40 protein-coding genes are annotated in these 40,800 nt (G+C 64.9%); 25 read left to right on the top strand and 15 right to left on the bottom strand.

Annotation, left to right across the window (positions count from 1 at the left end):
• The first annotated feature begins 597 nt into the window (after positions 1-597).
• Both QW868_RS32095 and QW868_RS32090 read left to right on the top strand, forming a co-directional pair.
• Positions 598-801: a hypothetical protein gene (locus QW868_RS32095; RefSeq protein WP_316232431.1), complete on the top strand. Its 204-nt coding sequence runs from the start codon at positions 598-600 to the stop codon at positions 799-801.
• 34 nt (positions 802-835) lie between these two features.
• A complete protein-coding gene (locus QW868_RS32090; RefSeq protein ID WP_316232430.1) occupies positions 836-1,774 on the top strand; it encodes a TauD/TfdA family dioxygenase in 939 nt (312 codons plus the stop codon).
• Positions 1,775-1,827: 53 nt separating this feature from the next.
• Here the strand turns inward: QW868_RS32090 and QW868_RS32085 are convergent, their stop codons facing one another.
• Positions 1,828-2,109 carry a hypothetical protein gene (locus QW868_RS32085; RefSeq protein WP_316232429.1) on the bottom strand — a complete coding sequence of 94 codons (282 nt, stop codon included), beginning with the start codon at positions 2,107-2,109 and terminating at the stop codon, positions 1,828-1,830.
• A 388-nt stretch (positions 2,110-2,497) separates the two neighbouring features.
• Here QW868_RS32085 and QW868_RS32080 point away from each other — a divergent pair, with 388 nt between their 5' ends.
• The 5 genes from QW868_RS32080 (at position 2,498) to QW868_RS32060 (ending at position 7,497) form a co-directional block, all read left to right on the top strand.
• On the top strand, positions 2,498-3,343 hold the full coding sequence (locus tag QW868_RS32080; RefSeq protein ID WP_316232428.1) for a CmcJ/NvfI family oxidoreductase: 846 nt from the start codon (positions 2,498-2,500) through the stop codon (positions 3,341-3,343).
• Between the two features lie 163 nt (positions 3,344-3,506).
• Entirely contained in the window at positions 3,507-4,628 is a 1,122-nt protein-coding gene (locus tag QW868_RS32075) for a methionine ABC transporter ATP-binding protein (protein WP_316232427.1), read from the top strand.
• Positions 4,618-5,283, top strand: a complete 666-nt coding sequence (locus tag QW868_RS32070) for a methionine ABC transporter permease (RefSeq protein ID WP_315739241.1) — start codon at positions 4,618-4,620, stop codon at positions 5,281-5,283. The genes QW868_RS32075 and QW868_RS32070 overlap by 11 nt, the downstream gene beginning before the upstream one ends.
• Positions 5,284-5,475: 192 nt before the next feature.
• Positions 5,476-6,258, top strand: coding sequence for a class II aldolase/adducin family protein (locus QW868_RS32065; RefSeq protein WP_315813809.1), 783 nt, complete (start codon positions 5,476-5,478; stop codon positions 6,256-6,258).
• Between the two features lie 462 nt (positions 6,259-6,720).
• Positions 6,721-7,497, top strand: a complete 777-nt coding sequence (locus QW868_RS32060) for a MetQ/NlpA family ABC transporter substrate-binding protein (protein ID WP_315739244.1) — start codon at positions 6,721-6,723, stop codon at positions 7,495-7,497.
• Here the strand turns inward: QW868_RS32060 and QW868_RS32055 are convergent.
• A complete protein-coding gene (locus tag QW868_RS32055) occupies positions 7,479-8,903 on the bottom strand; it encodes an FAD/NAD(P)-binding protein (RefSeq protein ID WP_316159987.1) in 1,425 nt (474 codons plus the stop codon). The genes QW868_RS32060 and QW868_RS32055 overlap by 19 nt on opposite strands.
• Before the next feature lie 448 nt (positions 8,904-9,351).
• Between QW868_RS32055 and QW868_RS32050 the strand changes: the two genes are divergently transcribed.
• The 4 genes from QW868_RS32050 to QW868_RS32035 all read left to right on the top strand — a co-directional run bounded on the left by QW868_RS32050 (position 9,352) and on the right by QW868_RS32035 (position 13,534).
• A complete protein-coding gene (locus QW868_RS32050) occupies positions 9,352-10,947 on the top strand; it encodes an FAD-binding protein (protein WP_316232426.1) in 1,596 nt (531 codons plus the stop codon).
• Positions 10,944-11,318: a ferredoxin family protein gene (locus QW868_RS32045; RefSeq protein WP_315813812.1), complete on the top strand. Its 375-nt coding sequence runs from the start codon at positions 10,944-10,946 to the stop codon at positions 11,316-11,318. The genes QW868_RS32050 and QW868_RS32045 overlap by 4 nt, the downstream gene beginning before the upstream one ends.
• Entirely contained in the window at positions 11,315-12,544 is a 1,230-nt protein-coding gene (locus tag QW868_RS32040; RefSeq protein WP_315813813.1) for an LLM class flavin-dependent oxidoreductase, read from the top strand. The genes QW868_RS32045 and QW868_RS32040 overlap by 4 nt, the downstream gene beginning before the upstream one ends.
• 135 nt (positions 12,545-12,679) lie before the next feature.
• Positions 12,680-13,534, top strand: coding sequence for an NADPH-dependent oxidoreductase (locus QW868_RS32035; RefSeq protein ID WP_315799077.1), 855 nt, complete (start codon positions 12,680-12,682; stop codon positions 13,532-13,534).
• 58 nt (positions 13,535-13,592) lie between these two features.
• On the opposite strand, the gene QW868_RS32030 is transcribed toward QW868_RS32035, so the two are convergent.
• From QW868_RS32030 to QW868_RS31990, 9 genes are all read right to left on the bottom strand, one after another.
• Positions 13,593-14,420 (bottom strand): MetQ/NlpA family ABC transporter substrate-binding protein, encoded by an 828-nt coding sequence (locus tag QW868_RS32030; protein WP_316232425.1) that lies wholly within the window; start codon positions 14,418-14,420, stop codon positions 13,593-13,595.
• 76 nt (positions 14,421-14,496) lie between these two features.
• The gene (locus QW868_RS32025) at positions 14,497-15,840 is read right to left on the bottom strand and encodes an LLM class flavin-dependent oxidoreductase (RefSeq protein WP_316232424.1); all 1,344 of its coding nucleotides are present in this window, start codon (positions 15,838-15,840) and stop codon (positions 14,497-14,499) included.
• 60 nt (positions 15,841-15,900) lie between these two features.
• Positions 15,901-16,128, bottom strand: coding sequence for a hypothetical protein (locus tag QW868_RS32020; protein WP_315813817.1), 228 nt, complete (start codon positions 16,126-16,128; stop codon positions 15,901-15,903).
• Between the two features lie 255 nt (positions 16,129-16,383).
• Positions 16,384-17,343 carry a serine O-acetyltransferase EpsC gene (epsC, locus tag QW868_RS32015; protein ID WP_316232423.1) on the bottom strand — a complete coding sequence of 320 codons (960 nt, stop codon included), beginning with the start codon at positions 17,341-17,343 and terminating at the stop codon, positions 16,384-16,386.
• Positions 17,344-17,371: 28 nt separating this feature from the next.
• Entirely contained in the window at positions 17,372-17,944 is a 573-nt protein-coding gene (locus QW868_RS32010) for a flavin reductase family protein (RefSeq protein WP_315739255.1), read from the bottom strand.
• A 62-nt stretch (positions 17,945-18,006) separates the two neighbouring features.
• Positions 18,007-19,236, bottom strand: a complete 1,230-nt coding sequence (locus QW868_RS32005; protein ID WP_316232422.1) for an acyl-CoA dehydrogenase family protein — start codon at positions 19,234-19,236, stop codon at positions 18,007-18,009.
• 41 nt (positions 19,237-19,277) lie between these two features.
• Positions 19,278-20,294, bottom strand: a complete 1,017-nt coding sequence (locus QW868_RS32000) for an NrtA/SsuA/CpmA family ABC transporter substrate-binding protein (protein ID WP_316232421.1) — start codon at positions 20,292-20,294, stop codon at positions 19,278-19,280.
• Positions 20,295-20,311: 17 nt separating this feature from the next.
• A complete protein-coding gene (locus QW868_RS31995) occupies positions 20,312-21,031 on the bottom strand; it encodes an ABC transporter ATP-binding protein (protein ID WP_316232420.1) in 720 nt (239 codons plus the stop codon).
• Positions 21,028-21,888 (bottom strand): ABC transporter permease subunit, encoded by an 861-nt coding sequence (locus tag QW868_RS31990; protein WP_316232419.1) that lies wholly within the window; start codon positions 21,886-21,888, stop codon positions 21,028-21,030. The genes QW868_RS31995 and QW868_RS31990 overlap by 4 nt, the downstream gene beginning before the upstream one ends.
• Positions 21,889-22,190: 302 nt before the next feature.
• Here QW868_RS31990 and QW868_RS31985 point away from each other — a divergent pair, with 302 nt between their 5' ends.
• The 7 genes from QW868_RS31985 (at position 22,191) to QW868_RS31955 (ending at position 29,644) form a co-directional block, all read left to right on the top strand.
• Positions 22,191-23,285, top strand: a complete 1,095-nt coding sequence (locus tag QW868_RS31985) for an LLM class flavin-dependent oxidoreductase (RefSeq protein ID WP_316232418.1) — start codon at positions 22,191-22,193, stop codon at positions 23,283-23,285.
• A gap of 250 nt (positions 23,286-23,535) precedes the next feature.
• Positions 23,536-24,627, top strand: coding sequence for an ABC transporter substrate-binding protein (locus QW868_RS31980; RefSeq protein WP_316232417.1), 1,092 nt, complete (start codon positions 23,536-23,538; stop codon positions 24,625-24,627).
• Positions 24,605-25,618 carry an ABC transporter permease gene (locus QW868_RS31975; RefSeq protein WP_316232416.1) on the top strand — a complete coding sequence of 338 codons (1,014 nt, stop codon included), beginning with the start codon at positions 24,605-24,607 and terminating at the stop codon, positions 25,616-25,618. The genes QW868_RS31980 and QW868_RS31975 overlap by 23 nt, the downstream gene beginning before the upstream one ends.
• Positions 25,612-26,403, top strand: a complete 792-nt coding sequence (locus tag QW868_RS31970; RefSeq protein WP_315757868.1) for an ABC transporter ATP-binding protein — start codon at positions 25,612-25,614, stop codon at positions 26,401-26,403. Before QW868_RS31975 ends, QW868_RS31970 begins: the two co-directional genes overlap by 7 nt.
• Positions 26,397-27,581 carry an acyl-CoA dehydrogenase family protein gene (locus tag QW868_RS31965; RefSeq protein WP_316232415.1) on the top strand — a complete coding sequence of 395 codons (1,185 nt, stop codon included), beginning with the start codon at positions 26,397-26,399 and terminating at the stop codon, positions 27,579-27,581. The genes QW868_RS31970 and QW868_RS31965 overlap by 7 nt, the downstream gene beginning before the upstream one ends.
• Positions 27,582-27,602: 21 nt before the next feature.
• Complete coding sequence (locus tag QW868_RS31960) at positions 27,603-28,706, top strand: LLM class flavin-dependent oxidoreductase (protein ID WP_316232414.1); 1,104 nt, start codon at positions 27,603-27,605, stop codon at positions 28,704-28,706.
• Positions 28,703-29,644 carry an ABC transporter substrate-binding protein gene (locus QW868_RS31955; RefSeq protein WP_316232413.1) on the top strand — a complete coding sequence of 314 codons (942 nt, stop codon included), beginning with the start codon at positions 28,703-28,705 and terminating at the stop codon, positions 29,642-29,644. Before QW868_RS31960 ends, QW868_RS31955 begins: the two co-directional genes overlap by 4 nt.
• Before the next feature lie 382 nt (positions 29,645-30,026).
• Here QW868_RS31955 and QW868_RS31950 read toward each other — a convergent pair whose 3' ends face one another.
• On the bottom strand, positions 30,027-31,607 hold the full coding sequence (locus QW868_RS31950; RefSeq protein ID WP_316232412.1) for an endonuclease/exonuclease/phosphatase family protein: 1,581 nt from the start codon (positions 31,605-31,607) through the stop codon (positions 30,027-30,029).
• A 24-nt stretch (positions 31,608-31,631) separates the two neighbouring features.
• Positions 31,632-32,369, bottom strand: coding sequence for a hypothetical protein (locus QW868_RS31945; RefSeq protein WP_316232411.1), 738 nt, complete (start codon positions 32,367-32,369; stop codon positions 31,632-31,634).
• Between the two features lie 169 nt (positions 32,370-32,538).
• On the opposite strand from QW868_RS31945, the gene QW868_RS31940 reads away from it, so the two are divergent.
• From QW868_RS31940 to QW868_RS31915, 6 genes are all read left to right on the top strand, one after another.
• Positions 32,539-33,189, top strand: coding sequence for a hypothetical protein (locus tag QW868_RS31940; RefSeq protein ID WP_315712575.1), 651 nt, complete (start codon positions 32,539-32,541; stop codon positions 33,187-33,189).
• 644 nt (positions 33,190-33,833) lie between these two features.
• On the top strand, positions 33,834-34,190 hold the full coding sequence (locus QW868_RS31935; protein ID WP_316232410.1) for a hypothetical protein: 357 nt from the start codon (positions 33,834-33,836) through the stop codon (positions 34,188-34,190).
• Between the two features lie 201 nt (positions 34,191-34,391).
• On the top strand, positions 34,392-34,616 hold the full coding sequence (locus QW868_RS31930) for a PIN domain-containing protein (RefSeq protein ID WP_316232409.1): 225 nt from the start codon (positions 34,392-34,394) through the stop codon (positions 34,614-34,616).
• 159 nt (positions 34,617-34,775) lie between these two features.
• The gene (locus QW868_RS31925) at positions 34,776-35,231 is read left to right on the top strand and encodes an RbsD/FucU family protein (protein WP_315770957.1); all 456 of its coding nucleotides are present in this window, start codon (positions 34,776-34,778) and stop codon (positions 35,229-35,231) included.
• Positions 35,232-35,461: 230 nt separating this feature from the next.
• A complete protein-coding gene (locus tag QW868_RS31920) occupies positions 35,462-35,716 on the top strand; it encodes a type II toxin-antitoxin system ParD family antitoxin (RefSeq protein ID WP_315786507.1) in 255 nt (84 codons plus the stop codon).
• 24 nt (positions 35,717-35,740) lie between these two features.
• Entirely contained in the window at positions 35,741-35,992 is a 252-nt protein-coding gene (locus QW868_RS31915; RefSeq protein WP_316159969.1) for a type II toxin-antitoxin system RelE/ParE family toxin, read from the top strand.
• A 327-nt stretch (positions 35,993-36,319) separates the two neighbouring features.
• On the opposite strand, the gene QW868_RS31910 is transcribed toward QW868_RS31915, so the two are convergent.
• Positions 36,320-38,542, bottom strand: coding sequence for a right-handed parallel beta-helix repeat-containing protein (locus QW868_RS31910; protein ID WP_316232408.1), 2,223 nt, complete (start codon positions 38,540-38,542; stop codon positions 36,320-36,322).
• A gap of 708 nt (positions 38,543-39,250) precedes the next feature.
• Here QW868_RS31910 and QW868_RS31905 point away from each other — a divergent pair.
• Positions 39,251-39,586, top strand: coding sequence for a hypothetical protein (locus QW868_RS31905; protein WP_315770964.1), 336 nt, complete (start codon positions 39,251-39,253; stop codon positions 39,584-39,586).
• 277 nt (positions 39,587-39,863) lie between these two features.
• On the opposite strand, the gene QW868_RS31900 is transcribed toward QW868_RS31905, so the two are convergent.
• Positions 39,864-40,241: a hypothetical protein gene (locus QW868_RS31900; RefSeq protein ID WP_315770966.1), complete on the bottom strand. Its 378-nt coding sequence runs from the start codon at positions 40,239-40,241 to the stop codon at positions 39,864-39,866.
• Positions 40,242-40,800: the final 559 nt, after the last annotated feature.

Raw genomic sequence — 40,800 nt, 5'->3', positions numbered from 1 at the left:
CTCGACTCTACCCGTTCAAACCGTCGCGCAGGGAAGGCCGGATATTGGGCTGAACCTGTGGTTCTGCCGCGTGCTTTTCTGCTGCACGCGGACCGCGGGTATCAGCCGATACCCGGTCTTCCCTGCGCCTCTTCTTCAAGGGAGAGGTCGAACGAATGCAAAGCTCGGGCGCATGCGGCCGCGAGATCCCCGAGCCATGCCTGCTGTTTGAAACGTGGAGAAAGCTTTTGTCGTACGATGTCCCACGCCGCGTCATCTGCAAGTCCGTCTCAATCCCAGCTTCCGGATAAGCGAGCGACTATTTGCGTCGAGATGTGTCGTTCTGAAATAAACGATGCGCTGGTTTGCAATCTTTGAAGTTCCATTTCATTGACCGCATAGCGCCTCGCGCCGATATTCCCCATCATCATCGCTCAACCACGGATCGCCAGATGAGAACCCGAACCGCAGCCGATCGCCTGGTGCGCAAGCGCCTTGCCGGCCGCTGTTTCTCTGCGGCGACCGGGGCCTGTTGCTGATCGCCGCAGCCGACTTCAACGCCTTCACCCATCTGCAGATCAGACAGGAGCGCCGCACGCAGGCGGCGAACGATCAGTCATGTTCAAAGCCTATGTCATCGAGGTTCTCAACCGCACCGCCGGCATTGTCACGGCCGACGAGCGCGGCTTCAGCTTCTTCTCATCCGAACGCGCATTCGACAGCCTGGAGGGACAGCACTTTGCCTCCGCGCGCGAGGCCGAACGCGCGGCCCGTGCGCTCGTCGCGACCGGCGGAGGACGCCTGCGCCGCGCGGTCATCTGATCTCCCACATCGCAACTTTCGAGAAGGATAAGTCATGAGCTTCTACAGGGACTTCAACGACAAGCTGGCCATCCAGGCATGGAACAGCGCCCGGCGCGAGCCGTATCGCACGATTAAGGTGCGGCAGCTCAGTCCGACGGTCGGCGCCGAGATCGGCGGCGTCGATCTCACCAAGGATCTGCCGGACGAGCAGTTCGCGGAAATCCACCGCGCGCTCGATGAGAATCTTGCGATCGTGTTCCGCGATCAGGAGATCTCGAAAGACGACCACAAGCGCTTTGCGCGCCGCTTCGGCAAGTCGCTGCACCGGCACGAGCTGGCCGCGACCCGCTTCCGGCACGACGGGCCGTTCGATCCGGAATTCCTGTCGTGGAAGACCGATGCGAATTCGCGCTTCACCGCCGGTGACGGCTGGCATCCGGACGTGTCCTGCGATCCCAGCCCGATTGCGGTCTCGCTGCTTCGTGTGACCAAGACGCCGCCGCTCGGCGGCGACACGGCCTTCGCCAACATGTATCTGGCCCATGAATTCCTGTCGGATCCGATCAAGCAGCTGCTGGATGGCCTCACGGCCATCCATGATGGATCATTGGCCTGGACCGCCGGTTATGGCGCCAAGCCCGATCCCGGCAAGACCTATCCGCTATCCGAGCATCCGGTGGTCGTGACTCATCCGCGTACCGGCCGCAAGTTCCTGTACGTCAATGCGTCCTTTACCTCGCACATTGTGCAGCTAACCCGGCGCGAGAGCGATGCGCTGCTGCAGCTCCTGTTCCGTCACATCGAAGGCCAGCTTGCACTGCAGACGCGGGTGCAGTGGCGGCCGAACTCGCTGCTGGTTTGGGACAATTGGGCGAGCCAGCATCATGCGGTGTGGGACTACTATCCCGAAGAGCGCTGGGGCGAGCGTGTGTCGGTGGTGACCGGCGAGGTGCCGCGGGCGCGGCTTGGGCTCAGCGAGGCCGCGGAGTAGGGCGGTCGCGCTGCACAGGCGCGGGCCCGAACGGGCCTGCGCTCCCTGCGGTGTCAGTCCGGGCTGATATGAACCAAGAGAAGGCGGAAGATCGCCCCGTCGGCAAGCTCGTCGGCGCGGTCGCGATAGACGGCGGCCTCGTCGTCGGTTGCTCCGCGGAGCGCAAGCCGTTCGGCCTGGGCAGGACGCCTCAGCCGGCAGAAAGCGTCGATCGCGTGGAGCAATCGCGGTGACCGCACTAGGCTCTGCGCCATGTCGTGATCATTCGCGGCGAACACGAAGGCCGGGCGCCGGCCAAGATCGATGGCGAAGACCTGCGGAGGTGCGGCTGACATGCGGTGGCGTCGGATCGTGTCTGTTCGGCGCGGGGCGCGTTGGTGCTCTGATGCTGAGTGTAGAAGGACGCCGCATGCCGTCAATAAAATGGGTCGCGCGATTTTCAGGCTGATCGAGCAAGAATTGTTCTGCGCGGGCGGCGTGACCCGAATGCAAGGGACCCGATGGCGCCGAGTCTGGCTGCGGTGATGTCATGCCAGCCATGTCCTGGCGCAGGACGCGACACACAGAAGAAAACTTCGGTCTAGCACTGTGTTCGACGAGAAATTCCTTGCTACGCCGGGCCGCAGCGAAAGCAGGAGCGTTGCTATTTCGGGCGCCGGCTTGTTCTGACCGCCGGCGCCGATCAAGCTACATGCAATCGCATGAAACTGCCCGGAGACATCCATGAGCCTGGTCGAGAGAAAGATCAAAGCGTTGCCCTTCGTTCTCGCCGAGCTGAACTATCTGGCGCCCACCGCGGGCAAGCCGCGCACCTATGCGTTCGACCCGCCGCCAGGCGAGCCGAAATCGACCGCGCTGCCGGAGCCCCGTCAGGTGCCGGTGTTCAACGGCCGCCCGATCGCGCAATCATTCTCGCTCGACCGTGAGGGCTTTGCGCTGGTGCGACACCCCACATTCGTGCGTGACTTCACCAACGAGAAGGAAATCCGTAGCATCTATTATCCGGCGGCGGAGGCCTTCATTCGTGCGACCTTGCGCGCCGATCGCGTCGTGATCTTCGACCACACCCTGCGCAAGCGTGTGGCCGGTGCTCCCGACGTCCGTGACGGCGGGCCGCGCCAGCCGGCGACGCGCGTGCATGTGGACCAGACCGCGACGTCGGGTGCCAACCGGGTGCGTGAGCATCTCGGCGCCGAAGCGGAGGACCTGCTGCGCGGGCGGGTTCAGGTGATCAACCTGTGGCGGCCAATCATCGGGCCGTTGCGCGACACGCCGCTGGCGATGTGCGACGGGACCACGATCGCGCCGGATGATCTGGTCGCGTCCGACCTGATCTATCCCAACCGCAACGGCGAGATCTACTCCGTCACGTACAATCCCGCCCATCGCTGGTTCTATTTCCCGGACATGACACCCGACGAGGCGCTGCTGCTGAAGTGCTACGATTCGGCGACCGACGGGCGCACGCGGTTCGGACCGCATACCGCGTTCGTCGACCCGACGACGCCGGCCGATGCGCCACCGCGCGAGAGCATCGAATTGCGGATGCTGGTGTTCCACTGCGATTGAACGTGAGCAGGAGGATGACGTTTCACGGACGGTGACGCCGTGAGAAGCTTCGTCCAACATGGGGGCATTTTCTGAAATTGCCTCTGGACTGATCGCAGGCGATGGTGAGCGCAATTCGAGTGCGCTGCAGCATCTGAAGCCAAGGTCAGTCCAAGGTCAGTCCATGAATGCCCACCCAACCCTGGGGATCGCCGAGCCGGTCGTGCCGACCTGTCTCGTCCCTTCGTCTCTCGTCGCCGAGCCGATGGTTCGCTTCGAGGGACTGTCGAAGATCTATCCCGCCTATCGCGACAAGCCGGATGTCGAGGCGCTCAAGGACATCGACTTCGCGATCGCGCGGGGCTCCATCACCGGCGTGATCGGACGGTCCGGCGCCGGCAAGTCGAGCCTCGTCAGGCTGATCAACGGGCTGGAGAAGCCGACGGCGGGACGGGTGGTCGTCGATGGACGCGACATCTCGGCTCTGCGCGGCCAGGCGCTCCGGCTGGCGCAGCGTTCGATCGGCATGATCTTCCAGCACTTCAACCTGCTGTCGTCGCGCACGGCCTCCGACAACATCGCACTCCCGCTCGAGATCGCCGGCTGGTCGAAGGCCGACATCAGGACGCGGGTCGCCGAGCTGCTGGAGCTGGTCGACATCGCCGACAAGCATGATCGCTACCCGGCGGAGTTGTCCGGCGGTCAGAAGCAGCGCATCGGCATTGCGCGCGCGCTGGCGACGCGGCCGAACGTGCTGCTGTCGGATGAGGCGACGTCGGCGCTCGATCCGCAGACCACGCGCGCGATCCTCGACCTGCTCGCCAACATCAATCGCGAGCTCGGCGTCACCATCATCCTGATCACCCACGAGATGTCCGTGGTCCGTCAGCTTGCGAAGGAGGTCGTCGTGATCGATGGCGGCCGCGTCGTCGAGCGCGGCCATGTCGCCGACATCTTCACCCATCCGAAGCATCCGACCACGCAGACGTTCCTGGCCGAGGTGCTCGGCGACGCCGTGCCGGTGTCGCTGGCGAGCCGGCTCGTGCAGGAGCCTGTGCCGATCGGACAGACGGTGCTCCGCGTCCAGGTGCGCGGCTCGGATGCCGGCGACACGCTGGTGGCGCGGCTGGCACGCGAGCTGTCGATCGACGTCGCGCTGCTATCGGCGCGGATCGACGAGATCGGCGGCCAGCATGTCGGCTCGCTGATCCTGGGCATTCCCGGCGGCGAGGCGGCGGCGCGGCAGACGCTGGCCTATCTCTCACAGCATCGCTTCGCAGCGGAGCGTCTCGGCTATGTCTCCTGAGCTCATCAACCTGATCATCCAGGCCACCGGCGAGAGCCTGTTCATGGTCTCGACCGCGGCGTTGGTCGCGACCTCGCTCGGGTTGCCGCTCGGCGTCTTCCTTGCGACGAGCCGCGCGGGGGAGTTGTTCGCAGCGCCCGCGGCCAACGCGATCCTTGGCGTCGTCGTCAACGCCACGCGCTCGACGCCCTTCATCATCCTGGTCGTCGCCATCATCCCGTTCACGCGCCTCGTCGCCGGCACGTCGATCGGCTCGGGGGCTGCGATCGTGCCGCTGACGGTGGCGGCGACGCCGTTCATCGCGCGGCTGGTCGAGGCGGCGATCCGCGAGGTCGATGGCGGCCTGATCGAGACCGCGTCCTCGTTCGGCGCGACGCCGCTGCAGATCGTGTTCAAGGTGCTGATCCCGGAAGCCCTGCCGGGCCTCGTGCTGGCGCTGACGCTCGCTGTGGTCAGCCTGCTCGGCTATTCCGCGATGGTCGGCGCGGTCGGCGGCGGCGGTCTCGGCGACCTCGGCATTCGCTACGGCTATCAGCGCTTCATGCCGGAGATGATGCTGGCCGTGGTCGTCGTCCTGATCGCGCTGGTGCAGACGGTGCAGACCGTCGGTGATCATCTCGCGCGCAGGCTCAATCGGCGGCTGCGGCAGCGCTGAGCAGAGATTGCGCTGCGACGGCGCGACGGCGCGGCGGAGACGTTTTCGGTCGACGTGAGATACGAGGGCTCGCCGGCATTTCCGGTGAGCCCTGATCTTTGAAAAGATCGTCTCGCGCCGTTCGTTCTACCATCAGCCTAACGAGTTGACCGCGCGATGGACGCGCGCGCTCGAGGCAAGAGGTGAACGGCCATGAATACGCTCGTCGAGAAACCCAGGAAGTTTGCGCTCGTCGAGCGCCAGCCCGCCGCCACGTTCGCGGAGGAGCGGCTGCATCGCAAGCAGCGCCTCGCGGCGACCTTCCGCCTGTTTGCCCGCTACGGTTTCGATCAGGGCCTGGCGGGCCACGTCACCGTGCGCGATCCGGAATTCCACGACCGGTTCTGGATCAATCCGCTGTCGGCGCATTTCAGCCAGATCAAGGTGTCCGACCTGCAGCTCGTCGATCACGATGGCAACATCCTGATCGGCGACAGGCCGATCAACCAGGCCGGCTTCGTCATTCACTCCGCGATCCATGCGGCGCATCCGCATGTGATCGCCGCCGCGCATACGCATTCGACCTATGGCAAGGCGTGGTCCGCGCTCGGCCGACTGCTCGATCCCCTGACGCAGGATTCTTGCGCCTTCTACGGGGATCACGTGCTGTTCGACCCGTTCACCGGCGTCGTGCTCGATGCCGATGAGGGCAGAAAGATCGCCCAGGCGTTGGGGACGAAGAAGGCCGCGATCCTGCAAAATCACGGGTTGCTGACTGTCGGCCCGACCATCGAGGCTGTAGCGTGGTGGTACATCGCGATGGACAATGCCGCGCGCACGCAATTGTTGGCCGAGGCCGCCGGTCCCACCAAGCCGATCCCGCACGAGATCGCCGAGCTGACGGCGGGGCAGGTCGGCACCCACAAGGGTGGCTATTTCAGCTTCCAGCCGCTGTGGGACTGGATCACGGCGCAGGAGCCGGATCTGTTCAACTGAAGGACATCAGTAGCCCGCATGAGCGCCAGCGACATTCGGGCTCTCCCCCTGGCTCGCAGGGCGGCAGCATTTGACCATCGCAGTTTTGTGCTCGTATCTCTCCACGTGGTCATGGCCGGGCCCGTCCCGGCCATCCACGTCGTTCGGCATGCTGGAGACGACGTGGATGCCCGGGACAAGCCCGGGCATGACGGAGTGAACTAACGAGCAGGATTGTTAGTCGCGACAGCCCCTTATATGCGATTGCCCCGCCACGGCTCGTGTGACCCCGGACGTCGCTGCGCTCATCCGGGCTAGAGGTTGAGAGAATAGATCGATCGTGAAGGCTTGAGAAGAAAGAAAATTTGCACGCGATGATCACTTTTGAGAGCGCGTCCATTGCTTTGTTCGCACCTGCGATTGCGGCCCGGCTGTTGCGGCGCTAGTGAGCAACGAAACTTGGTTGTTTCGTTGGAGACTTGAATGCGCCTTCCCATTGTCGCCATTGCCGCCCTTGTGTCGTTGATCCTTCCCGCACAAGCGGAAGCCATCCGCGTCGGCGTGACCGCCGGGCCGCATGCCGAAATCATCGACGTCGTGAAGAAGGTCGCTGCCGAGCGCGGGCTCGACATCAAGGTCGTCGAGTTCACCGACTACGTGATTCCAAACCAGGCGCTGGCGTTGAAGGATCTCGAGGCGAACTCGTTCCAGCACGAGCCCTATCTGAAGAACCAGATCTCCAAGACCGGATGGAAGATCGTCAAGGTCGCGACCACCATCGCCTCGCCGCAGGGCGTGTATTCGCAGAAATACAAGACGCTGGCCGAGCTTCCGGAAGGCGCCAAGGTCGCGATCGCCAATGATCCGTCGAACGGCGCGCGCGGGTTGATGATCCTTGCGCTGCACGGTGTCATCAAGCTGAAGGATCCGAGCAATGTCGCCTCGACAGTGGTCGACATCACCGACAATCCGAAGAAGCTGAAATTCGTCGAGCTCGACGCGGCGCAGCTGCCGCGCGCGCTGGCCGATGTCGATCTCGTCTCGATCAACAACAACTACGCCGTCCAGGCCGGGCTCAATCCCGCCAAAGATGCGATCGCGCGCGAGAATGCCGAGGGGCCCTGGGTCAACATCCTCGCGGTGCGCGAGGAGGACAAGGACAAGCCCTGGGTCAAGCAGCTGATCGAGGCCTACCACTCCGAGCCGGTCAAGGCGTTCCTGGAGACGCGCTTCAAGGGCACCTACATCGCGACCTGGTGATCGGCAACCGCCGCCAACGCCGGCGCATCGCGCGGCGACCCGACGATCGGGCGGGCCTGCAATAGCCGGTCCGCCAGATCGGCGCACTGGCTTCGGATGTCCGGGATCGCGATGATCTCCCAGAAGGCGGCGCGAGTCAGCGGGCCGATCGCGAACAGGCGCTGTGACGGCGTGCCATCGGCACCGACGATGGCGCAATCCGCCGTGACCTCGATGCCGATCCGCAGCGGATCGCAACGCGCCAGCCCCTGATCGAACAGGCTGCGGACCGCAGGATTGGCGGTGGCGCGGGGGTCCCTGACGATCCCCGTGCAGTCGATCACGGCACCGACCTCGAGCGTCTCGATCTCGCTGCGGCCACGCCGGCGATAATGCGCGCGGGCGCCTTGCGTCCCACCGTCGATCTTGACGAGCTTGGCGGCGGCGACCCGAAGCTGGCCGTCCGCGATCGCCTGCGCGATGCGCTTCTCCACCTCGGGCGCCATGCGGTGCCGATGCACATCCCACCATGCCCGCGCATGCTCCAGGAAGCTGCGCTTGGACGCCAGCGGCAAGTCCTGCCACAGCCGATGGCTGAACGGCCTGACGGCGTCGATGACGCCGCGCCAGTCGCCACCCTCGGCGATGTGGGCGGCGATCCGCTGCCGGAACCAGCGCAGCAGAACGCTGCCGCGCGCACCGAACGGAACCTCATCCTCGCTGATCTTGCAGGGAGTGATACGCCGATGTCCCTTGGCCATCAGGCCGCGGCGCGAGATCGCGAGGATCGGGCCGCGATGGCCCTCGCGCAGCAGCGACAGCACGTAGTCCGCCATAGTCAGGCCGGCGCCGAGAATGAGCACCGCCGAATCGCGGCTGAAGCCGGGAATGGACGGCGAGATCCAGGGATCGGCATGCCAGGCCGAGCGCGGGATGGCCGCGTCATGCCCGGTCGCGAACACCGCGACGTCGCCAACCTGCCGAGTCCCATCCGCCAAACTCACGGTCACGGTGTGAGCGCCCTCGCTCACCGCGATGCATTCGCCGCGGATGATGCTGAGACGCCGGGCGCCGTCCTCGGTCTCCAGGAACGGCGTGATCAGGCTGGCGATGTAGTCGCCATAAAGGCGGCGAGGCACGAAGCAGAACGGATCGGGACAAAGCCGCAGGCCATGCTCGTGCGTCGACAGCCAGCGCCAGAAATGGTCGGGATCATCGGGCAGCGCACTCATGTTGGCAGCGCGCACGTTGAGCAGGTGATCAGCATTGCCGGTGTGATAGGCCAGCCCGCGACCGACCTCCGAACGCCTCTCGATCAAGGTGACCCGGATAGCGGACTTCGGGCGTTGCAGCAGCTGATGGGCCAGAAGGACGCCGGATGCGCCGCCGCCGACGATGATCACGTGTCGTTCTGGAAAACGGCTCATGCAAAGATGCCTTTTCTCTCGCGCGCGGACGATGTGCTACGTTTGTAGTCTAGCACGTAAAACGTCGGCCGGATTCGGAAAGACGAATATTCTACTTGTTGGCGCGTTCCGACCGATGGTGTTCCAAGAACATACAGATTGCTGTCGCAAGTGTGTCGTCATGAGCGACGCTGCGATAGAAATATTATTTGCAGCCGGCTGGCGCGCCGGGCGGCGATGGAAGCCTGGAACACTCGACCGAAATCTTCGCCGATCATGGATCGCGGCGAGAACAGAGCGTTTGAAAATCGCGCAACTCTGAAATTGCCAGCGACGCCGCACTGGATGACCATGACGGCGCACGTGCGTCGTTTGCGCACGGCTGCGGAGTTCGGAACATGGTTGCGCAGGCCACGCCGGCAGAACGAACGGGAGCGCGCGCTTTGCGGATGACACATCCGGTGTCGCCGTGACTGCTTCAGGGCCAGATCCACTATCGCTCACCGCCGACGTGCTCGTCATCGGCGGCGGCATGGCCGGTGCCTGGGCTGCGGTCTCGGCCGCGCGCGCCGGTGCGCGGGTGATCCTCGTCGACAAGGGCTATTGCGGCACCAGCGGCGTCACGGCCGCGGCCGGCCCCGGTCACTGGTGGGTGCCGCCGCAGGCGCGCGAGCAGGCCGTCAGCCAACGCGTCATCGCAGGTCTCGGTCTCGGCGAAGCCGCGTGGATGCATGGGATCATCGCGGAGACTTGGCGGACATTGCCAACGCTCGCGAGCCACTACGCGTTCGGCATCGACGATGAAGGGCAGACCAACTATCGCGCGGTTCGCGGTCCCGAATACATGCGGGCGCTGCGTGCCTTTGCGCGTGATCACGGCGTCACGATCCTTGACCATTCGCCAATGCTGGAACTGCTGGCGCGCAGTGACGGCACGATCGGCGGTGCACGAGGCCTTCGCCGTCAGGATGGGGCGCGGCCTTACCAGATCGCCGCAGGTGCGACTGTGCTCGCTGCCGGCGGTACCAGCTTCCTGTCGCATCTCTTGGGATCGCGCACCAATACCGGCGATGGCTATCTGCTGGCGGCGGAAGCCGGCGCCGACCTCTCTGGGATGGAATTCACCGCGGCCTACACGATCGCGCCGGCGCATTCGACGATGACGCGCAGCATGGCCTATGCGTTCGCGACTTATTACGACGCCGACGGGCGCGAACTCGATCTGCCGTTCGGGCCGCAGCAGACGATCGGGTTGGCCAAGGCTATGCTTGCTGGACCGGTGTTCTGCTCGCTCCATCTTCTGCCCGACGACATCAAGGCCCGCCTGCATACGATCTCGCCGAATGTGCCGCTGGTGTTCGATCGCTGGGGCGTCGATCCCTGGCGCGATCGCTTCGAGGTCACGCTGCACAATGACGGTACCATCCGTGGTCTCGGCGGCGTCAGGGTCGACGATCTCGACGGGCGTACTGCCGTGCCGGGGCTGTTCGTCGCCGGCGACAACGCCTCGCGCGAGAAGGTTGCCGGTGCGATCTCCGGCGGCGGCAGCATCAATTCGGCCTGGGCGCTGTCGTCGGGCGTCCGTGCCGGGCAGGCCGCCGCGCGACTGGCGCGCAGCATCGGGTCGAAAGCCTCGTCCTTGATTCCGCTCGGACAGGCCGGCCTGCGGCCGAGGGTGCGGAGCAGGGCGCTCGATCTCGACGCGATCAGGGCCGGCGTCCGCGCCGAGATGCATCCATTCGACAAGAACCTGTTCCGCAAGGAGTCGATGCTCGCCGCATCGCAGCGCTCGCTCGACGGGCTCTGGCGCGAGATCGCCGACCATGCGGGCGGCGATCCGCTGCGGTCGCGCGAGACGGCGGCGCTGGTCGCAACGGCGCGCTGGTCGATCGGGACCGCGCGCCAGCGCACCGAGAGCCGGGGGCTGCATCGCAGGATCGATCATCCCGGTCTCGACCCGGACCTCGCAGTGCGCCTCGTGAGCCGCGGCCTCGATCGCGTCGACATCGCAGCCAACACGCGCCGTGTGCCGGCAGCTCCAATCGCCCTGGAAGCCGCGTCATGATCGAGCTCATCGTTGCCGATCGCTGCACGGACTGTGGCGCCTGCGTCGAGGTGTGCCCGACCAACGTGCTCGACCGCGCGTCGTCGGGGCCGCCGCTGCTGGCGCGGGTCGCGGATTGCCAGACCTGCTTCATGTGCGAGCTGTATTGCCGCGCGGATGCGATCTACGTCGCGCCCGATTGCGACCGCCGCGTCACGATCACGCCGGACGAGGCGGTGGCCTCGGGACGCCTCGGTCAATATCGCAAGAATTCCGGCTGGGACGAATGGGCCCGGCAATTTCCTAACGAGCAATGGCTGATGGAAACGGTGTTTCGCCGCGCCGGCGAAACCGTGCGTGCAGCCGCCGCAGACGACAGGAGGACGGCATGACCATCATCACCCACCGGCCAGGAGCCCTTGTCGGCCTCGACGGCTTTCCGGGACCGGCCGAGCGGCCGGACAGCCCGTTGTCGCAAGCGCTGCAGCAGCCGCTGCTGCTCGGCCTGTTCCTGCCGATCCAGGCCGGCGGCTGGAGCGCGTCGACCTTGCTGCGGACGACGTCCTGGCATTTCGACTACAACCGCGACCTGGTGCTGGCTGCGGAGAATCTCGGCTTCGACCTGGTGTTCGCGCTGTCGCAATGGCTGCCCAAGGGCGGCTATGGCGGCGTGTTCACCGGCGAGGCGCTCGACTCGTTCATGACCACGGCGGCGCTGACCAGTCTGACCCGGCGCATCATCCTGGTCTCGACCATCCACGTGCTCTACGGTCCCTTGCATCCGCTGCATCTCGCCAAATATGGCGCCACGCTCGATCACATCTCCAACGGGCGCTGGGGCATCAATGTCGTGACCGGCCATCGCGCCGCCGAACACGAGGCGTTCGGCTGGAGCCGGATCGATCACGACCGCCGCTACGAGCTTGCCGCCGAGTTTCTTGAAGTGCTGCAGCGGCTGTGGGGCGACACTGAGAACTACTCATTCTCCGGCCAGTCGTCCTGGAAGCTCAACGGCGCCTTCGTGACGCCGAAGCCGCGCTACGGCCGGCCGGTGCTGGTCAACGCCACCGGCTCGGACGCCGGCATCGCCTTCGCCGCGCGCTATTCCGACATCGTCTTCATCACCAGCCCGACAGGCTCGAGCTTCGAGAGCGCCATTCCTGCGCTGCCGGCGCATACGGCGAGGGTCAAGCAGGCGGCGCGCGATCTCGGCCGCGAGGTGCGGACGCTGCTCAATCCGATGGTGATCTGCCGCGAGACCGAGCGCGAGACCTGGACCTATCACGATGCCATCGTCGCCCATGCCGATCCGGTCGGCGACTTCCACCGGCTCGACAGCGACGCTCATGCCTGGCGCGGCCGTGTCGGCGTCGATGCGCCCAAGCGCCGGGCGATCGGCGGCAACATCGAGGTGATCGGCACCCCCGAGCAGGTGGTCGAGCAGTTCGTCCAGCTCAAGAAGGCCGGCGTCGATGGGCTGCAACTGTCGTTCTACGATTTCAAGCCCGACCTCGACTTCTTCGGCCGCCGCGTGCTGCCGCTGATGGAGCAGGCGGGCTTGCGTAAACCCGTGATTGAGACAGTGGCTCATCCTGCTGCTGCGGAGGCCGCCGAGTAGCCGTGAGCGCCGACCGACGCGGGCGATATGGGGATTGCCGTCGTCCGCGAGGTCGGCTTTGCTGCGGATCGAAGTGCGAGCTGGACGAGATGGCTGCCGGCGCGAAAAGCGCACGGCATGACGTGAGGGACTGGAATGACGATTGTTGAAACGAGGACATCGCGCGCGGCGGAAGACGACGTCACGGCGGCGCTGCGCAAGCGTTATGGCGCGCATATCCCTGCGGTCGCCGCCGGCGCCGAGGACATCCTCGGCCAGTTGCTGGCGCATCGCTCGATCCGCAGCTATCGGCCTGATCCGGTGCCGCCGCACACGGTGGAGACGCTGGTGGCCGCCGCGCAGTCGGCCGCGTCGTCCTCTAACCTGCAGACCTGGAGCGTCGTCGCGGTCGAGGATCCCGCGCGCAAGCAGCGGCTGTCGGAGTTCGCCGGCAACCAGAAGCACATCCGCGAGGCGCCGTTGTTCCTGGTCTGGCTTGCCGACCTGTCGCGGGCCGAACGGCTGGCACGGCGCGAAGGGCGCTCCGACGACGGCATCCATTTCCTGGAAACGCTGTTCGTTGCGGTCATCGATGCCGCGCTCGCAGCCCAGAACGCCGTGGTGGCGCTGGAGGCGCTCGGGCTCGGCTCGGTCTATATCGGCGCGATCCGCAACCGCCCGCAGGCGGTGGCCGAGGAGCTCGGCCTGCCGCCGAACGTGCTTGCCGTGTTCGGCCTCTGCGTCGGCTATGCCGATCGGGCCGCCGGCGAGGACGTCAAGCCGCGGCTGCGCCAGAGCGTGATCCTGCATCGCGAGCGCTATGCGCCGACGGACGAGATCCACGGCATCGCCGCCTATGACGAGACGCTGCGCGACTTCCAGACCAGCCAGGGCATCGCTGCAGTCGGCTGGCGAGAAGCCGTGCTGAACCGACTGGGCTCGGCGAAGGCGCTCAACGGCCGCGACAAGCTGACCGAGGCGCTGCGCGCGCTCGGCTTCGGATTGAAGTAGAGCTGGCGTCGACCGAGATCAGCGGCGGCCCGTGACGAGCGCGGGCCGCCGCCGTTGGTCACTTCATGTAATCGGGCAGCGTGAAGCCGTCATAGAAGCGATCGGCGAGGATCGCGGCCTTGAAGCCTGGCGACTTGTAGCCCGCTACGATGTCCTTCGCCCAGGCGGTGTCGGCGTTGTCGCGCTTGACCGCGACCACGTTGATGTAGGGCGTCGTCATCTTTTCCAGCGCGAAGGCGTTGGTCAGCTTCAGGCCGCTGAAGATCGCGAAATTGCCCTGGACGGCGGCGAAGTCGACGTCGTCGAGCGCGCGCGGCGCCTGCGCGGCCTCCAGCGGGACGATCTTGATGCCGCCGGGATTCTTGATGACGTCGAGCTCGGTGACGTCGACCGGCTTGGAGTCGCGGATCTCGATCAGGCCGAGATCGCGCAGGATCCACAGCGCGCGCTGCAGGTTGACCGGATCGTTCGGCACCGCGATCTTGGCGCCGGCGCCGATCTTGGTGCCGAGCGGGTGCTTCTTGGAGTAGATCCCCATCGGCGGCGTCGGCACGTGCACGATGCCGGTGAGATCGGTCTTCTGCCGCTCATTGTAGGAGTTCAGGAACACCGTGTGCTGCATGACATTGGCGTCGATCTCGCTCTTGAACACGGCAGCGTTGGCCTCAAGCCCGGTCGAGAACTCGACATAGCGGATCTGATAGCCCTTCTTTGCAAGCTCGGGCGCCACGCCGATCTTGAATTCGTCGATATAGGGGCCGGGCACGAAGCCGACCTTGAGCTCCTTCTTCTCGGCCGACTGCGCCGACGCGCTGGTGACGGTGAACAGGGAGAGCGTCGAGGCGGCGAGCAGGCGGAGGACTTGCGATCGTGTCAATGCAGGCATGGGACTTCCAAAGCTTCGACAAACGAAGAGCGGCGCGGATGCCTTGCAAGGCGTCCGCGCCGCTCGGGAACGGATCTCAGGCAATCGCCTGGACCTGGTGACTGAAGGCGCTGTCTGGACGGTCGAGCCCGTAGTGCTCGCGCAGGGTCTTGCCGGTGTAGTCCTCGCGGAACAGGCCGCGCTTGCGCAGGATCGGCACGACGTGCTCGGCGAACAGGTCGAAGCCGCCGGGCAGCCAGGGCGGCATCACGTTGAAGCCGTCGGCGGCGCCGTTCTCGAACCAGGTCTGGATGTTGTCGGCGATCTTTTCCGGCGTGCCGGCGATCACCCAATGGCCGCGTGCGCCGGCGAGGCGCTGGATCAGCTGCCGGATCGTCGGCTTCTCGCGATCGACGATGTCGACCACGAGCTTGAAGCGGCTGGCGACGCCGCGCGCGCCGTCGGTCTCGATCAGGTGTCGCGGGAACGGGCCGTCGAGATCGAAGCCCTGGAGGTCGAGGCCCAGCATCTGGCGCAGCTGCACCAACGAATACTCCGGCTGGATCAGGTCGTTGAATTCCTCCTGCAGGCGGTCGGCTTCGGCCTGCGTCGAGCCGACGAACGGGCTGATGCCGGGCAGGATCTTGACGTGATCCGGATTGCGATCGAGCGCGCGCGCCTGGCGCTTGATATCGGTATAGAACTCCTGCGCGCTCGCCAGCGTCTGGTGCGCGGTGAAGATGGCTTCCGCAAAGCGCGCCGCGAAGGCGCGGCCGTCCTCCGACGAGCCGGCCTGGACGTAGACCGGCCGTCCCTGCGGCGAACGCGGCACGTTCAGCGGACCGCGCACGCGAAAATACTTGCCGACATGGTTCAGCGCATGGACCTTGTCGGTGTCGGCGAAGATGCCGGAGGCGGGATCGTTGACGACCGCGTCGTCCTCCCAGCTGTCCCACAGCGCGGTCACGACATCGAGGAATTCCTTGGCGCGCTCGTAGCGTTCATGATGCGGCGGATGCTCCGGCAGGCCGAAGTTCTGCGCCGCCTGTGGCGCGCTTGTGGTGACGATGTTCCAGCCGGCGCGGCCGCCGCTGAGATGATCGAGCGAGGCGTACAGGCGCGCCAGATTGTACGGCTCGTGATAGGTGGTCGAAGCCGTGCCGATCAGACCGATGTGGCTGGTCGCGGCGGCGAGCGCCGACAGCCAGGTGATCGGCTCGAAGCGGAAGCGCTGCGCGTAGCGGACGTTGTCGGCCAGCGCCGGACCGTCAGCGAAGAAGATCGCATCGAACTTGTAGTGCTCCGCGGTCCGCGCCAGCTGCTGGTAATAGGTGATGTCGAGCGCGCGGCTGGCCGACGATCCCTTGTAGCGCCAGGCCGCCTCGTGATGGCCGCCGGGATAGATGAAGAGGTTGAGGTTCAGTTGGCGACGCTGGCTCATGGGGCGCTCGTGTTATGGCGGTCTTGAGGAGGAGGCGGAGCGGTGATCGGCTGATGCCGGCTAGTGCGGATCGCGGGCGGATGCGTAGCTCAGGGCGTGAGGCCATCGCAGGCGCCGGGCTGCGTGACGGGCCAGCCGGCTGATGCCGGCGCGGAGGTCGGGACCTGCTTTGTGGCCCTCCGGGCAGCGCTTGCCGGAATGGTCCTGGATGCCGCCGGGCGGCTCACCGGTATCGGCAAGCCCGGGCGTATTCTGCTGAAGACTGATCACGGCGAGAGGGTCGAACATCGCAGCTTCCGTTGAAACGCTGCAGCCATCGGAGCGACTGGCGCCGGCTGCGGGAGATCAAAATCTAGTGGCCCTGTCCCGATGCTGTCGATGAAATGGATTTGTATTGTTGACCGGGGCACGAGCATGAATACGTCGTCCTCATCAGGAACGGGGGAGCGACATTTCGAGCGGTTGCCTTCCTGCGCAGCGGATCGTCGATCGACCCGTGTGCTCGGTCGCGGCGACTGTCGCCGTCACCGCGAAGTGAGTCGATCATGACTTCTGCAGCGCAGGTCCACCGACCTTGTTGCGCAGGGAGGCCTGGGTCACGACGCTGTTGGCGGGCACGTCGTGGGTCAGCCAGACGTTGCCGCCGATCGTCGAGCCCCGTCCGATCGTGATGCGGCCGAGGATCGTGGCGCCGGCATAGATGACGACGTCGTCCTCGACGATCGGATGGCGGGCGTCACCCTTGATCAGCGTGCCGTCCTCCTCGGTCGGGAAGTGGCGCGCGCCGAGCGTCACGGCCTGGTAGATCCGGACGTGGTCGCCGATCACGGCGGTCTCGCCGATCACCACTCCGGTGCCGTGATCGATGAAGAAACCGGAGCCGATCTGGGCGCCCGGATGAATGTCGATGCCGGTGCTGTTATGGGCGATCTCGGCGATCAGCCGGGACACGAGACGCGCGCCGAGGCCATAGAGCAGATGCGCGAGGCGGTGATGGATGATCGCGGTCATTCCGGGGTAGCCGATCAGGATCTCCGGGAAGCTCTTGGCGGCGGGGTCACCGACGAAGGCGGCGCGCAGATCGCTGATCAGGACACCGCGCAGGGGTGGCAGCCCAGCCGCGAAGCGGCGGGTCAGCTCCACAGCCTCGGGCTGGCGGAAGCCCGGGATCAGCTCATCGCCGACGAACAAAGCGGAGCGGTGGATCTGGTCCGACAGCAGATCGAGCCCGATGCTGAGCCGGTGGCCGACGAAATAGTCGATGTTCTCGCCGTCGAGATCGTATTGGCCATAGTGGCGCGGGAACATCGCTTCGGTGAGCGCGGAGACGATCTGCGCCAGCTTGTCGCGCGATGGCGGCCGGTGGATGACGCCGTCCTTGCGGATGCTGTGCGTCTCCTCGCGTGACACGCGCAGCTCCGCAACGAGCCGGTCGAGACCCCAGCGTTCGCCTGCAGAGGTGGCGTTGTCCGGACCCGATCCCGTGGTGGGGCGAGAGCTCATGCCGTTTCCTCCGTGCGCATGCGCGTCATCACCGGACATGGGTCAAGGGCACGCTGACCTCGGCGAGCAGGTCGAGATCCGCATTGCGGTCGACCTCGACATACTGGTCGTTCCAATACAGCAGGCTCGACAATTTGGGCGCAAGCTCGACGCTGTCGGGGCGACCGACGATGATCGCATGCGCGTAGCGCTCGATGATCTCGTCGACCTCGCACGCGATCGCTGCCTGGGCGTGCTGCAGCAGCGGGACGCCGGCCGGGCCGCGCGACCAGTCGATGCCCTCGAACTTCTGCTGTCCCGACAGATGCGGCGTGCTGAAGCGATCAGCGAGCGCGAGCTGGTCCGAGCTGAGGATGTTGATGCCGAACCAGCCGTCGCGAGCGATCAGCGGGAACGCTGACGACCGGCTGCCGAGACTGATCATGAGCCGCGGCGGCTCTGATGACAGCGAGATCAGCGAGGCGATCGTCACCCCGGTGATCTCCTCGCCGCGGCCCGCGGTCACGACGCTGACGCCGGCCGCGACACGGCGCAGGGCCGAGTGGAAGTGCTGGGGATCGAACGCGGTCTCAGATACGAGATGAAGGTCACGCTTGCTCATCCGTCGCCTCCTTCGGGCACGAGCCGTATTGGTCGTGTCCCTCGTCGCGGCAGCGCCGTCGGTCAGAAGAAGCCCTTGGCCGGAAGCGGTGTGCCGTTGATCAGATACTGCCCGATCGCCCGCTCCTTGTAGGAGACCGGGTTGTGCGACGACAGGGTGCGGGCGTTGCGCCAGTGCCGATCGAAATTGGTGGCCTTCTTGGTCGACGAGGCGCCGCCGACGTCGAAAATGTATCCGCCATTTTTGATGGCCGCATCATCCGCGATGATCTTGGCCTGCGCCGACAGCAGTGCAGCCCGGTGGGCCAGCTCCTCGGCATCGGCGCGTCCGGCATCGAACGCCTCCGTGGCCGCGTCGAGCGCCTCGGCGGCGACAAGGACGACCGTCTCCGCGGCGTGCGCCGCGCTCGCGATTCTGCCGATCGTCTCCTGCAGTAGCGGGTCTTCGGTCGGCTTCTCGTGCGGCGCATAATAGAACGTGCGCTTGCGCGAGCGGACCAGCGCAATTGCGTCACGCAGGGCGGCGCGGCTGATGCCCGCGACGGCGGCGGTCAGGAACAGCTGCGCGAACGTGTTCGAATAGGGCACGCCGTAGCCGATGTCCGGAGCGTCGAACACGATCTCCTGCTGTTTGACCCTGACGTTGCGGAAATGGGTGGTGCCGGTCGCCGTCAGCCGTTGCCCCATGCCGTCCCAGTCGTCGATCAGCTCGATGCCGTCGCGGTTGACCGGGATGATCGTGGCGCCGGGACGCCCGCTCGGATCGGCCGCGCGCACCAGCACGAGGTCGGAATACAGGGTGCCGGTGCTGTAGTATTTGGTGCCGTTCAGCAGATAGTCGTCGCGGTCGGGCGTGAAGGTCGTGTTCGGCGTGATGTTGCCGACCTGGGGACTGTCGAGCTCGGTGGTGGCAAGCCCGATGATCGCGCCGCCGGCCACCGACTTCTGCCATTCGCGCGCCTGGTCGTCGCGGGGATTGCGGACCAGCCGCTCGACGACGCTGAAATGATTGCGCAGGATGTGCGCGACATTGGCATCGGCCTCGGCGAGCCGGATCACGATCTGGAACAGATCGCGGATTGAGCTGCCGGCGCCGCCTGCGGCGACAGGCAGCCGCAGCGCCCCTAGCCGCGCCTGCTTGATCAGCGCAATCTGCTGGTGCGGCAGGATGCGCTCGCGCTCGCGGTCCGACTCGCCTTCGGCGATTGCGGCCAGCAGGGTCTCGAGCGCGCCAGGAGCGAGCGGAAGGGGCGGCTCGGTGGTGAAGGATTTGGTGGGCAGCGGCTTGTTCATGACGGACCCGGACGATAGCGAGACAAGAGGAAGCGAGCTGCTCAGCGTTGCGGCGCCGGCTCGTCGATCTGGGCGAGGTGGTCGGCGACCTTGACCGGCTCCGGCAGCACCTTGCGCTCGACCAGCCAATCGGCGGCCTTCTGCAGGTCAGTGACGAACTGCTTGTCGTTGACGGAGAAATAGCGGTATCTGCGGTTCAGCGCGATGAACTGGTCGCGGATCTGATCGCTGTATTTGCCGGCCTTCTGCGCGATGTATTCGGCGTCCTTGCTGTTCTCCGAGATCCATTTGCCCTCGGCGCGAAACGCCTCGTTGACGGCGCGCACCAGGGCCGGATTCTCGGTCGCGAACTTGCGGGTGGTCAGATAGGACGTGTAGTCGATCTGGAACTCGAGATCGCGGCCTTCCAGGAAGATGTCGTGCGCCTTGTAGTCGAGCCGGGCGATATCGACGCCCGGGCTCCACATCGACCAGGCGTCGACCTTGCCCGAAGCCAGCGCCGGCGCCGCGTCCGGCGGATTGAGGTAGACGAACTTGACCTTGGAGCGGTCGACCTTGTGCTTCTCCAGCGCGGCGACCAGTAGGAATTCGCCGAGGCCGGAGCGGTTGACGGCGACCGACTTGCCGACGAGATCCTCGACCTTGTTGATGCCGGAATCATCGCGGGCGATGATCGCTGTCGTGCGGGGCTCGTAGACGACGAATTGCGTGAACACCAGTGGCGAGCCGGCGATGATCGCCGCCAGCGCCGGCGTGGTCGAGCCGCCGAAGCTGAAATCCGCGGTGCCGCCGGTGACGGCCTGCAAGGTCGGGGCGTGGTTCGGGAACGGGCCGAGCCATTCGACCTTGATGCCGTCCTTGGCGAGCAGCTTCTGGAACTCGCCGCGCTCCTTGGCGATCAGGTTGAGGCCCGAGAGGCCCCAGGTGAGGCGCACCGTGTCCGTGACGCGGTCGGGCGCGGACCATGCGTCATCCGTCAGGGTGAAGCCGGCGAGCGCGCCGATGCCGAAGGCGGCGGTGCCGAGGAACTGGCGGCGGGAGAAGTCATCCGAAGACATGTCGATCCTTCCGAAAATCAATCGTGAGCGTGTGAACCGAGCACACCGAGCTCAGCCAGCAGGTCGCCGCGGGCGACCGTGCCGCTGCGATCCGCGCGGTGCTCGAAGGCGATCCGGCCGTCGCGCATCACCAGGATGCGATCGGCGAGCGCGATCGCTTCGTCGACGTCGTGCGTGACCAGCAGCACGCCGGGACGATGGTTGGCCACGAGCTCGCGTACCAGCGCATGCATGCGGATGCGGGTCAGCGCGTCGAGCGCGGCGAACGGTTCGTCGAGCAGCAGCAGCTCCGGCTGCTGCACCAGCGCGCGAGCGAGCGCGACGCGCTGCGCCTGGCCGCCCGAGAGATTGCGCGGCCAGTCGTCGAGGCGGTCGCCCAAGCCGACCTCTGCCAGCGCCGCGGCGGCGCGGGCGCGGGCGTCGGGCACATCGAGACCGAGCGCGACGTTGCGCCACAGGCTGTCCCAGGGCAACAGGCGATGTTCCTGGAACACGACGGCGGGCCGGCGCGGCGCGATGATGCGGCCAGCCTGGATCGGATCGAGCCCGGCCAGCGCGCGCAGCAAGGTCGTCTTGCCGCAGCCGCTCTCGCCGAGCAGCGCCACGAACTCACCGCGTTCGATGCGAAGATCGAGGCCTTCGATGACGGTACGCTCGCCATAGGCGCGGCGCAGACCATTGACGATCACCGCAGGCGCGGTGGCGCCCTGCAGCGGCGGCGCGAACTGGACCGTCATGGCGCCGCTCCGTAGTTCGGGTGCCATGCGAGCCGCCGCCGCTCCAGCCAGCGCGCGATCAGGTCGGCGCCGACGCCGATCAGGGCGTAGATCACGATGGTCAGCACGATGACATCGGTGCGCAGGAATTCGCGGGCATCCATGGCGAGGAAGCCGAGGCCCGACTGCGCGCCGATGGTCTCGGCGACGACCAGCGCGAGCCAAGCGGTCGCTAGCGCATAGCGGACGCCGGTGAGGATCGAGGGCAGGGCGCCGGGCAGGATGATGCGGCGGATCAGCTGCAGCGTCGACAGCGCCTGGACCCGGCCGAGCTCGAGCAGCTTCGGATCCACCTGGCGAATGCCGAGCGTGGTGTTGATGTAGATCGGGAAGGTCACGCCGAGTGCAACCAGAAACACCTTCTCGGCCTCGCCGACGCCGAGCCAGACGATCACCAGCGGCAGCATGGCGAGGAACGGGATCGCGCGGATCATCTGAATGCTGCGGTCGATCAGGGCTTCGGCGATCCGCGAGAAGCCGACGAGAATGCCGAGCGCAAACCCGATGGCGCCGCCAATCGCAAAGCCAGCGGCTGCGCGCAGCAGGCTGACGCCGAGATCGTTCAGCAGGGTGCCCTGCGTCGTCAGCTTGAAGGCCGTGCGCATGATCTTGCTTGGCGCCGGCAAGACTTGCGGCGACAGATAGCCGCCCTGCGCCGCCGCTTCCCAGATCACGATGAGGAGGGCGGGCGCGAGCCAAGACAGGGCCTGCAGCGTCGCCGAGCTCAGCGCGCGACGCCTGTCCGCGCTGGGGCGCGCGGCGTCACGATTGGTCTGCGGCAGCTCGATCGTCCCGGCAGCTTGTTCGAGATTGCTCAAGAGTGCGTCGTCCTCGCGATGTCATGCCTCTGCCGATCGAGATCACTCGGCAGATCTGTAGATCGGATGCCCGCAGGCGGCCGTGTCACGCCGCCTCGTTGCACGCCGGCAAACTGTCCCACGAAACATGGCTGATCGAAATAGAGCCGTTTTCCAATTGTTGTCAGGCCTGGAGGTTTTCGATTTCCCGCGCGGGCCAAAAGCGGCAAGAACTTCTTTTCCGAATTTGTTAGTACCGGTGGAGAGGATCGCGCTTCGTCGAGATGACGATGCGAGAGACGTGCAGATCGTGAGGGTCGACCATGACAAGTCCGCTTCGTTTCGGCATTTGGGCCTCGGTACATGGCCCGCGCGCGGCGCATCAGGATCCGGAAGAACCTTATGATGCCTCCTGGGAGCGCAGTCGCGATCTCGTGCTGAAGGCGGAGGCGCTGGGGTATGATTCGACGCTGGTGGCCCAGCACACGATCAATCCGCACCAGGAGGATCTCGATCAGCTCGAGGCCTGGAGCGCAGCAGCGGCGCTCGCAGCGCTCACCAGCCGGATCGAGATCATCACCGCGATCAAGCCGTATCTGTATCATCCCGTGGTGCTCGCCAAGATGGCGCTCGGCATCGAGAACATCAGCCGCGGGCGTTTCGCCATCAATCTCGTGAATGCCTGGAACAAGCCCGAATTGGAGCGCGCCGGCATCGGCTTCGCCGAGCATGACGAGCGCTACGCCTATGGACGCGAATGGATCTCGGTGGTGTCGCGGCTGCTGCAGGGCGAGCGCCTCACGCACAAGGGCCGCTATTTCGACGTGCAGGACTACGCGCTGCGGCCGAAGGATCTCTACCGGGTCCGGCCGCGGATCTATGTCGGCGGCGAATCCGAGCCGGCGCGGTCGCTGGTCGCCGATCACGGTGACGTCTGGTTCATCAACGGCCAGCCGCTCGCCGACGTCTCCGGCCTGATCCGCGACGTTGCGGCGCGGCCGAGAGGTGCGGCGCCGCCGCTTCGCTTCGGCCTATCGGCCTTCGTGATCGCACGTCCGACCGCGGCGGAGGCGGAAGCTGCGCATCAGCGGCTGCTGCTTCTCGCCGAGAAGGACGCGCCGATGAAGGCGATCCAGAAGCAGAACACCGACCCCAAGGTGGTGATGATGCAGACCATGCAAAAGAGCGCGCGCGTCGGCAGCAATGGCGGTACGGCCGCCGGGCTGGTCGGCAGCTATGAGGAGGTCGCCGACCGCATCATCGACTTCCACGCCGCCGGCATCGAGCTGTTCATGCTGCAGTTCCAGCCGTTCGAGGCCGAGATGAAGCACTTCGCGGACGAGATCATTCCGCGCGTGCGGCAGCGACAGCGCGATCTTGGTCTCGCGACGGCCGATTCCGGCCGACGCGTGGGGTGATCTCGCCTGCGAAGCGCGCGGAAGAACTGATTGCTTTGTTAAGTTCGTTGCGCGGGGAGATATTCGCTCACCGTCGCGCCACATTCGAAAATCCATTTCATTGACGATGTGGACGGGCGAACGCATCATCCATTCATCATTGGGGCGCTGACGACAGCGCACGGTCAACGAGACATCGAGGCATTCCGCGGATGGAGTGCGAGCGCCATGCGCCTGCGCATCGGCGGAGCTTTGTCGGCAGGAGAGGGTGATGGATAACACGGAGACGACAAGCGCCTTGAGCCGGCGTCGGCTGCTGCAGGCAGGCGCCGGAGCCGCGTTGGTGGCGCCGTTCGGCGGCCTTGCCGCGCAGGGTCTGTCCTTGCGAGCCGCGCCGGAGATCGACTTTCAGCAGTTTCCGATCTGCCGGACGGCGGCCGAAGTGCCAGCTCTCACCGGCGCGCCGCGCAAGCTGAAACTGTCGTGGAATGCCGGCGCGGTGTGCCTGACGCCGGTTCCGGTGGCGATCGACCAGGGCCTCTTCAAGAAGTACAATCTCGATGTCGAGCTGATCAACTACTCGGGCTCGACCGATCAGCTGCTGGAAGCCATCGCGACCGGCAAGAGCGATGCGGGCCTTGGCATGGCGCTGCGTTGGCTGAAGCCGCTGGAGCAGGGGTTCGACGTGAAGATCGCCGCCGGCACCCATGGCGGCTGCATGCGGGTGCTGGCGCGCAGCGATTCCGGCATCACCAAGCTGGCGGACCTCAAGGGCAAGGCGGTCGCCGTCGGCGATCTCGGTGGTCCCGACAAGAACTTCTTCTCGATCCAGCTCGCGCGGCTCGGCATCGATCCGGTGAAGGATGTCGATTGGCGCGTCTATCCAGGCGCCGTCGTCAACGTCGCCGCCGACAAGGGCGAGACGCAGGCGTTCCTGGCGTCCGATCCGCTCGCTTATCTCTGGCTGAAGGACCCGGCCTACAAGGAGGTCGCCTCCAATCTCGACGGCGAGTATCAGAACCGCGTCTGCTGCATCCTCGGCCTGCGTGGCAGCCTCGTGCGCGAGGAGCCGCAGGTTGGCCGCGCTATCACGCAAGCGCTGCTCGATGCCGCGATGTTCACGGCGCAGAACCCGGTCGAGGCGGCGAAGTCGTTCCAGCCTTACGCGCCGAAGCAGGCGACGCTCGCCGATCTCGAAGGCATGGTGCGCTATCACACCCATCATCATCATCCGCATGGTGCTCCGCTGAAGCAGGAGCTGAAGGCCTATGCCGACGACCTGAAGGTCGTCTCCGTCTTCAAGCCCAGCACCGACACCAGCAAATTCGCCGAGCGCATCTATGTCGACATTTTCTCTGTCTGACGTCGCCGCCGGCGAACTCGCGCGGAGCAGCTTGCTTGCCGACAAGCTCCGCGAGGTGGCGCCCGGCATTGCCGCGGCGCTCGCCTGGGCCGCCTTCGGCGCATCCTGCCTCGTCCGCGAGGACATCGGTGACTGGTCGCGCACGACCGATCTCGCGATCGCCGGGTTCGTCATCGCGGCGATCCTGCTGTTGGCCAGTCTGGCCGCGCACCTGCTCGGACGTGCGGGTGTCGGCGTGCGCAAGCGAAGTCCCTGGTTCATCGCGCTCGGCGTGTTCCTGACGCTGTGGGAGCTTGGCACCGCGAAATACGCCTGGCTGCCGCTGCCGTTCTTTCCGCCGCCGCAGGCCATCATCGAGGTCTACACCGACGATCTGCCGAAGCTGCTCGACAGCGTCTTCGCCTCGATCAAGCTGCAGCTCGGCGGCTACCTCATCGGTGCCACCATCGGCTTCGTCACGGGTGTCTCGATCGGCTGGTCGACGCGGATCGGCTACTGGGTGCATCCGGTGCTGCGCTTCATCGGACCGCTGCCGGCCACGGCGTGGCTGCCGATCGCCTTCTTCAGCTTCCCGACCAGCTGGAGCGCGTCGACGTTCCTGATCGCTCTCGCCACCGGCTTCCCCGTAACAGTGCTGACATGGTCCGGCGTCGCCAGCGTGCCGAGCGCGTACTACGACGTCGCGCGAACGCTCGGCGCCAAGCCGTCGTTCCTGGTGCTGAAGGTCGCGATCCCCGCGGCGCTGCCGCATGTGTTCGTCGGCCTGTTCATGGGCCTCGGGGCCTCCTTTGCGGTGCTGGTCGTCGCGGAGATGATCGGCGTCAAGGCCGGTCTCGGCTGGTACCTGCAATGGGCGCAGGGCTGGGCGGCGTACGCCAACATGTATGCAGCGCTGCTGGTGATGTCGCTGCTCTGCTCTGGCGCGATCACGCTGCTGTTCAAGACCCGTGACCGCGTGCTGGTCTGGCAGAAGGGCGTCGTGAAATGGTAGCCGTTGCGGAAGCTCGACGGGCGGCGTTCCCGGGTGCCGCGATCGACATCGCTCATGTCGACCATGCCTTCGACATCGACGGCGCCGAGCTGAAGGTGCTCGACGATGTCAGCCTGATCGTCGAGCCCGGCGAGTTCGTCGCGCTGCTGGGGCCCTCGGGCTGCGGCAAGTCGACCTTGTTGCGTCTCATCGCCGGCCTCGACAAGCCGCGCAGCGGCGTGCTGCGCGAGGACGAGATCAGCATCAGGGGACCGCATCCCTCGCGCGTCGTCGTGTTCCAGGATCCGACGCTGTTTCCATGGCGCACGGTGCGGGACAACGTCGCGCTGGGACTGGAGGCGCAGGGCATCCTCAAGAAGCAGCGCCATCGTGTCGATGCGGCGCTCGACTTGGTCGGGCTGTCCGACTTCCGCAACGCCTATCCGCATCAGCTCTCCGGCGGCATGGCGCAGCGCGTCGCGCTGGCGCGGGCGCTGGTCAACGATCCCAAGGTGCTGGTGCTGGACGAGCCGCTCGGCAAGCTCGATTCGCTAACCCGCATCGCGATGCAGGCGGAGCTCGTGGCGCTGTGGCAGCGCAAGGGTTTTACGACGCTGCTGGTCACCCACGACGTCGAAGAGGCGCTGGTGCTCGCCAATCGCGTCATCGTGCTCAGCGACCGCCCCGCGCGCATCAAGGCCGACATCGTCGTGGACAGACCCTATCCGCGGCATCGCGGTGATCCGCATCTTGCCGATCTGCGCCGGCAGATCCTTGGGCTCCTCGGCTTGGAGGCAACATGGTAGCCGTCATCGAAAGCATCGCGCCGCGCCCGGCCGGTGCGGTGGACGACGAAGAGCTGATTGTACGAGCCGTGCGGCTCGTGCCCGTCTTCGCCGAGCGTGCGCCGGCGCATGACCGTGACCGCAGCTTCCCGTTTCAGAATTTTCAAGACCTGTTCGACGCGAGCCTGCTGTCGCTGACCGTGCCGACCGCGCTTGGCGGGCATGGCGCCGGCGCACGTCTCACCGCGCGCGTGCTCGGGATCATTGCCGAAGCCGATCCGTCGACGGCGCTGGTGCTGGCGATGCATTACATCCAGCACTTGGTGATGGCGCGGCACCAGGAGTATCCGCCGCGGCTTGCGCGCAAGCTCGCGCGGGAGTCGGTCGAGCGGGGCGCGCTGATCAACACGTTCCGCGTCGAACCCGCGCTGGGCTCGCCGTCGCGCGGCGGCCTGCCGGAAACGATTGCGCGGCGCACCGACACCGGCTGGCGGCTGAGCGGCCGCAAGATCTACTCGACGGGTGCGCCGATCCTGAGCTGGTACTCGGTGTGGGCCAAGACCGACGAGGCCGAGCCCCGGCTTGGACTCTTCCTGGTCCAGGCCGGACTGCCCGGCATCAGCATTCTGGAGACCTGGGATCATCTCGGCCTGCGCGCGAGCGGCAGCCATGACGTCGTGTTCGATGACGTCGTGATCCCGCTGGACCATGAGATCGAGCTGCGCAAGCCGGAGGGCTGGCGGGTGCAGAACCCGACGCAGGCGCTGGTTCACGCCGCTTTCGTCGGCGCGATCTATGACGGCGTTGCGCGCGCCGCACGCAACTGGATCGTCGACTTCCTGAGGACGCGGACGCCGTCGAGCCTCGGTGCACCGCTCGCGACCTTGCCCCGGGCGCAGGAGGTGCTCGGCGCGATCGAGGCGCGGCTACAGGTCAATGCGCGGCTGATCGATAGCGTGGCGCGCGATTTCGACGAGGGCAGGGTCGTCAGCCCGGTCGAAGGCAACGTCATCAAGCTGACCGTCACCAACAATGCGGTGGCGGCCGTCGAGGACGCGCTGTCGCTGTCGAGCAATCACGGCCTCAGCCGCGCCAACCCGCTCGAGCGGCACTATCGCGACGTGCTGTGCGGCCGCGTGCATACCCCGCAGGACGACGCCACGCGGATCGCCGCCGGCCGTCTGGCGCTTGGACTCTGAGAACCTGAGGAGAGAGGACACATGTCCGAGATCGAATTCATCGGCTTCATTTCCAACAACAACTCGTCCGAGACCATCGTCCGCAAGGGACCGGTGCTCGACCCCGTCCACATCGAGACGGTGGCGAAGGCGCATGAGAATGCCGGCTTCGACCGCGCGCTGCTCGCGTTCCACTCGACCTCGCCGGACAGCCTGCAGGTCGCCCAGCATGTGCTCGGCGTCACCTCGAGGCTCAACGTGCTGATCGCGCAGCGACCGGGGTTCACGTCACCGACCCTGCTGGCGCGGCAGTTCGCGGTGCTCGACCAGTTCTCGCGAGGCCGCGTTGCGCTGCATGTGATCACCGGCGGCAATTCAACCGAGTTGCGACAGGACGGCAACACGCTCGACGACAAGGAGGCGCGCTATGCGCGGACAGCTGAGTTCCTCGACATCGTCCGCGCCGAGTGGACCAGCGAGAAGCCGTTCAGCTATGCCGGCAAGCACTATCAGGTCGAGAACGCGTTCGCGCAGGTGAAGCCGTATCGGAAAGAGGGCATCCGGATCTATTTCGGCGGCGCCTCCGATGCCGCGATCGACGTTGCGGGCCGGCATGCCCACACCTATGCGCTGTGGGGCGAGTCCTATGCACAGGTGCGCGAGCAGGTCGCCCGCGTCAGCGCGGCGGCTGCCAGGCACGGCCGTCCGGCACCGCGGTTCTCGCTCTCGGTGCGGCCGATCCTCGCCGACACCGAGGAGAAGGCCTGGGCCAAGGCGCAGGACATCCTTGAGCGCGCCACCGCGCTGCAGGACCAGACCGGCTACCGCAAGCCGGCCGACGGTCATGCCACGGATGGCGCCAAGCGGCTGCTGGCGATCGCCGAGCAGGGCAAGCGGGTCGACAAGCGGCTGTGGACCGAGATTGCCAAGCTTACCGGCGCCAACAGCAACACCACCGCGCTGGTCGGCACGCCGGAGCAGGTCGCCGACGTGTTCGGCGACTACTACGATCTCGGCATCAGCCATTTCCTGATCCGTGGCTTCGATCCGCTGATCGATGCCATCGAGTACGGCCGCGAGCTGATCCCCGCGACGCGCGAGCTCATCGCGCGGCGGCAGGGCGCGAAGGGAGTGGCCGCGGAATGAAGCGCGTTCTGCTTGCCGCGGGTGTTCTGCTCGCGTTCACGGCTTCCGCCTTCGCGCAGGCGACCCTGCGCGTCGGCGACCAGAAGGGTAATGCGCGCGCCGTCATGGACGCAGCGGGCGTGCTCAAGGACGTGCCCTACACCATCGAGTGGAAGGAGTTCGTCGCGGCGGCACCCTTGCTCGAAGCGCTGAGCGCGGGCGCCATCGACACCGGGCTCGTCGGCGACGCGCCCTTCACCTTCGCTGCCGCCTCGGGCGTGCCGGTCAAGGCGATCGCCGCCATTCGCCAGACCCAGGAGGGTCTTGCGATGCTTGTGCCCGAAAGCTCGGCCATCAAGAGCTTCGACGACCTCAAGGGCAAGAAGATCGCAACCGGCCGCGGCTCGATCGGACATCAACTGGTGCTAGCGGCACTGGAGTCACGCGGCTGGACCACCGGCGACATCCAGCTCGTGTTCCTGCCGCCCTCCGATGCCAAGGTCGCCTATACGCAGGGCTCGGTCGATGCGTGGTCGACCTGGGAGCCGTATGTGAGCCAGGAGGAGGTGCTGTTCAAGTCGCGCCGCATCATCACCGGCGAAGGACTGACGCCCGGCCTGAGCTTCCAGGTCGCGACCCCCACCGCCATCAGGGACAAGCGCGCGGCGCTGGAGGACTTCGTCCAACGGCTTGCGGCGGCGCGTGCGTGGTCGCTCGGCAATGTCGAGAGCTATGCCGAGACCTGGGGCCGGCTGATGAACATTCCGTCCTCCGTACCACTGAACTGGCTCAAGCGCGCCAAGGTCCGCATCGTGCCGGTCGACGATGCCGTCGTCGCCGACGAGCAGAAGACGATCGACCTCTACACGCGCACTGGCCTGATCAAGGAGCGGCTCGACGCGGCGGCAATCCTCGACCGTTCGTTCACTGCGGCGATCGCGAAGGGGGCGGGGCTTTGAGCTGTCGGCGCATCACGTGATCTCACCGAATACACGTGACTCTCGGCGGCGTCTGCCGCTGAAAACCATAGCACCCTTCAGCGGTGATCCCACCGTCAGCCTCCACGCTATCAGGCTGACCTTCCCGTAACCGTCCCGGCCCGCCGCCGGTGAACTTGGTGCCACACCAGCTACACCACGTCACGCGGCACGATCGCGGCGCCTCCGCGAACCCGGGGGAAAAGGAGCCCGCTCCGATCCTCTATAGGTAGAGTGCCAAGACGCCTTAACTTGGCTTCCCGCCGTCAAGCGCTGCGCAGACGGCTAGGTCGGCATTGTCGACGGCGAGCGACCCATTCAGTGACTTGGAGCCTGTTGTCGCGCTTCTTGAACGCCCAGTGCTCTAATGCCTTGGGCTGGCGAACAGAGTCGCTTCCAGTCCGATGTGGTCCGAGAGGTAGTCTTGCGGGCCGGGGGTGACGATCCAGCGGATGCGTGACTTGAAAGCACGCCGGCGCACACGCGAGACGTCGAGATTGAAGCCGTGAACCGCAGTCGCACGTTCGATGAACAGGTAGTCGATCCTGGATCCGGTCGGATTCGCGTCGTCCGGCTGCATTTCGTCGCAGTAGTAATCGACATTGTCCGACATCGTCGGCGTGGCAATGGCCGGATCATAGGCTTGCCGATATGCGTCGCTGGCGCGATAGACCTTACAGTTGGTATTGAAGTCGTTGTAGATCGGCTCGTCGCCGTCGCCGTGACGGTCGGTCAAGCCATCGCTTTTCACCGTATCAAACGGTACGGTCCGCAGGTCATAAAAGCCGGCCTGCTCCATCGCCGCGACTAGGTTGTGGTACTCGTCGGTGTCCGCGCCGATGTTGAGATCTCCGGCGACAATGGCCACGTTGGGTGGAAGGTGCGTCGCCTTGATAAATGCAATCAACTCGTCAATCTGCCTGCGTCTGACGTCGATCTTCTCCGCGTCGGTTGGGCCAGGCGGCAGAAGGCCGCCATCGCCGGCATAAAGATGCGTCGAATATAGCTCGATCGCACCGAAGCCAACCGGGATACGCGTGAGTTGCACCCCTTTGTTCGCCCATTTGTCGGAATCGAACATGTAACCCATCTCGCATCCGCCGGGCATGACTCGCGACACGCCGTCCGCCGCATAGACATGCCCGCCCCCATTTTCGATTGTCCGCGTCGGGCTGAGTACGAGGATCCCACTCTGCAGCTGCTTGTAGGCAAGGGAGCCGGCCGGTCCGTCTAAATGCTGCGCGTTGCCATGTGCCAGGATCGTATCCCTCGTATCCTGGTCCCAAGCCTCGATCAGCGATACGACGTCGTAAGCGAACACCCTTCGGCCGATTTCGTCGGCGCGCTCCGGGATAACCGGCTCTTCCTTGGCAGTTACTTCGAATACGCCAAGCACCGGCGCGACCAGCTGCATCAGCGCCTCAAATACGACCTCCTCCGGGATCGAGAAGAGGCTTATCAGCCAGTCGAGGTCGGAACTGAGATGTTCGATGATGTATCCGCCGAGCGAGAGGCTGTCGCCCACCAGCTTGCAAGTGCCGTTCAACGGGTTGGCGGGCACGCCGCAGATTTCCACGATCGGCGGGAAGATGCGATCGCAGACATCTCCGACATCGGCCCCAATCATCTCCAGCGTCTTGCCGATGAAGTCAGCCGACGATACCCCAAGACAAGCCACGAAGTGGCCCACCCCTCCTGCGGCGGCGACGATCTCCTTGACTCCGACCTTCGCGCGTAGGCACCAGATGTTGTAGTGCAAGAATGAAATTCGTGTTGTGGAGGGGCCCGACAGGCGCCAAGCTGCGTCGGCAAACGAAGCCGTCGGCAGGATCGTTCCCGGTGCCGCTCCCGGGTAGCGCAGCCTGGACAAGAGGCTGTGCATCGATTGCGGCGGGTAAAGTGCGTCGGCCTGCTGCGCGAGTTGATTGAACGACGTGGTGGGCATCCGCGCATCCTCCTGACTGGTGAATCAGCTTGCCTGGAACCGGTAGGCGAGCGTTGGCCAGGACAGCCAGCGTTCCGGCGCCCGTCTGACTTCCTGTTCGATCTTCTGGTTCACCCAGGCAGCGAGATCCTCCGGCTGCTTGCCGGCGGTGGGCAGTGTCGCCACCACTTCCACACGGTTGTCCCTAGGCGCTATCAGCGCCAGCGTGTAGCCGTTGCCGATCGCAAGCCTCAGAATGGCGGCCGGGGTCTTGGCGGGGCGCCCGAAGAATGGGCTGCGGACGAACTCGGTGCCCGGATGAATGTTGTCCATCATCGCGAACACGTTGCGGCCTTCGCGCATGTACGCGGCGAGCGCCGACGCACCGCCTTCGGCCCGAAAGTTCAGTGTGGTGCCTGCGTCCTTTAGCTCGGAGAGCCAGGGAGCATCATTCGATACCAGAACGACCACATGCTTTTTTTCCGCAGTGCCGAGCAGGCTCGCAAGCTCCGGGAAGTACCATCCGACAATCAGCAGCTTCTCCGATGCCGGCAGGTTCACATCGATCTGGCGTGTCTTCCATGCACTTAGATTGCCCATTGCCTCGAGCCAGGCCTGCTGATGAGCCGAGCTGAAATCGGCGCGGGCTCGAGGATGGGGGGCGGCGAGCAGCTTGCCTGCCCAGGCGAAGGCGTGGTCCGCGCAGGCCGGAACCGACTTCGTGACTGCGTCTACCTTCAGTCCGTGAATGCTGCTCAGGACGGTGTGCAGATCATTGGGCATTTCAAGACCCCGCCAGTTCGCATGTTCTGAGCGCGGCCTAGCGCGCGCCAACATCCTGTCTCGCAACTAACGATCGCAGGCGCCAGCCGATCGATCGTTGACGTGAATCAAGCCGCGGCGGCAAAGTTGAAGATATTTGAAAATACATCTTCAGCGTGAGGCAACGAACATGACGAGCGACATCAAACTCACCGACACGTCGGTCATCCTAGAAGGATCAACGACTGTGCTGCAGAGCGGCAACGTCAGGGTTCCCGTCGACGCGCAGGGCTATCCCGGCATGCTCAGAATCGAGTTTGACGGCGCGGAGGCCCACGCGGGACGTCTCTTGCTAGCCCCGGCTTGGTTGGGGCGAGCGATAATGGCATGCAACGTCGAGACCGTGCAGCTCCAGAGCCCGAAAGTGCCTCCGGCGGCGCGCGCGGCGCTCTCTCACTCCCAGGCTGACGAACTTGTTCTCAACGATGGCAAGCATTACGCCGGGGGCGTTTCGATTCACGGTGCAGCGAAACTCGAAGACGTGACCGTTAAAGGCGCCGCGCGGTTCGAGAAAACCGTTACCGCTCCAGACGGAATTGTCGCGGGTGGCGTTACGATCGCAGTCCCCGCACCGCCCGCATTGCAACCGGGTCTATCAGTTGCGAGCTCGCGCACCAGCATGGAGATCAGCTCGTCGACCATTCGTGTGACAACGAGCCATGTTGGGATGATGGGGCATCAACCCGCGCCGGACGTCCTTGACCTGGTCGCGGAGATCCGCAGCCTTCGCGACCGGGTGGCCGCGCTGGAGAAGAAAGCCGGGGTTCCCGTGCCGGCCTAGCCTCACGAGCCTCCTCGCCTTGGTCGCGCTGTGACAAAGCCACATGCGATTCGTTCGTGTGATCCAACACCGTACTGTCTCGGATGATAGCAAGCGTCATTGAACGGCCGCTCCCGGTGCAGAGCTCGCCTCGGTAAGTAGGATGGGTTGAGCCGAAGGCAAGACCCATCAATCGGATGGTTGGTCAAGATGGGCTTCGCTGCTGCTCAACCCATCCTACGAATTGATCGCTATGGAAAACGCGCCTGATAGCTTGTCGTCATGTGCAATTGATGTGCCTCAAGCGGAGGTCGCAGCTCAAAGGATCGGAGGTCCCGAGCAAAATTCCGCCGGGTCTGACGGTAGTCTATTGATCTTGCATTCGGCCGTTCGTATCCGAGCTCCTGCATTGTTGGAAGCATCACGGATAAGGTCAAGAGATGAGACGGGTGGTCTTCTATTCATGGCAATCGGGCCTTCCGTCGAGGGGAAATCGCGGCTTCATCGGCGATGCGCTCGAACGAGCTATTTGATCTGTCCCGCCGACCAAGGTCGATGCCTCACGGCTGCAAACCATCTCTTGGATTGTCCAGTCATTGGCCGTACGTTGGCTGGCGGTGACGGAATAATGCCCAAAGCAAACACCATGGAGAACAGTTGGCCTGATGGATGAAGACGACCCGAGCGATCAAATCTCCCGGATCGAGGCGCGGATCGAAGAGCTTGCCGAGATGGCCGAGCAGTGTCGCAAGATCATCCTGGCCTCGAGGGTCGTGATCTATGTCGGTGCAGGATTGCTGCTCGGCGCGGTGCTGGGCCTGCTGGGATCCAATGCGGTCGTCGCCCTCGGGGCGATTGCTGCGGTGCTCGGCGGCATCGTGTCGCTCGGATCGAACGTCAGCACATTGCGACAGACCATGGCGGCAATGGCCGCCGCCGAGACGTTTCGCGCCGACCTGATCGGCAGGATCGATCTTCGTCTGGTTGATGACGCGCGCCGAAGCGGATTGCAGCCTCGGTGACTCGCGCCGCCGGGTGTTGCACTCCGAGCGATCCGTTTGCGGGGGGCGGTGACGGTGCGCGAACTGACTACACCGGATCAACGCGACCTGTCGAGCAAAGCGGGTTCAGGTAGGCTGTATCGCCTTGCCGTGCGCAGCCCGGGCTGCTATATATAAGCAACGCGCAAGAGTGCTGATCTCGCCGAGTAGCTCGAGACGGTCATGCATCTGTACGGTGAGCGCATTCTGTCGTTCGACATGCGGGCAGCGCGGATCGCGGGCCGGTTGTCGGATCGGACGAGGGGGCCTGGACAGGCGCCGGGCTTCGCCGACATCATCATCGCAGCGACCGCGCGCCGGCATAAATTGACGATCCTGTCGCGCAACCTCAGACATTTCGAGCCGCTGGATGTCCCCGTGCTGGATCCATTTGCGGACTTGCCGTGAACGTCGCGGTCCGGGTTCTGATCGGCAAGTGCCGCGGATTCGACCTCGCGCGATGCCAATCAGCTCAGCCAATCAGCTCAATTGACGTGAGAGGATGGTTTCGCCGGCGCCCGACCTATCCTACGATAGCAATGAAAAAGAAGATGCAGGGAGTAAACCATGCTCAAGGGGATCGATCCGCTGCTCAATGCCGACGTGCTCTATGCTGTCAGGGCGATGGGGCATGGCGACCGCCTCGTGATCTGCGACAGCAATTTTCCGGCCGATGCGATCGCGCGGCAGACGGTGTTCGGCGAGCTCCTGCGCATCGACAATGTCAGCGCGGCGCGCGCGGTCCAGGCGGTGCTGTCGGTGCTGCCGCTCGACACCTTCGTCGACGATGCCGCGGTCAGGATGGAGGTCGTCGGCGAGCCCGAGGTGGTGCCGCCGGTGCAGCAGGAGGTTCAGGCTGTGATCGACCGCGCCGAAGGCAGGTCCTGGCCGCTGGTCGGCGTCGAGCGGCACGCGTTCTATGAAAAAGCCAAGACCGCCTATTGCGTGATCGCGACCGGCGAGCGCCGGTTCTACGGTTGCTTCCTGTTCAGCAAGGGCGTGATCGCGCCGGACGCGCAGTGAGCATACTCCTGGCCGCGCTCACATGGGTGATGCGCGTCGTGTTCTCGTCGCGTAGCCAGGGCGAGCGCCCGCCGATGCCCAACGGTCGTCGGCGGGAGCGGCCCCGGGGCGAGGCCGGCCCCGCATGTCGCTACGCTCGTGGCGGGCTACGGACCGGTCACGGAGGCGGGAGCTGTTGGCTTGCGGTAGCAAATGGTGGCAATTTATGCTCCCCGGTCTTGGAGCATCCGATGGCATCTGTCGAAAAACTCAGCGTTGCGCTGACCAGCGAGCAGGTCTCGGCCCTCAAGACAGCGGTTGAGTCGGGCGAATATGCCACCACCAGCGAGATCGTCCGCGAGGCGGTGCGCGACTGGCAGCTGAAGCGTGAGCTGTGCCGGGAGGACGTCAGGCGCCTGCGGCAGGCCTGGGGCGAAGGCATCGCCAGCGGATCTGCTGCCAAGGTCGATATGAAGCAGCTGCGCACGGACGCCCGCGACGGCTGAAGGGAGCGAAGCAAGCCTCCCACAATGCCGATTGAGCTGGTCTGGTCCAACCAGGCCTGGTCCGATCTGCTCGACATCTACCTGCTGATCTGGGTCGATCAGCCAGCCGCCGCTGAGCGTCATCTCGACCGAATCGAAGCGAAATTCGAACTGCTGAGATCGCAACCGCGGATGGGCGCCCGCCGTTCCGATCCGCCCGTCCATGCGTATGCTGGTCGAGGCGCCTTACCTGCTGCTTTACCGAACCGTCCCCGACACGGACGAAGGTCCGGTTGACTCCGTTGAAATCATCCGCGTCATCGACGGCGACGACGTCCGACCGACGGCAAATCCGCCCTCATGGCTTTGCGGGTTCGAGTCCTGCATCACCCATCATCCGGCCGCGGCCGGCCCCATGACGTCTGGGCGATGGGCCAAACATAGCCGCCGCCTGAAGGCTCAGCCAGCGCTGTGGTGTCGGCTTTTCGATCGATGTTGATATGGCCGTAGAAGGGCACTGGCGAGTATCGAGCAGATATTGACGGTCTGCGCGCCATCGCAGTCGCCGTCGTCGTCTTGCTTCATCTCAGGGTGAGTGGCTTCAGTGGCGCGGCGTTGCCGCCTCTATTTGCTCTCGGATGGCGTCCGGCTGTAGACCGTCTTGGCCGGATAGGTCGAGTTCGTGATCGTCAGCGTACTACCATCGAGATTATAGATGCTGGCGCCGTCGCGCGCCTTGTTCTTGACGAATGCCGACTTGCTGACGCCGACGACTGTCGCTTCCAATTGCGAGGCCCGGCTGATCTCATAGATGGCGCCGCCCTGATGGCGCGCGCTATTGGCCGTAAACCGGGCTTGCTCATAGCTCACATGCGAGCCGTAATCCTCGTAGGTTGCGCCGCCATCCTGCGATGCCCGATTGCCGGTGAACGAGCACTTCTGACATGTGACGACGACGCCCTCGCGGTTGACGTTGGCGCCGCCATAGACGGCCCGATTGCCTTCAAAGACGGTATCGGAGATCGTGAGATTGGCCTTGCCGTAGGCATAAATCGCTCCGCCTTCGAGTGCTTCGTTGTGCTCGAAGCGGCAATTGTGCAGCGTCATCTTGAATCCGATCGCGGCCTCGCGCGGCAGAAATTTCTTGCCGGCATGATAGGCAAGCAACCCGCCGCCCTTGCCGTTGTAAGTCCGGCCGACCGCGCGACCGTCACGCAGCGTCAATCCGTCGAGCAGCGCGTCATCGGCGCCATAGAGGACGTGCGCATATCGATAGCCGCCTTTGGCGGCCCTCGCGCTCAGAATTGTCCGCGCGCCGGCGGCGCGACGCTGCTCTAAGGCAGTTTCAGTGCCGGCAAACCCGCCGTACAGCTTCACGCCGTCGTAGAGAATGAAGGCCGCGATACGGCCGTCCTTCTTGGCAGGCCTGTACGTGCCGGCCTTGATCCAAACCGCTGCCTTCGAGGCCGAGGCGAGGTCGATGGCCGCCTGCAAGTCGGAGAACCCGGTTGCCCAGGAAAGTCCGTCCTGTGCCTTGGCCGGGTTGTCCGGGACGACATAGATGACCGGCGCGGATACGGCCTTGGCGCTGACCGCTGGCCGGATGTACTCGCCCTGATATTCGACCGCGCCGCTGTTCTTCACGTAAATCTGGACGAGTTTCTCGACCAAGCCGTTCTTCAGCAGGAGCGCGCCGTCCAAGCCGGACTGGTAACCGCGCGCATAAGCGGGCGCGGATTTAAGGGCAACGGGTTCCAACTCCCCCTTGAGGTTGCTGATGGGGATGAAGTCGGCCAGCGGCAGCGTGCTTCCCGCAGGAGCGAGCGAGCCGACCTCCGACACAATGTCCTCATGCCAATTATAGACCTTACCGACAACGCTGCGGATGAGGATCGGATTGCTGTTCGCACCTGTCCCCTGATAAAGGTCCGGGCCCAACGCGCTGCTGGCCTTGTTGCCCACGATTGTCACGTTGACGAGCAGTGGTGCCGAGCCGCCGTCGTTGCCGACGCCGCCGGCGCTCACGGCCGAGTTGCCTGTGAACAGCGTGTTGAAGACAAGCGGCGACGCGGCAAAGTCGTTGTAAAGGCCGCCGCCTTTGTCGTTGCTGCGGTTGCCGATGAAGCGGCAGTTGATGAAGCGCGGCATAGCGCCGAGATCGTTGCTTACGCCGCCGCCGCGCAGCTCGGCTACATTGTCGATGAAATCGACATTGATGAAGGCGGCCTGGTCCGCGCCCGCCTTGTGCACATTGTAAACGGCGCCGCCCTTGGGCGAGTAGTTGTTCTTGAAGACGACGTTGCGCACAATGGGGCTGGTCATGAAGTTTCTCATGCCGCCGCCAACGACCATGTCGTTCTTGAGAATGTCGGCCGGCACGAGATGCATGCGGGGCTTGTCCGTCCCGTAAGAATCCGAGACCGTGAAGCCATCCAGAATGGCTCGGTTAGCGCCCATAATAATGGTCTTTGTGTTTTTCGTCTTGTCGCCCTTGCCGATATTGCCGCTGAGTATGGTTACATTCCTTCGAAAATCCCTTTGCTGCCGCGCCGTTTCGTTGCCTGAGAAGCCCCCATAGACGGCGATGTCCTCCTTGAGGACAAATGACTTGGTCTGATCGGTCGCATCGGGATAATACGTGCCACGCGCCACCCAGATTTCGTCGTTCTTAGAGGCCGCTGATAGTGCATCCTGCAGGGATTGGAACGGGGCATTCCAGGCGTGCCCGTCCCCCGCACTCTTACTTGCCTGATTCACGTACCAAGTTTTTCCGGAATCGGCTTGCGAGACGCCCGAAGCTAAGGTGACGATTGCAGCCGCAAAAAGTGCCGTGAAAAGGTGCTTCATCTTCATTCCTAATCGGGGATTGATCCGCGGCGCGTCGGCTGGCTCCGTAGGCGTTCCAGCGAGCGGGGGGTCTCTATCGAGCAGAGCGCAGTTCTAATGTACAGCATGCTCTCGACGTCAATCGTTTGTGTTGATCTGAGTCAATCCGGCGCGAGTTCGGGGCCTTCGCTGCGATTTGGCTCTTTCTGACCTCTATGGGTTGGCTCGCCAGCCTGCGTTGCCATCAGCAGCGAACGGTTCTCGTTGTGGTGAATATGAAGCGGTACGCTGTCGCCAAATATCCGCGGTAAGGCATCTCAAAAATGCCGAGAACATCGCCGGACTGTTAGCAGGTCCGCTTACGCAAATGATGGTCAAAGCCACGATGTGCCTTTCCTCCGCTCGACTCAGGGTAGATCGTAGCAGAAATGCGGCGCGGCGAGATTGCGGGTGACAGTGCACTAAATCGTGCTGCGCCATCCGATGAAGTTGTTTCGTTCGATGGCCGATATTCGTGGTCTGTTCGATGAAGGATGACCAGCTCGCTCTCGGTGCGTTCGCGCCAGCGATTGCGGGATTGCGCTGACAGTGCACTTGACTATCTCGCTGACCAAGGTCGATGCCTCACGGCTGCAAACCATCTCTCGGATTGTCCAGTCATTGGCCGTACGTTGGCTGGCGGAGAGGGAATAGTGCTCAAAGCAAACACCATGGAGAACAGCTGGTCTGATGAACGAGGACGACCTGAGCGATCAAATCTCCCGGATCGAGGCGCAGATCGAGGAGCTTGCCGAGATGGCCGAGCGGTGTCGCAAGATCATCCTAGCCTCGAGGGTCGTGATCTATGTCGGCGCAGGATTGCTGCTCGGCGCGGTGCTGGGCCTGCTGGGATCCAATGCGGTCGTCGCCCTCGGGGCGATTGCCGCGGTGCTGGGCGGCATCGTGTCGCTCGGATCGAACGTCAGCACACTGCGACAGACCATGGCGGCAATGGCCGCCGCCGAGACGTTTCGCGCCGACCTGATCGGCAGGATCGATCTTCGCCTGGTGGGTGACGCGCGCTGAAGCGGATGGCAGCTTCGGTCGCTCGCGCCGCTGGGTGTCGCCCTTCGAGCGATCCGTTTGCGGGGGGTGACAGCGCGCGAAACTGACTTCGCCGGCTCAACGCGACGAGGCTCAACGGGCTTCGGGGAAGCGACGCCGGGGAGAGACCTGTCCCGCATGTCGCTGCGCTCATGGCGGGCTACGGGACTGGTCACGGAGGCAGAGAAGGGAGTCCAGCGCCGGGCGAGCGCCGCGAGACCTCGCCCGGTGCCACGCCGCGGTTTCAATCAGAAGCGGCTCAGCGGCAATTCCAGGTCGTTCCTTGCGCGCAAACCGCGTTCGGGCTGTCACCACCATAGATCTGATAGGGGTATTCGCCTTTGCGGTAATAGCCATAGGCGTGGGGGTTCACTCCGTAGTAGGCGGGCGCCTCGTAATACGCCGGGCCGCCGTAGACCGGACCATCATAGTAATCATAGGCGTCGCGGCTCGCGGCGATCGCAAGACCGGTGCCGATGGCACCCGCCGCAAGCGCCGCGCCGACCGCAGCGCCGCCGCCGCCGTGCCAGCGCCCATTTCGCGCGTCGGCACTGGTCGGGGCCAGGGCGCCGATCGCGAGTGCAGTCAATGAAGCAATTGCGGCCGTGCGGCCGAGCAGAGCTGTTTTGGTCGACATATCAGGCCTCCAGTGAAGTGCGCCGTGATCGGCGGATGTCTCCGGTGTCCGGCTCTGCCAAGAACGGTTGACGAATGTCAGAGCCGAACAAGGCCGGCAAACGGATGATCGATTGCGGTTCTTGATCCGACCTCGCTCGAGGAGCTGGCGACAGTCCAAAGCGAATGTCAGGTCCACCACACTAGAACCGCTGCTGCGCTTCGGAGTTCCGGCCCCGCCCGAACTTCCATGCGATCGGACCGGTGCCGCTGGGCACGCGGAGGAGGGGAATGGCTCGTGCTTTGCCGACCCGGCAGCCCGGAGCCAACTCATCACCGTGACGGTGCATTCCAACAACTGAAGACGTTTGAAGGGCGTCGATGATGCTGGCCGCTATGACCCGATGAGCTCACGCCATCCCGAGTTGCACGACGGGCAATCTCTGCATGGCGCGCATGCGCCAACTGCCCGTCGAGCCAGTTTGTCGCGGACTCATCACTTGCCACGTCGAGGCTGGGCAAGAACTCAGTGTTCACGGTAAGATTTGGGGGCATGACGAATCGGCCGTTCAAGAGCGGCG

It is taken from the genome of Bradyrhizobium sp. SZCCHNR1051 (assembly GCF_032489615.1).
GTDB lineage: Bacteria > Pseudomonadota > Alphaproteobacteria > Rhizobiales > Xanthobacteraceae > Bradyrhizobium.
This window is presented reverse-complemented; position numbering and strand designations above follow the sequence as displayed.

Coding starts and splice junctions, on each gene's coding strand:
- QW868_RS32095 (WP_316232431.1), top strand. CDS start 598: ATGTTCAAAGCCTATGTCATCGAGGTTCTCAACCGCACCGCCGGCATT.
- QW868_RS32090 (WP_316232430.1), top strand. CDS start 836: ATGAGCTTCTACAGGGACTTCAACGACAAGCTGGCCATCCAGGCATGG.
- QW868_RS32085 (WP_316232429.1), bottom strand. CDS start 2,109: ATGTCAGCCGCACCTCCGCAGGTCTTCGCCATCGATCTTGGCCGGCGC.
- QW868_RS32080 (WP_316232428.1), top strand. CDS start 2,498: ATGAGCCTGGTCGAGAGAAAGATCAAAGCGTTGCCCTTCGTTCTCGCC.
- QW868_RS32075 (WP_316232427.1), top strand. CDS start 3,507: ATGAATGCCCACCCAACCCTGGGGATCGCCGAGCCGGTCGTGCCGACC.
- QW868_RS32070 (WP_315739241.1), top strand. CDS start 4,618: ATGTCTCCTGAGCTCATCAACCTGATCATCCAGGCCACCGGCGAGAGC.
- QW868_RS32065 (WP_315813809.1), top strand. CDS start 5,476: ATGAATACGCTCGTCGAGAAACCCAGGAAGTTTGCGCTCGTCGAGCGC.
- QW868_RS32060 (WP_315739244.1), top strand. CDS start 6,721: ATGCGCCTTCCCATTGTCGCCATTGCCGCCCTTGTGTCGTTGATCCTT.
- QW868_RS32055 (WP_316159987.1), bottom strand. CDS start 8,903: ATGAGCCGTTTTCCAGAACGACACGTGATCATCGTCGGCGGCGGCGCA.
- QW868_RS32045 (WP_315813812.1), top strand. CDS start 10,944: ATGATCGAGCTCATCGTTGCCGATCGCTGCACGGACTGTGGCGCCTGC.
- QW868_RS32040 (WP_315813813.1), top strand. CDS start 11,315: ATGACCATCATCACCCACCGGCCAGGAGCCCTTGTCGGCCTCGACGGC.
- QW868_RS32035 (WP_315799077.1), top strand. CDS start 12,680: ATGACGATTGTTGAAACGAGGACATCGCGCGCGGCGGAAGACGACGTC.
- QW868_RS32030 (WP_316232425.1), bottom strand. CDS start 14,420: ATGCCTGCATTGACACGATCGCAAGTCCTCCGCCTGCTCGCCGCCTCG.
- QW868_RS32025 (WP_316232424.1), bottom strand. CDS start 15,840: ATGAGCCAGCGTCGCCAACTGAACCTCAACCTCTTCATCTATCCCGGC.
- QW868_RS32020 (WP_315813817.1), bottom strand. CDS start 16,128: ATGTTCGACCCTCTCGCCGTGATCAGTCTTCAGCAGAATACGCCCGGG.
- epsC (WP_316232423.1), bottom strand. CDS start 17,343: ATGAGCTCTCGCCCCACCACGGGATCGGGTCCGGACAACGCCACCTCT.
- QW868_RS32010 (WP_315739255.1), bottom strand. CDS start 17,944: ATGAGCAAGCGTGACCTTCATCTCGTATCTGAGACCGCGTTCGATCCC.
- QW868_RS32005 (WP_316232422.1), bottom strand. CDS start 19,236: ATGAACAAGCCGCTGCCCACCAAATCCTTCACCACCGAGCCGCCCCTT.
- QW868_RS32000 (WP_316232421.1), bottom strand. CDS start 20,294: ATGTCTTCGGATGACTTCTCCCGCCGCCAGTTCCTCGGCACCGCCGCC.
- QW868_RS31995 (WP_316232420.1), bottom strand. CDS start 21,031: ATGACGGTCCAGTTCGCGCCGCCGCTGCAGGGCGCCACCGCGCCTGCG.
- QW868_RS31985 (WP_316232418.1), top strand. CDS start 22,191: ATGACAAGTCCGCTTCGTTTCGGCATTTGGGCCTCGGTACATGGCCCG.
- QW868_RS31980 (WP_316232417.1), top strand. CDS start 23,536: ATGGATAACACGGAGACGACAAGCGCCTTGAGCCGGCGTCGGCTGCTG.
- QW868_RS31975 (WP_316232416.1), top strand. CDS start 24,605: ATGTCGACATTTTCTCTGTCTGACGTCGCCGCCGGCGAACTCGCGCGG.
- QW868_RS31970 (WP_315757868.1), top strand. CDS start 25,612: ATGGTAGCCGTTGCGGAAGCTCGACGGGCGGCGTTCCCGGGTGCCGCG.
- QW868_RS31965 (WP_316232415.1), top strand. CDS start 26,397: ATGGTAGCCGTCATCGAAAGCATCGCGCCGCGCCCGGCCGGTGCGGTG.
- QW868_RS31960 (WP_316232414.1), top strand. CDS start 27,603: ATGTCCGAGATCGAATTCATCGGCTTCATTTCCAACAACAACTCGTCC.
- QW868_RS31955 (WP_316232413.1), top strand. CDS start 28,703: ATGAAGCGCGTTCTGCTTGCCGCGGGTGTTCTGCTCGCGTTCACGGCT.
- QW868_RS31950 (WP_316232412.1), bottom strand. CDS start 31,607: ATGCCCACCACGTCGTTCAATCAACTCGCGCAGCAGGCCGACGCACTT.
- QW868_RS31945 (WP_316232411.1), bottom strand. CDS start 32,369: ATGCCCAATGATCTGCACACCGTCCTGAGCAGCATTCACGGACTGAAG.
- QW868_RS31940 (WP_315712575.1), top strand. CDS start 32,539: ATGACGAGCGACATCAAACTCACCGACACGTCGGTCATCCTAGAAGGA.
- QW868_RS31935 (WP_316232410.1), top strand. CDS start 33,834: ATGGATGAAGACGACCCGAGCGATCAAATCTCCCGGATCGAGGCGCGG.
- QW868_RS31930 (WP_316232409.1), top strand. CDS start 34,392: ATGCATCTGTACGGTGAGCGCATTCTGTCGTTCGACATGCGGGCAGCG.
- QW868_RS31925 (WP_315770957.1), top strand. CDS start 34,776: ATGCTCAAGGGGATCGATCCGCTGCTCAATGCCGACGTGCTCTATGCT.
- QW868_RS31920 (WP_315786507.1), top strand. CDS start 35,462: ATGGCATCTGTCGAAAAACTCAGCGTTGCGCTGACCAGCGAGCAGGTC.
- QW868_RS31915 (WP_316159969.1), top strand. CDS start 35,741: ATGCCGATTGAGCTGGTCTGGTCCAACCAGGCCTGGTCCGATCTGCTC.
- QW868_RS31910 (WP_316232408.1), bottom strand. CDS start 38,542: ATGAAGCACCTTTTCACGGCACTTTTTGCGGCTGCAATCGTCACCTTA.
- QW868_RS31905 (WP_315770964.1), top strand. CDS start 39,251: ATGAACGAGGACGACCTGAGCGATCAAATCTCCCGGATCGAGGCGCAG.
- QW868_RS31900 (WP_315770966.1), bottom strand. CDS start 40,241: ATGTCGACCAAAACAGCTCTGCTCGGCCGCACGGCCGCAATTGCTTCA.